Annotated in this window: 54 protein-coding genes, 2 tRNA genes and 2 pseudogenes (1 of these 58 running past the window's edge); 32 read left to right on the top strand and 26 right to left on the bottom strand. The window is 68.8% G+C overall.

The features are described 5' to 3' along the window. Nucleotides 1-350 carry the 5' portion of a GAP family protein gene (locus K340_RS0115630; RefSeq protein WP_029137397.1) on the bottom strand. It extends 316 nt beyond the left edge of the window, so the window shows 350 of its 666 coding nt (coding positions 1-350); the start codon lies at nt 348-350; the stop codon falls past the left edge of the window. Nucleotides 351-520: 170 nt separating this feature from the next. Between K340_RS0115630 and K340_RS0115625 the strand changes: the two genes are divergently transcribed. The 6 genes from K340_RS0115625 (at nt 521) to K340_RS0115600 (ending at nt 6,270) form a co-directional block, all read left to right on the top strand. Then, on the top strand, nt 521-1,030 hold the full coding sequence (locus K340_RS0115625) for a methylated-DNA--[protein]-cysteine S-methyltransferase (protein ID WP_029137396.1): 510 nt from the start codon (nt 521-523) through the stop codon (nt 1,028-1,030). Then, nucleotides 1,030-1,776 (top strand): 2OG-Fe(II) oxygenase, encoded by a 747-nt coding sequence (locus tag K340_RS0115620; RefSeq protein WP_051266495.1) that lies wholly within the window; start codon nt 1,030-1,032, stop codon nt 1,774-1,776. Before K340_RS0115625 ends, K340_RS0115620 begins: the two co-directional genes overlap by 1 nt. Before the next feature lie 62 nt (nt 1,777-1,838). Next, nucleotides 1,839-2,372 (top strand): MarR family winged helix-turn-helix transcriptional regulator, encoded by a 534-nt coding sequence (locus K340_RS30550; protein WP_084614515.1) that lies wholly within the window; start codon nt 1,839-1,841, stop codon nt 2,370-2,372. A gap of 3 nt (nt 2,373-2,375) precedes the next feature. After that, complete coding sequence (locus K340_RS0115610) at nt 2,376-3,635, top strand: epoxide hydrolase family protein (RefSeq protein ID WP_051266493.1); 1,260 nt, start codon at nt 2,376-2,378, stop codon at nt 3,633-3,635. Nucleotides 3,636-3,822: 187 nt separating this feature from the next. Continuing rightward, complete coding sequence (locus K340_RS0115605; protein ID WP_154674291.1) at nt 3,823-4,368, top strand: hypothetical protein; 546 nt, start codon at nt 3,823-3,825, stop codon at nt 4,366-4,368. Between the two features lie 75 nt (nt 4,369-4,443). Continuing rightward, the gene (locus tag K340_RS0115600) at nt 4,444-6,270 is read left to right on the top strand and encodes a lipase family protein (RefSeq protein ID WP_211229467.1); all 1,827 of its coding nucleotides are present in this window, start codon (nt 4,444-4,446) and stop codon (nt 6,268-6,270) included. A 47-nt stretch (nt 6,271-6,317) separates the two neighbouring features. On the opposite strand, the gene K340_RS30545 is transcribed toward K340_RS0115600, so the two are convergent. After that, nucleotides 6,318-9,869, bottom strand: coding sequence for a BTAD domain-containing putative transcriptional regulator (locus tag K340_RS30545; RefSeq protein ID WP_161632115.1), 3,552 nt, complete (start codon nt 9,867-9,869; stop codon nt 6,318-6,320). A 186-nt stretch (nt 9,870-10,055) separates the two neighbouring features. Here K340_RS30545 and K340_RS30540 point away from each other — a divergent pair, with 186 nt between their 5' ends. After that, nucleotides 10,056-11,378, top strand: a complete 1,323-nt coding sequence (locus K340_RS30540; protein ID WP_037365040.1) for a glycosyltransferase — start codon at nt 10,056-10,058, stop codon at nt 11,376-11,378. Here the strand turns inward: K340_RS30540 and K340_RS30535 are convergent. Next, on the bottom strand, nt 11,276-12,235 hold the full coding sequence (locus K340_RS30535) for a LysR family transcriptional regulator (RefSeq protein WP_084614513.1): 960 nt from the start codon (nt 12,233-12,235) through the stop codon (nt 11,276-11,278). The genes K340_RS30540 and K340_RS30535 overlap by 103 nt on opposite strands. 60 nt (nt 12,236-12,295) lie before the next feature. Here K340_RS30535 and K340_RS0115575 point away from each other — a divergent pair, with 60 nt between their 5' ends. Beyond that, nucleotides 12,296-13,168 (top strand): oxidoreductase, encoded by an 873-nt coding sequence (locus K340_RS0115575; protein ID WP_051266543.1) that lies wholly within the window; start codon nt 12,296-12,298, stop codon nt 13,166-13,168. 80 nt (nt 13,169-13,248) lie between these two features. Here K340_RS0115575 and K340_RS30530 read toward each other — a convergent pair whose 3' ends face one another. From K340_RS30530 to glp, 6 genes are all read right to left on the bottom strand, one after another. Continuing rightward, nucleotides 13,249-14,724, bottom strand: coding sequence for a PxKF domain-containing protein (locus tag K340_RS30530; RefSeq protein ID WP_029137390.1), 1,476 nt, complete (start codon nt 14,722-14,724; stop codon nt 13,249-13,251). 291 nt (nt 14,725-15,015) lie between these two features. After that, nucleotides 15,016-15,091 (bottom strand) — tRNA-Ala (locus tag K340_RS0115565). Nucleotides 15,092-15,302: 211 nt separating this feature from the next. Beyond that, on the bottom strand, nt 15,303-16,082 hold the full coding sequence (locus K340_RS0115560; protein ID WP_029137389.1) for a 2-phosphosulfolactate phosphatase: 780 nt from the start codon (nt 16,080-16,082) through the stop codon (nt 15,303-15,305). Between the two features lie 8 nt (nt 16,083-16,090). Next, nucleotides 16,091-17,209: a divisome protein SepX/GlpR gene (sepX, locus tag K340_RS34415; RefSeq protein ID WP_029137388.1), complete on the bottom strand. Its 1,119-nt coding sequence runs from the start codon at nt 17,207-17,209 to the stop codon at nt 16,091-16,093. A gap of 170 nt (nt 17,210-17,379) precedes the next feature. Then, nucleotides 17,380-17,955: a GNAT family N-acetyltransferase gene (locus tag K340_RS0115550; protein ID WP_245599578.1), complete on the bottom strand. Its 576-nt coding sequence runs from the start codon at nt 17,953-17,955 to the stop codon at nt 17,380-17,382. A 36-nt stretch (nt 17,956-17,991) separates the two neighbouring features. Continuing rightward, nucleotides 17,992-19,221 (bottom strand): molybdotransferase-like divisome protein Glp, encoded by a 1,230-nt coding sequence (gene glp, locus K340_RS0115545; protein WP_051266542.1) that lies wholly within the window; start codon nt 19,219-19,221, stop codon nt 17,992-17,994. Between the two features lie 176 nt (nt 19,222-19,397). On the opposite strand from glp, the gene K340_RS30505 reads away from it, so the two are divergent. Both K340_RS30505 and K340_RS0115535 read left to right on the top strand, forming a co-directional pair. Beyond that, entirely contained in the window at nt 19,398-20,012 is a 615-nt protein-coding gene (locus K340_RS30505) for a 5-formyltetrahydrofolate cyclo-ligase (RefSeq protein WP_211229466.1), read from the top strand. Nucleotides 20,013-20,148: 136 nt separating this feature from the next. Continuing rightward, complete coding sequence (locus tag K340_RS0115535) at nt 20,149-20,586, top strand: FmdB family zinc ribbon protein (RefSeq protein WP_029137385.1); 438 nt, start codon at nt 20,149-20,151, stop codon at nt 20,584-20,586. 41 nt (nt 20,587-20,627) lie between these two features. Here K340_RS0115535 and K340_RS0115530 read toward each other — a convergent pair whose 3' ends face one another. Further along, nucleotides 20,628-20,822, bottom strand: a complete 195-nt coding sequence (locus K340_RS0115530) for a hypothetical protein (protein WP_029137384.1) — start codon at nt 20,820-20,822, stop codon at nt 20,628-20,630. Between the two features lie 49 nt (nt 20,823-20,871). Between K340_RS0115530 and K340_RS30500 the strand changes: the two genes are divergently transcribed. From K340_RS30500 to mscL, 3 genes are all read left to right on the top strand, one after another. Beyond that, nucleotides 20,872-22,155 (top strand): PQQ-dependent sugar dehydrogenase, encoded by a 1,284-nt coding sequence (locus K340_RS30500; RefSeq protein ID WP_084614512.1) that lies wholly within the window; start codon nt 20,872-20,874, stop codon nt 22,153-22,155. 83 nt (nt 22,156-22,238) lie between these two features. Further along, nucleotides 22,239-22,925 carry an SAF domain-containing protein gene (locus tag K340_RS30495; protein ID WP_051266487.1) on the top strand — a complete coding sequence of 229 codons (687 nt, stop codon included), beginning with the start codon at nt 22,239-22,241 and terminating at the stop codon, nt 22,923-22,925. 230 nt (nt 22,926-23,155) lie between these two features. Beyond that, on the top strand, nt 23,156-23,578 hold the full coding sequence (mscL, locus tag K340_RS0115515) for a large conductance mechanosensitive channel protein MscL (RefSeq protein ID WP_029137383.1): 423 nt from the start codon (nt 23,156-23,158) through the stop codon (nt 23,576-23,578). 81 nt (nt 23,579-23,659) lie between these two features. Here the strand turns inward: mscL and K340_RS36425 are convergent, their stop codons facing one another. After that, nucleotides 23,660-23,977, bottom strand: a complete 318-nt coding sequence (locus tag K340_RS36425) for a hypothetical protein (RefSeq protein ID WP_154674290.1) — start codon at nt 23,975-23,977, stop codon at nt 23,660-23,662. A 50-nt stretch (nt 23,978-24,027) separates the two neighbouring features. Here K340_RS36425 and K340_RS30485 point away from each other — a divergent pair, with 50 nt between their 5' ends. Then, nucleotides 24,028-24,396, top strand: coding sequence for a hypothetical protein (locus K340_RS30485; protein WP_051266486.1), 369 nt, complete (start codon nt 24,028-24,030; stop codon nt 24,394-24,396). A 79-nt stretch (nt 24,397-24,475) separates the two neighbouring features. Here K340_RS30485 and K340_RS0115500 read toward each other — a convergent pair whose 3' ends face one another. Both K340_RS0115500 and K340_RS0115495 read right to left on the bottom strand, forming a co-directional pair. Beyond that, on the bottom strand, nt 24,476-24,973 hold the full coding sequence (locus K340_RS0115500; protein WP_029137382.1) for a MogA/MoaB family molybdenum cofactor biosynthesis protein: 498 nt from the start codon (nt 24,971-24,973) through the stop codon (nt 24,476-24,478). A 139-nt stretch (nt 24,974-25,112) separates the two neighbouring features. Next, complete coding sequence (locus K340_RS0115495; RefSeq protein WP_029137381.1) at nt 25,113-25,949, bottom strand: alpha/beta fold hydrolase; 837 nt, start codon at nt 25,947-25,949, stop codon at nt 25,113-25,115. A 165-nt stretch (nt 25,950-26,114) separates the two neighbouring features. Here K340_RS0115495 and K340_RS30480 point away from each other — a divergent pair, with 165 nt between their 5' ends. The 6 genes from K340_RS30480 to iolD all read left to right on the top strand — a co-directional run bounded on the left by K340_RS30480 (nt 26,115) and on the right by iolD (nt 32,892). Further along, the gene (locus K340_RS30480; RefSeq protein WP_051266484.1) at nt 26,115-26,720 is read left to right on the top strand and encodes a biotin transporter BioY; all 606 of its coding nucleotides are present in this window, start codon (nt 26,115-26,117) and stop codon (nt 26,718-26,720) included. Between the two features lie 30 nt (nt 26,721-26,750). After that, nucleotides 26,751-28,016, top strand: a complete 1,266-nt coding sequence (locus K340_RS30475; protein WP_051266482.1) for a class I adenylate-forming enzyme family protein — start codon at nt 26,751-26,753, stop codon at nt 28,014-28,016. Nucleotides 28,017-28,123: 107 nt separating this feature from the next. Next, entirely contained in the window at nt 28,124-29,050 is a 927-nt protein-coding gene (locus tag K340_RS0115480) for a TIM barrel protein (protein WP_037365023.1), read from the top strand. Continuing rightward, nucleotides 29,043-29,996 carry a 5-dehydro-2-deoxygluconokinase gene (gene iolC / locus K340_RS0115475; RefSeq protein WP_029137379.1) on the top strand — a complete coding sequence of 318 codons (954 nt, stop codon included), beginning with the start codon at nt 29,043-29,045 and terminating at the stop codon, nt 29,994-29,996. Before K340_RS0115480 ends, iolC begins: the two co-directional genes overlap by 8 nt. Continuing rightward, nucleotides 29,993-30,940, top strand: a complete 948-nt coding sequence (gene iolB / locus K340_RS30470) for a 5-deoxy-glucuronate isomerase (protein ID WP_051266480.1) — start codon at nt 29,993-29,995, stop codon at nt 30,938-30,940. The genes iolC and iolB overlap by 4 nt, the downstream gene beginning before the upstream one ends. Next, nucleotides 30,937-32,892: a 3D-(3,5/4)-trihydroxycyclohexane-1,2-dione acylhydrolase (decyclizing) gene (iolD, locus tag K340_RS0115465; protein WP_029137378.1), complete on the top strand. Its 1,956-nt coding sequence runs from the start codon at nt 30,937-30,939 to the stop codon at nt 32,890-32,892. The genes iolB and iolD overlap by 4 nt, the downstream gene beginning before the upstream one ends. An 89-nt stretch (nt 32,893-32,981) precedes the next feature. On the opposite strand, the gene K340_RS0115460 is transcribed toward iolD, so the two are convergent. Continuing rightward, nucleotides 32,982-33,992, bottom strand: a complete 1,011-nt coding sequence (locus tag K340_RS0115460; RefSeq protein WP_029137377.1) for a Gfo/Idh/MocA family protein — start codon at nt 33,990-33,992, stop codon at nt 32,982-32,984. Nucleotides 33,993-34,153: 161 nt separating this feature from the next. Between K340_RS0115460 and K340_RS0115455 the strand changes: the two genes are divergently transcribed. Genes K340_RS0115455 through K340_RS0115440 form a run of 4 tightly spaced genes read left to right on the top strand, consistent with a single transcriptional unit; the run spans nt 34,154 to nt 37,566 of the window. Next, nucleotides 34,154-35,059 carry an alpha/beta hydrolase family protein gene (locus tag K340_RS0115455; RefSeq protein WP_029137376.1) on the top strand — a complete coding sequence of 302 codons (906 nt, stop codon included), beginning with the start codon at nt 34,154-34,156 and terminating at the stop codon, nt 35,057-35,059. A 60-nt stretch (nt 35,060-35,119) separates the two neighbouring features. Beyond that, nucleotides 35,120-36,262, top strand: a complete 1,143-nt coding sequence (locus K340_RS0115450) for a thiolase family protein (protein WP_029137375.1) — start codon at nt 35,120-35,122, stop codon at nt 36,260-36,262. 6 nt (nt 36,263-36,268) lie between these two features. Next, nucleotides 36,269-36,955, top strand: coding sequence for an energy-coupling factor ABC transporter ATP-binding protein (locus K340_RS0115445; RefSeq protein ID WP_029137374.1), 687 nt, complete (start codon nt 36,269-36,271; stop codon nt 36,953-36,955). An 8-nt stretch (nt 36,956-36,963) separates the two neighbouring features. After that, nucleotides 36,964-37,566 carry an energy-coupling factor transporter transmembrane component T family protein gene (locus tag K340_RS0115440; protein ID WP_029137373.1) on the top strand — a complete coding sequence of 201 codons (603 nt, stop codon included), beginning with the start codon at nt 36,964-36,966 and terminating at the stop codon, nt 37,564-37,566. A gap of 9 nt (nt 37,567-37,575) precedes the next feature. Here K340_RS0115440 and K340_RS0115435 read toward each other — a convergent pair whose 3' ends face one another. Together K340_RS0115435 and K340_RS0115430 are read right to left on the bottom strand one after the other, a co-directional pair. Next, complete coding sequence (locus K340_RS0115435) at nt 37,576-38,088, bottom strand: O-acetyl-ADP-ribose deacetylase (protein WP_037365020.1); 513 nt, start codon at nt 38,086-38,088, stop codon at nt 37,576-37,578. 162 nt (nt 38,089-38,250) lie between these two features. Next, entirely contained in the window at nt 38,251-38,661 is a 411-nt protein-coding gene (locus K340_RS0115430; protein WP_029137371.1) for an MmcQ/YjbR family DNA-binding protein, read from the bottom strand. 66 nt (nt 38,662-38,727) lie between these two features. Between K340_RS0115430 and K340_RS0115425 the strand changes: the two genes are divergently transcribed. The 3 genes and pseudogenes from K340_RS0115425 to K340_RS37045 all read left to right on the top strand — a co-directional run. Next, entirely contained in the window at nt 38,728-38,958 is a 231-nt protein-coding gene (locus K340_RS0115425; RefSeq protein WP_029137370.1) for a hypothetical protein, read from the top strand. A 60-nt stretch (nt 38,959-39,018) separates the two neighbouring features. Further along, nucleotides 39,019-39,094: transfer RNA gene (locus tag K340_RS0115420), tRNA-Arg, on the top strand. A gap of 17 nt (nt 39,095-39,111) precedes the next feature. Beyond that, nucleotides 39,112-39,763 (top strand): annotated as a pseudogene (locus tag K340_RS37045) (transposase); the annotation flags it as partial. Between the two features lie 59 nt (nt 39,764-39,822). Here the strand turns inward: K340_RS37045 and K340_RS34405 are convergent. From K340_RS34405 to K340_RS0115400, 3 genes are all read right to left on the bottom strand, one after another. Then, nucleotides 39,823-40,269: an NUDIX domain-containing protein gene (locus tag K340_RS34405; RefSeq protein WP_051266476.1), complete on the bottom strand. Its 447-nt coding sequence runs from the start codon at nt 40,267-40,269 to the stop codon at nt 39,823-39,825. Between the two features lie 58 nt (nt 40,270-40,327). Beyond that, nucleotides 40,328-40,738, bottom strand: coding sequence for an HIT domain-containing protein (locus K340_RS30455; RefSeq protein WP_037365018.1), 411 nt, complete (start codon nt 40,736-40,738; stop codon nt 40,328-40,330). A gap of 400 nt (nt 40,739-41,138) precedes the next feature. Then, nucleotides 41,139-41,657, bottom strand: a complete 519-nt coding sequence (locus K340_RS0115400; RefSeq protein WP_029137369.1) for a hypothetical protein — start codon at nt 41,655-41,657, stop codon at nt 41,139-41,141. 1,010 nt (nt 41,658-42,667) lie between these two features. Here K340_RS0115400 and K340_RS0115395 point away from each other — a divergent pair. Beyond that, nucleotides 42,668-43,357 carry a hypothetical protein gene (locus tag K340_RS0115395; protein ID WP_029137368.1) on the top strand — a complete coding sequence of 230 codons (690 nt, stop codon included), beginning with the start codon at nt 42,668-42,670 and terminating at the stop codon, nt 43,355-43,357. Nucleotides 43,358-43,926: 569 nt separating this feature from the next. Here the strand turns inward: K340_RS0115395 and istB are convergent. Together istB and istA are read right to left on the bottom strand one after the other, a co-directional pair. Next, nucleotides 43,927-44,733, bottom strand: a complete 807-nt coding sequence (gene istB / locus K340_RS0115390) for an IS21-like element helper ATPase IstB (RefSeq protein ID WP_029137367.1) — start codon at nt 44,731-44,733, stop codon at nt 43,927-43,929. Then, a pseudogene (gene istA, locus K340_RS30450) lies at nt 44,733-46,405 on the bottom strand (IS21 family transposase). Before istA ends, istB begins: the two are co-directional and overlap by 1 nt. Nucleotides 46,406-47,189: 784 nt before the next feature. On the opposite strand from istA, the gene K340_RS0115375 reads away from it, so the two are divergent. Continuing rightward, nucleotides 47,190-47,702: a hypothetical protein gene (locus K340_RS0115375; protein ID WP_154674288.1), complete on the top strand. Its 513-nt coding sequence runs from the start codon at nt 47,190-47,192 to the stop codon at nt 47,700-47,702. A gap of 69 nt (nt 47,703-47,771) precedes the next feature. Here K340_RS0115375 and K340_RS0115370 read toward each other — a convergent pair whose 3' ends face one another. From K340_RS0115370 to K340_RS0115355, 4 genes are all read right to left on the bottom strand, one after another. After that, on the bottom strand, nt 47,772-48,491 hold the full coding sequence (locus tag K340_RS0115370) for a hypothetical protein (protein ID WP_029137364.1): 720 nt from the start codon (nt 48,489-48,491) through the stop codon (nt 47,772-47,774). Beyond that, on the bottom strand, nt 48,488-49,087 hold the full coding sequence (locus K340_RS0115365) for an RNA polymerase sigma factor (protein WP_029137363.1): 600 nt from the start codon (nt 49,085-49,087) through the stop codon (nt 48,488-48,490). Before K340_RS0115365 ends, K340_RS0115370 begins: the two co-directional genes overlap by 4 nt. 113 nt (nt 49,088-49,200) lie before the next feature. Then, nucleotides 49,201-50,121 (bottom strand): toll/interleukin-1 receptor domain-containing protein, encoded by a 921-nt coding sequence (locus tag K340_RS34400; protein ID WP_029137362.1) that lies wholly within the window; start codon nt 50,119-50,121, stop codon nt 49,201-49,203. A 98-nt stretch (nt 50,122-50,219) separates the two neighbouring features. Continuing rightward, nucleotides 50,220-50,474, bottom strand: a complete 255-nt coding sequence (locus K340_RS0115355) for a hypothetical protein (RefSeq protein WP_029137361.1) — start codon at nt 50,472-50,474, stop codon at nt 50,220-50,222. A gap of 392 nt (nt 50,475-50,866) precedes the next feature. Between K340_RS0115355 and K340_RS37300 the strand changes: the two genes are divergently transcribed. Further along, nucleotides 50,867-52,189: a G1 family glutamic endopeptidase gene (locus tag K340_RS37300; RefSeq protein WP_322786037.1), complete on the top strand. Its 1,323-nt coding sequence runs from the start codon at nt 50,867-50,869 to the stop codon at nt 52,187-52,189. Nucleotides 52,190-52,613: 424 nt separating this feature from the next. Here K340_RS37300 and K340_RS0115345 read toward each other — a convergent pair whose 3' ends face one another. Beyond that, nucleotides 52,614-52,856 carry a hypothetical protein gene (locus K340_RS0115345; protein WP_154674287.1) on the bottom strand — a complete coding sequence of 81 codons (243 nt, stop codon included), beginning with the start codon at nt 52,854-52,856 and terminating at the stop codon, nt 52,614-52,616. Nucleotides 52,857-53,198: 342 nt separating this feature from the next. Between K340_RS0115345 and K340_RS37565 the strand changes: the two genes are divergently transcribed. Together K340_RS37565 and K340_RS35975 are read left to right on the top strand one after the other, a co-directional pair. After that, a complete protein-coding gene (locus K340_RS37565; protein ID WP_084614508.1) occupies nt 53,199-53,525 on the top strand; it encodes a response regulator transcription factor in 327 nt (108 codons plus the stop codon). A gap of 332 nt (nt 53,526-53,857) precedes the next feature. Next, nucleotides 53,858-54,193 (top strand): hypothetical protein, encoded by a 336-nt coding sequence (locus K340_RS35975; protein WP_161632112.1) that lies wholly within the window; start codon nt 53,858-53,860, stop codon nt 54,191-54,193. Nucleotides 54,194-55,202: the final 1,009 nt, after the last annotated feature.

The raw sequence follows: 55,202 nt of genomic DNA, 5'->3' as shown, positions 1-55,202 counted from the left end.
GCAGCAGTGGTGCCATCGAGCTTCGCCATCCACTTGGGCACCGTCGGTTCGGTGCCGGACGGCGTGCGCCGCAACCACTTGCGGACCGCGAGGACGATCAGCGCCGCCCCCAGAACGATCTTCAGATAGCCGGCCCACCAAGCCGGCTGGCTCGCCAACGTCACCAGATCGGCCAACGCGATCAGCACCGCGGCCACGCCGGCCAGACCGAGCATCCACCCGATCAGGAACGACGTGATCACCGCCCGGGAACACCGGATCACCAGAATCAGCGCCACGATCACCATCGGCACATTCGCCAACAGCAGACCCGCAGCGACCGGCATCGACTGCCCGATCGCCGTCAACACCGCGCATCTCGATCCATGGTCATCCCCGGAGGTTAGCGGCCGGCTCCCAGCCCCCCCATCGCGCCCGGCAACGGGCCCGGCTGCCGCCCTGGCAGCGACCCGACGAAAGTCGCCTCACGTTCGGCCACCGGCCGGCGTCTACCCGGTGAATCCCACGACAGGAGAACCAGATGAAGCGACAGACGTTGATCGACAGCCGACTGGGCGTGCTGACCTTGGTCGCCGACGGCGACGCGCTGACCGGGCTCTACTTTCCCGGCCACCGGCACCGGCCGGAACGCGCCGCATTCGGCCGGGCGGTGGTGGCACAACACGATCCACTGTTCGCCGAGGCCGCGCGCCAACTGCGCGACTACCTGGACGGAGCACGTAGCGAATTCGATCTGCCGATCCGCACCGACGGCGACCCGTTCGACCAACGCGTCTGGCAGTTGCTCCGCGACATCCCCTACGGCACCACGACGAGCTACGGAAAGCTGGCCGCTGAACTGGGTGACGCCAGGCAGGCCCGGCGGGTCGGGCAGGCGGTCGGCCGGAACCCGCTGTCCGTCGTCATCCCCTGCCACCGGGTGGTCGGCGCGGACGGACGGCTCACCGGCTACGCCGGCGGCCTGCACCGCAAGGCGTTCCTGCTCGAACTCGAAGCGCCGGCTGCGGTCGGCGCTGGGCGACTGTTCTGATGACCGACAGGATCAGCACCGGACCCGCGTCGGCCCCGGATCGGTGGCGGCAGCGGGTGGACCACGGCGACTGGACTGCGATCACCGACGAGCTCAACGCCTACGGCGGAGCCGTGCTGCCACAGTTGCTGACCGCTCCGGAGACCCGGGAGATCCGCGAGCTGTATGACGACGACGTCAGGTTCCGCAGCACCGTCGATATGGGCCGGCATCGCTTCGGGCAGGGCGAGTACCGATACTTCGCGACGCCCTACCCAGAGCCGATCGAACGCCTCAAGCAGTCGCTGTACCCGCGGCTGCTGCCGATCGCCAGGGACTGGTGGGACAAACTCGGGCGAGCTGCGGCCTGGCCGGACACCCTGGATGAATGGCTGCAGCAGTGCCATGCGGCCGGACAGACGAAGTCGACGGCCATCCTGCTCAAGTACGGGGCCAACGACTGGAATGCCCTGCACCGCGACCTCTACGGCGATCTGGTCTTCCCGCTGCAGGTGGTGATCAACCTGAACGAACCGGGCGTTGACCACACCGGCGGGGAGTTCCTGCTGGTGGAGCAACGGCCACGGGCGCAGTCCCGCGGCACCGCCACCCTGCTCCCGCACGGCCACGGCTACCTGTTCACCACCAGGGATCGTCCGGTGCGATCGGCGCGCGGATGGTCGGCCGCCCCGGTTCGGCACGGAGTGTCGGCGATCCGCTCCGGGGTGCGGCACACGCTGGCTCTGGTCTTTCACGATGCGGCCTGACCGGCCTCCGGCGAACCGTTACCCTGCGTCGCATCTACATCGATTGTTGATATAGTTTTCCAATGGCTTCCCGTCGTGCCCTAGACCGACCGGATCCGGCAGATCCGGCAGACCCGCCGGATCTGCCCCGACTGACCCGGGCGATCGAAGACTTCAACTCGATCTTCATCCGGCTCCCGTCGGTCCGTCGGCTCAATTTCTCTGCGCTCTCGGTGCTGCACACCCTGGACCGCAGTGGCCCGCTCCGGCTGACGGACCTGCTGGCCACCGAGCAGCTCAAGCAACCGGCCATCTCCAGCCTGGTCAATCGCTTGGCGGCCGACGGGCTACTGGTGCGGGGACCCGACCCGACGGACGGACGAGCGGTACTGCTCTCGCTGACCGCCGATGGCCGGCAGATCGTGCGGTCCCGGCACCGCGACCGGATCACCAGCCTCGGTCGCCTGGTGGACCGGCTCGACGACGACGAGCGCGCCGTCCTGACCGACACCACCCGGGTGCTGGTGCGCCTGGTCGAGATCGCCAAGGAACTCGGGAACGATGGTGCCGCACCGACTTCCGCGCGCAGCGTCGCGGCCGACAGCAAGGGAGTCTGACGAATGTCCGAACGATCCGCGGCCGCCACACCGGCCGAGGCCCCCCGCGCGCTGCCGTTGGCAACCACACCGATCCACGTCCCGGACGACGTGCTCGAGGACCTGCGCCGGCGGTTGCTCACCACCAAATGGCCGCTGGACGTCGGCAACGACGACGCGTTCTACGGGGTGCGGCGCAGCTACCTGCAGCCGCTCGTCGAGTACTGGACGGACGGCTACGACTGGCGGGCCGCGGAACGGGCGATGAACGCCTACGCGCACTTTCGGGTCGAGATCGACGACGTCCCAGTCCATTTCATGTACAAGGCCGGGGTCGGACCGAACCCGGTCCCGCTGATCCTGAGCCACGGCTGGCCGTGGACGTTCTGGCACTGGTCGAAGGTGATCGAGCCGTTGGCCGATCCCGCCGCCCACGGCGGTGATCCCGCCGACGCCTTCGACGTCATCGTCCCGTCGCTGCCCGGCTTCGGCTTCTCCACGCCGTTGACCCGCCCGGATCTGAACTTCTGGAAGATCGCCGACACCTGGCACCAGTTGATGACGGGCGTGCTCGGGTTCGACAGGTACGCGGCCGCCGGCTGCGATGTCGGTGCCCTGGTGACCGGCCAGCTGGGGCACAAGTACGCCGACGAACTGCACGGGATCCACATCGGATCAGCGCTGAAGCTGGACTTCTTCAACGGCGACCTGGCCTGGAACATCGGTGGCGGACAGCCACTCCCGCAAGATATTCCGTCGGACGTTCGAGCACAGGCGATCGGGACGCAGAAGAGGTTCGCCGTCCACCTGGCGGCGCAGATGCTCGATCCCAGCACCCTCGGCTTCGCGCTGGCCGACTCCCCGGCCGGCATGCTTGCCTGGATCCTGGAGCGCTGGACCAGTTGGTCGGACAGCGGCGGCGACGTCGAGTCCGTCTTCAGCAGGGACGATCTGCTCACCAACGCCACCATTTACTGGGCCGGGAACGCTATCGACACCTCGATCCGCACCTACGCCAACAACAACCGCTATCCGTGGGCACCCTCGCACGACCGCCGGCCGCAGGTGCAGGCGCCGACCGGCATCACCTTCGTCGGATTCGAGAACCCGCCCGGGGTGCGCACCGCCGAGCAGCGGGTGCAGAACTTCCTGGCCAGTGATCGCGCCGACTGGTACCACCACGTCAACGTGACGGCGCACGATCACGGCGGGCACTTCATTCCATGGGAGATACCCGACGAATGGATCGACGACCTCAGGCGAACCTTCCGCGGGCGCCGCTGACGGTGTCGAGGTCGTGCTGCACGAGCGCGCCGCTCGACGTAGACCCTTTGTCGCGAACGGGCGGTGCGTCCACGGTCTCGGAAAACTCGTCGACTCCTGCCGAACAGGTATCCCCCGGCGGATGGACGCTCTCTTCGAGGAAACATGCCCCGTCGAGGGCTCCCGATCCGCACGGAAGGTGACGGACATGAACGAGTTCACAGCCATACCGGTTGCCGGTATCCCGGACCTGCAGCGGGCAGCGCTCGCCGAAGCGCGCCGGATGATGCGGGAAGCGAAGGGAGATCGGGCGGCGGCCACCACGCTGATGTACGACGAATTGGAGCGCCGTGGCCTGATCACCCAGGTCGAGCGGGAAACCCTCGGCAAGATGCACCAGGTCGGTCTGCGCAGCGCGAGCTCGAAGAGTTCGGCGTCGAACGATGAGCACGACCGGGCCGACGCCACCGCCGGCTATCTCGAGGTGAGCCGGATGTACGACCGGATGCTGGCCGACGGCGGAACCGGGCCGGTGGCTCTGGCGCTCGCGGCCGGCGCGGTCGGCTCTTACGAGGTGGTGGAGAACCCGGACGGCGTCCCCGGTGTGGTCTATGCCAAGAGCAACCGCAATTACCAGGCGATCCTGGGCGGCGCCGGCGCGATCATCGGGTCCGGGTTCGGCCCGTTGGGCGGCGCGATCGGCGGCGCGGTCGGCGGAGTGATCGGCACCATCGTGGACGACTGCAAGGACTGACCGACCCGTCACCGATGGCCTTGCCCGGAGCTCGCCAAGCAGCCCCGGACCGGGAGCGCCCCTATGGTGAGGGTGGTGAGCACAGATCAGCAGCCATCGGCACTGTCGCAACGGGTCCGGGCAGTCCCGAGGCTGATGCGCCGGGCGCCGTGGTGGCTCACCGTCGTCGTCGGGCTGCTGCTGGTCGGGCTCGGGCTGTTCCTGCTGACCCGCCCGCTGACCGCGCTGGGCGTGCTCGGCTGGTACGTCGGCGTCAGCTGTGTGATCTCCGGCGTCGGCGACCTGCTGTCCGCACCGGCACCGGAGGGGCCGGCGGACCGGCGCGGCAGCGCTGCCGCGCTGGTCGCCGGGTCGGCCTGGATCCTGGTCGGTGTCGCCGTACTGGTCTGGGTGGGCCGCAGCGCCGATGTGCTCGGTCCGCTGGTCGCCGGCATGCTGCTGGTGTCGGGTGTTCTGGCGCTGCTGCGGCTGTTCCGCGACCGGTCGGCCGAAAGCTGGCTGGGCGCCGTGTTCGGGCTCGCCGAGATCGCCTTCGGCGTGCTGGCATTGGTCTGGCCGGACGCGACCCTGATCGTCATCGCCATCCTGTTCGGCGGCCGGACCGTACTGTTCGGGGTATCGCTGATCGGGCGGGGCCTGCTCGCTCGGCTACGCGGGGTCGGGCCGGCCAGCACGCCCGGCCGGCGGTCCCGGTGGCTGCTCGGGCTGCGCTGGACCGGCGCGGTGCTGGTGCTCGCCCTGGCCGCCGTCACCCTGTTGGTGAGTGCCCGGTTCCGGGACGGCATCCCGGTCGCCGACGCGTTCTACGACGCACCCGCCGACCTGCCGAACTCACCGGGGAAGCTGTTGAAATTCGAGCCCTACGACGGTGACCTACCGGCCGGGCTGGCCGGCTACCGGCTGCTCTACGTCACCACCGACGCGGACGGGACCGCCATCCCGGCCAGCGGTGTGCTGGCGGTGCCGACCGGGGCCAGCGAGCCGGCGCCGCTGATCAGCTGGGCGCACGGGACGGTCGGCGTGACGCGGGGCTGCGCGCCGAGCATCGGCCGCAACGCGATCAGCGAAACCGGCATGCCGGCAATGGATTCGCTGGCCCGCAACGGCTGGGCGATGGTGGCCACCGACTACCCGGGGATGGGCACCGATGGCAACTTCCCGTATCTGATCGGCCAGGGCGAGGGGCGCTCGGTGCTGGACGCCGCGCGCGCGGCCCGACAGGTTCCGGGCGTGCGCATCGCCGACCGGACGGTGATCTGGGGGCATTCGCAGGGCGGACATGCGGCGCTCTGGGCCGGGCAACTGGCGGCGAGCTATGCGCCGGAACTCAACGTGGTCGGCACCGCAGCGTTGTCGCCGGCCAGCGATCCGATGGCGATGGCGGCCACCGTGCTGGCGCACCCCGACTCCTTCGGGGCCAGTCTGGCGGTGTCGTTCGTCATCGGCGCCTATACCCGCTACTACTCCGATCTGGACTTCGACCAGGTGATCGCGCCATCGGCGCGGACCATCGTCCGGGAGGCCGCGGCCCGCTGCACCGGTGAGGGCGGCACCCTGGTGACCATCCTGGCCGGGCTGGCCATCGCGCGGGACCAGCCGATCGTCCGGGCCGGTGCGCTGGCCGGGCCGTTCGGGACTCGGCTGACGGCGAACATCCCGACCGGCCCGTGGTCGGCGCCGCTGTTCGTCGGGCAGGGCGAGGCGGACGAGGTGATCCCGTTCCGGATCACCCAGCGGTACGTCTCCGACGAGTGCGCGGACGGCGCGGAGATCGAACTTCACGGCTATCCGGCCGGGACGCACATGAGCATTCTAGAGACCGGATCGCCGTTGAGTCTTCAGCTGGAGAAATGGACCAGTGCCCGGCTGGCGGGCGAACCGGCCACCGGCACCTGCGGTTGATCGTCCCGGCCCGGAGCCGTCGGCGGCCGCGATCGGTCCCGCGGCGGTCAGTCGCCGGCCGACCGGGCTGCCGGGACGGGCAGATCGATGTCCAGTTCGATGGCGAGTTCGCGGGCGCGCTGTTCCAGGGTTGCTGCCTCGTCGCGGTCGGCGGACAGTCCGCGCTGCCGCAACACTTCCGCCAACAGACTGGCGGCGAACACCACCGAGGGACGCAGGCCAACGGCTTGGTACCGGTCGACGCAGTGACGCAAATGGTCGACCGCGGCGTCGAATTCGCCGGCGGCGGCCGCCAGCGCGCCGAGCGCCTCGTCGACCAGCCCCAGGTAGATCACTCCCGTGCCACCGAACACCAGTTGGCCGGCATAGGGCTCGAGCCGGCCGCGCAGCTCGGCGATGGCTTTCCGATCACCGAGTGCCGACCAGAGTCTGGCCCGTCCCACCATCAGCGGGAGCCAGAGGTAATCCGCCGGCGGTGACTGTTGTTCGCTCCATGGACCGACCACCATCCTCGCCTCCTGGAGCCGGCCGCTGATTGCCAGGGTCAATGCCTGCAGCTCGCGGAGCCCGGTCGACGGCGTACTGGCAACGGCGTTGCGCAGCAACGGTTCCACCGTGTGCGGCCGGCCCTGCAGCCAGCCTCGGGTCCAGTCGTGCAGCACGGACAGGTCCGCGCCGGTCATCTCGACGAGCCGGTAGAAGTCAGCCGTCCGAACGTCTGCGGCCGCACCGGCGGCGAAGTCGCCGGAGATGGTCGTCAGCAGCGCCCTGGCCCAGCCGATCACCACCATCACCGGGACAGCACCTTGCTGCTCGGCAAGCTCCCAGGCCCGGCCAAGGTCGGCGCGGCCCTCGGCGATGCGGCCGAGGCCGACCCGATCACACCCGCGGCTGCACAGCGCCCGGGCCGACCGGGTCCGATCACCGAGACGCTCGGCCAGCGCCACCGCCTCGGTCACCACGGCCAGCCGCAGTTCTGCCAGTTCGGGCCGCTCTAAGGCGGCGTGCGCCAACAGCAGTGCATCCAACAGTTCCTCGGGGGTACCGACCCGTCGCGCGATCCGGATGGCGTCGGTGGCCAGGGCGACGCTGCGGCCCGGATCGTCCGGCAGGTAGTAGGTCTCGACGGCCAGCGCGCCGGACAGTCTGGCCCGCAACATGTCCCGATCGGCGGGCAGCGCCTGCAGCACTCGGGTGAACAGCTCGACGGCGGTCGGTAGATAGGTCCCGTAGTCCCGCCAGATCCAGATCGTCTCGAGCGTCATCACCACCAGCGCTTCGGCCGCGGCGACCGGTTCGCCGGCCGCCAGGGCAAGCTCGGCGGCCGACCGAACTGCCTGCCAGGCCTGCCTTTCCCGACCCAGCCGGCGGTGCGCCGTCGCCAACCCGAGCTGGATCCGGTAGTGCTGCGACCAGGCCGTCGCCGGATTCCCGGCCGCCTCGTCGGCCGCCGCATACCACCGTGCCGCCTCCTCGTCGGCAGCCCTGGCGGCGGCGACTTCGGCCGCCCGACAGCACCACCGCACGGCATCCGGAGCGCGGTGCGGCTCGGACGCTCGAAAGTGTCGGGCGAGTTCGGCTGCGTGCTCGTCACCGGTCGCCCGCAGTTCGAGCATCGCGTCGCCGATCCGTTCGTGCCACCCGGCCCGGCCCGCTGGCGCCAGCCGTTGATAGATGGTCTCCGAAATCAGCGCGTGCGAGAACCTTTGGCGCTCACGCGGAGTGACGATCAGCCCGGCTTGCCGAGCATCGTCGATGGCCTTGTCCAACCGATCCGGTGGCAGCCCGATCGCCTGCCGCAGCACGTCGACCGAGAAGTGTCGGCCCATCACCGACGCCGCCTCCAACAGCTGCAGGGCATCCGGGCCGAGTACCTGCAGACGGCCACGCACCATGTCGATGACGCCATCGGGAACCGTCGTGTCCGCGGCAGCCGCCGGGTCGGTCACAGCCCCCCGCGCGACCAAGAGGTCGAGCAGCTCTCCGGCGGCGAACGGATTCCCGTCGGTCCGCTCGGCGATGATGTCGATCACCCGTTGATCCGGGCGGATGCCACACCGCCGCTCGGCGAACTCGGCCAGCGCATCCGGAGCCAATCCTGATAGGGCGATCCTGGTCGGACGGCAGCGCGCCAACGCAGCCATCGTCTGGGTGAACGGGCCGTCGTCCACCAGTTCCGGATCGCGGATCGTGATCAGTAGCGCCACCGGCAGTTTCGGCAGGGCAGCCGCGATGCGGCGGAGCAGCCGGCAGCTGTCGGCGTCCGCCCACTGCAGGTCTTCGAGCAGGATGACGATCGGCCGCGCGGACATCCGTCCGGCGTCCCCGAGCAAGGCGATCATCGCGGTCGCGAGCCGGAAGACGGCAGACCCTGTGTCCACCGGCCGGTCGAGTCCGGCCGTGCCCGACCGTGCACCGGCGGCTCGGGCGCCGAGTGGGGCCAGGTCGTCATCGAGGCCGTCATCGCGGCCGTCCGATATCGGGTTCGGCGGCCCGCTTCGCAATCCGCAGACCACTTCGCTCCACGCCCACAACGGCGGCGCGTCACCCTCGGCGTCCCACGCACCCCGGACGGTGGTCGCACCGCCGGCCGCCGCCGCCCCGACGGCGGTTTCCGCCAGCAGGGACTTGCCGATCCCCGCCGGGCCGGTGATCAGCAGCAGCCGGCCATGTCCGTCAGCGGCATCCCGGACGGCCGCATCGATGGCGGCCAGGTCCGGGTTGCGACCGACCAACTGGTCGCCCTCCATCGCTCCGCTCGTGTCCGCCGGGGGCGAGGCCGGAACGGGGATGACGGCGACCGTAGCCCCATCGAAGGCATCCGGCTGCCGGCCGCCGGCGGCCAGCAACGTCCCGTCGTCCTGTGCAAGGACTGCGGCCTCGACGGCGCGCAGCGCCGGGCCCGGGTCGACGCCCAGCCGATCGGCCAGCAGGGCGCGCGCCCGCCGGAGCGTGGACAGCGCCTCACCCTGGCGCTGCGCGCGATAGTGCGCGATCGCCAGCAGCCCCCAGGCGCGTTCGCGAAATGGTTGCTCGGCTACGACTTTCTCCAGTTCACCGACCGCCCTGTGGTGCGCACCCAGGTCCGATTCGAGCTGCCACCGATACTCGACGGCGGTCCACCGCAGCTCGGTGAGCCGGGCCGCCTCCGCCGTGACAGCGGTGGCAGTGGCGGCAAGCCCGTGGTAGGCGGCGCCGCGCCAGAGCGCCAGTGCGCCGTCGACGACAGCGATCGCCTCATCCGGTCGAGCGGCGTTCGCCTGGTGCACCAGCGCGACGAACCGGTCGGCGTCGACGGAGCCGGGCGGCAACAGCAACTCGTAGCCGGCGCCGCGGGTCACCAGCATCGTCGGCCGGGTCCGGGGCGGCCGGTGTGGTTCCAGCTCGCGGCGCAGGTTGGCGACGTAGCTCTGCACCGACGCCATCACCTTGGCCGGCGGTTCGTCACCCCAGAGCTGGTCGATCAACCGGTCGATCGGCAGCGCGGAGCCCCCGGCGACGAGCAGCAGGGCGAGCAGGGTCCGCTGTTTGATGCCGCCCAACTCGAGCGGGCGCGCACCGTCCCGCACCTCGATCGGCCCGAGCACCCTGACCTGCACCGGAACAGCGTAAATCCGGCACCGCGATCCGGTCAGCACATCGTGGTCGGGACATCCGGGGCTGGAGATCCAGGGCTGGACATCCGGGCGTCCCAGTCGTTCCCCAGTGGGCTCCAAGCGACGGTGGGTCTGCTGGTCGAACACCGGCTCGGTCCATCGGGCCGAACGTCCGTCCCAGGAGTTTCAATGACCCGCATTCTGATCACCACCATGCCGATGGCCGGCCACCTGCAGCCGCTGGCACCGTTGGCCGCCCGACTCGTCGCCGACGGTCACGACGTGCTCTGGTACACCGGCCGCAAGTACGGTCCGGCGGTCGAGCGCACCGGCGCCCGCTTCCAGCCCTATGCGCTCGAGCTGGACTGGGACGACGCCCGGCTGTACGAGCGCCCGGCCGGCACCGGGCTCAAGCAACTGCGCGCCGACATCCGGGACGTGTTCATCCTGCCGATTCCGCAGCACATGGCCGATCTCGCCGCGGTTTTCGACGAGTTCGCACCGGAGGTCATCGTCGCCGAGCAGGGCTTCATGGCCGGGCCGCTGGCCGGCGAACAGCGCGGCATCGGCAGTGTGGTGGTGGCGATCTTGCCGCTGGGCATCACCAGCGTCGACACGGCGCCGTTCGGTCTGGGCAAGCCACCGGCCACCGACGCGGTGGGTCGGCTGCGCAACCGGCTGCTGAACGCGATGATGAAGAAGGTCGTCTTCGGTGAAGGTCAACAACTGGCGGAGCGGCTGCGGCGGGAGGCGGGACTGCCCGCGCTGTCGGACTACTTCATGGACTGGGGAGTCCGCGTCGCCGAGCGTTACCTGTCGGTGAGCATCCCGGAGATCGAGTACCCGCGTCGCGACCTGCCGGCCAATGTCAGCTTCGTGGGACCGATGCTGCCGGAGCCGGGCGAGCGACCGGCCCTGCCGTCCTGGTGGGGCGATGTCGCGACGGCCCGCGCCGCCGGGCGGCCGGTCGTGCTGGTCACCCAGGGCACCATCGCCACCGACCCGAACAACCTGGTGCTGCCCAGCGTGCGCGCGCTCGCCGGTGACGACGCGCTGGTGGTCGGTACCACCGCCGGGTACGACCCCGCCGTCGTGCTGCCGGTCGATCAACGCCCGGCCAACCTGCGGCTGGAGGCCTTCGTCCCGTTCACCGAGCTGTTGCCGATGACCGACCTGATGATCACCAACGGCGGCTGGGGCGGCGTCCAGATGGCGCTGGCGCACGGCGTTCCGCTGATCGTTGCCGGCACCACCGAGGACAAGATGGAGGTGAGCGGGCGGGTCCGCTGGTCGGGCGCCGGCCTGACGCTGGACACCGACACGCCTTCGGTTGCACAGCTGACGGCGGCCGTCGGCACGGTCCTGGGGACCGACAGCTACCGCGAATGCGCTCGCCGATTGATGAAGGCCTACGCCAGGTACAGCGACGCCACCGAGCGGGCCGCGGCGCACGTGTTGGCGGTGGCGGACCGGACGGCGGACGCAACAGCCGCCCGGGCGCAGTCGGCGTAGCTGGCGGTCAGCGGGTGATGTCTGTCCTTGCGCCAGGCGAGGCCGAGCCGGGAGGGCGGTAGGCCGGTGACGGGCCGCGTCACGACTCCGCCGCGGGTCAGTGACGGTGCGTTGCCGCTGGCGATCAGGCACATGCCGCGGCCGTCGACCAGGAATTCGTAGGTCTCGTCCGGGGACGTGATTTCGGCGGCGACGATCGGTTCCGTGCCATGGCGATGGGCGGTGCCGAGCCAATAGTCGCGCAACGGCCCGGCGCTCTTGGGGAGCGCGAGGAACGGTTCGTCGGCCAGTTCGTCGAAGGCGATCGTCTCTCGAGCGGCGAGCGGATGCTGGTCCGACATCGCCACCAGGCAGGGTTCTTCGACCAGCACGGTCCACACGTACCGGCTCGGGGTCGGCATGGGCAGCCAGACGAATGCCACGTCGCTCTCGTCCGCGGCCAGACCCGCTGTCGAGTCGAGCCAGCTGACCTGCCGGAGAGTGAGGGTGGTGTCGGGATGTTGCCGGGTGAACCGGTGGTGGATCGCAGACAGGAGCCCGTCTCGCCCGGGGCTGGTGCTCATCCCGACCACCAGCGTCGAGCGTCGTTCGGTCCGGATCCGCTCGACCGCCGCAGTGGCGAGGTCCCATTCGGCGATCAGGCGTCGAGCGTGTGGGAGTAACGCCTCTCCCGCCGGCGTGAGCCGCACGTCGCGCCGGCGCCGCTCGAAGAGCTCCGATCCGAGTGTTCGCTCCAGCATGCTGACCTGCTTGGACAGGGCGGGTTGGGAGATGTAGAGACGCTCGGACGCGCGGGTGAAGTGAAGTTCCTCGGCCACTGCGACGAAGTACCGCAGGTCCCGCAGATGGACATCCATCACCAATGGCTATCACACCAGGTATTGGACAGCCATCCGGTCCGCGCCGACGCTGATCTGATGGAACGGACGCAGGACCAGAGCCCGCCTGGGCGCCGTGTCTGGCTCGTGACCGGCGCCGGCAGCGGCTTCGGGCGGGCCATCGCGCAGGCGGCGATCGCGGCGGGTGATGTCGTGGTGGCCACCGCGCGGCGCCGCTGCGCACTCGAAGACCTGGTGGCCGAGCATCCCGATCGGGTCGATGCCGTCCAGCTCGACGTCACTGACGCGACCCGGATCGACGCGGTCGTGGATGCCGCGGTGGAGCGGCATGGGCGCATCGACGTGCTGGTCAACAACGCCGGTCGCACCCACGTCGGTGCCGTCGAGGAGACCAGCGACGCCGAGCTGCGGTCGCTGCTCGACGTCCACCTGTTCGGTCCCGCCGCGCTGGTCCGGGCCGTCCTGCCGCACATGCGTTCGCGCCGGTCGGGAACGATCGTGCAGATCAGCAGCATGGGCGGCCAGCTGTCTTTCGCCGGCTTCTCGGCCTACAGCGCCAGCAAGTTCGCGCTGGAGGGACTCTCTGAAGCGTTGGCCGACGAGGTCAGACCGTTCGGGATCACGGTGCTGATCGTCGAGCCCGGCTCGTTCCGCACCGGACTGTTTGCGCACGGCAGCCATAGCCCGACCACCGAGACCTACTCGGACTCGGTGGGGCCCACCCGCGACATGGTGCGGACCGCCGACGGCACGCAGCCCGGCGACCCCGCCAAGGCAGCCAGGGTGATCCTGGCCGTGCTCGAATCCGACGACGCCCCGCTACGCCTGCCACTCGGAAGCGACGCGGTTGATGCCATCGCGGCCCACCTCGACACCATCCGCACCGACCTCACCGCCTGGGAGAAGATCGCCCGCGATACCGCATTCGGGAAAACGCCGTCGCTTCGGTGACCTGACCCAGGCAGCCGGGGCCCGTTCGCGTCAGACGTGCTGTCGCCCGGCAGCCAGATGCAACGCAGCGGCGAGGGCTGTCAGCTGAGGCTGAAGTTGGCGCTGACCACCTGGCCCGAGTTGAGGGTGAGGTTCACCCGGTAGCAACCAGGGGAACCGGGAGTCGCCCAGTTGTAGATGTACTGCTCGGCCGTCATGTCGTAGCGCAGGCTTGTCCCGCCGGAGCTGGTCGCCGGCAGGTCGCTGCTGGCGGAGCCGAGCGATGCGCACGAGATGGACTGGTACCTGACTGAGCCGATGGCGCTCAGCGTGCTGATGTGCGCGCCGGCAGCGTCGGCCAACCGCCACTTCAAGGGGTAGGTGCGTCCGGCGTGCCCTTCATTGACGACCGGCGGGTTCGCGACCGGAGGCAGGAAGCCGTCGAGCCGATAGGCGACGGAGTAGTTGATGGTCGTTGTGCCGACCAGGCCGTCCTGGCTCGTGGCGATCACCGTGTAGGTGTGGCTGCCCACCGTCGAGGTGTCCAGCATGCCCGGCGAGTTCGAGCCGTTGGAATCGGTGCAGCCGGAGAGCCCGGGGCCGTAGACCCCTTCTGCGCAGGAGAAGCTGGTCGGCACCGACTCTCCGACGGTGTACGTCTTCCCGACGGCCGGCGAGGAGATCGTCGCCGCAGGCGGCCTGGGCGGATAGGCGACGGTGCCCGAGAAGCTGGCTCCGATCACATGCATGGTGAACGGGTCACCGGGTGCCAACGTCCCGTACGTCGGATAGCACGAACCCAACGAGAAGACGATCTTGTCGTCCGAGTAGGACGAGATCACCACCCCGATCCAGTCGGACGCACGAGGCTGACCCGCCCCCGCCGTCCACCCCTCCGCCGTCAACGTGTCATCCAGATAGAAGTTCGCACCATAGTTGCCGCCGAGGTTGCCCCCGCAGTTCGCGCCGTACGTCGCCGGATCCTGAACCGCACCGAGAGCAGACACCGTTCCGAACCCGGAACCGTTCACCGTGACCGTCGGAGAGGAAGGGCTTCCAGAGACCGACACCGAGCTGATCGCCGGGTATAGGACGGTTCCGGAGAAGCTGGCGCCGATCACATGCATGGTGAACGGATCACCGGGTGCCAACGTCCCGTACGTCGGATAACACGAACCCAACGAGAAGACGATCTTGTCGTCCGAGTAGGACGAGATCACCACCCCGATCCAGTCGGACGCACGAGGCTGACCCGCCCCCGCCGTCCACCCCTCCGCCGTCAACGTGTCATCCAGATAGAAGTTCGCACCATAGTTGCCGCCGAGGTTGCCCCCGCAGTTCGCGCCGTACGTCGCCGGATCCTGAACCGCCCCGAGAGCAGACACCGTTCCGAACCCGGAACCGTTCACCGTGACCGTCGGAGATGACGGATCTCCGGAGAAGTACACCGAGGTGATCGAGGGCAGCACCGCTGCGGCGGCCGCGCTTGGGACGACGAATAGGCCGCTGAAGGCCAGCGTGACGGCGGCGAGCAGCGTGACGACGCGCCGTCCGGCTCGCCATGAATCCGTGTTCACGGAACGAACGGCTCCGCGCGTCGATGCGGAGGCCATTGGATTGCCGCGCCTGCGGCGACGTTTGAGGGTCATGTGGCAACAAGACCATCACACCGACCCTGCGCGCGTCGGACCTAGCTCCCAATTTGTCGGGCAGGTCGCCCGCTCAGGGTCCTCGCGCTGACAAGCACGACGCGACTCATCTGACAAGCACGTCGCGACTCATCACACGGTGGAGCTGAGGAGAATCGATCCCGGCGCCAAATAACGTATGGAGGACCGGACGAAAAGCGTGTCCGGTCCTCCATACCTTGGTGGAGCTGAGGGGAATCGAACCCCTGACCTCTTCGATGCGAACGAAGCGCGCTACCAACTGCGCTACAGCCCCTTGCCACGCCCGCCGGGGCGAACGCACGGTAAGGATATCAGCCCCGCCGGGTCCAGATTCCACTCGCGTGACCCGCCGGATCGGGGCCATCCCGCCGACTCGGGGCGTTCCTCCCCGCCGCACACCGTCCACCGATAACGGCGCCGCCGACTCGGAGAGTTCCTCCCCGCCGCAAGCGATCCAACCACCCGCCGGCAGGACCCGGTCGTGTTCAGGCGGCGCGGTAGCACTCGCCCTGCAGCACCGGGACGGCGACCGAGGTGCCGAACTCGGCGGCCAGGGCGATCTCGTCACCGTGGCCGTCGGCGATCAGCTCCCGGCCGGACGCGCAGGCCGCCAGCGACCCGGGCAGGGTCCGCTGCGCCGTCCGGTAGGCGGCGATGGCCGCCTGCGCCTCGGGTGACGGCAGCCCACCCAGCGCGTTGAGCACGGCGCCCGCCCCCCACAGATCCTCGACTGCCGGTCGCAGCACGTCACCCGGCCACCGTTCGCCGGCCGCCACCACCGCGATCGGCGAACCGGCCGCATGCCGCTGCACCCAGAGCGCCACCGCGGGCGCATTGCGCAGGCACGCCCCGACCACGGTCGCCCCGCGCTCGGACAGCGCCCGTGAGATGGCCGACCCGTTGGGCGACGGCAACACCAGCCGGCCGCGTTGCGCCAGCGCGCCGCCGGGCTGCAGGGCCGACCTGATCGACAACGGCGACAGGCTCACCCCGGCCGACCCCGCCTCACTCCGGCCGACCGCCAGCACCGCCTGTTTGGACGCCGCGAAGCTCGCCGCAGAGGCATCGCGGAAGCGGTACGGGTACACCTCGATGCCGGCCTCGACCGCCACCGACAACGCTGTGGTGAACGACAGAACATCCACCACGACAACGACATCGGCGCCTTCGGAGATGGCGATCGCGCCCTGCAGGCCCCAGTCGAAGCGGACCGAGGCGGAGGTCTGTGCGTACGGCTCCCCCGCCGTCGGTCCCGAACGGCCCACCCGAGATGTCACTGGCCCGCGGCACGCCGGTAGACGACGGGTTCGTAGTGGTCCAGGTCGTCGAACGCCGGATCGTCGTCGTCCAGATCCACGACGGTGCCGACCTTGCGGTGCATCGGTGGTAGCTGCGACGACCGGGCGGCCGGCCGCCGCGCGGGGCCGTGGCCGGCGGCCGCCGGGCGAGAGCGATGGGGCGCCGGGCGTGCGGCCGCCGACCGATCGGACCGGTACGGGGACACCGGATCAGCCTCGCGACGGGCGGCCGGCCGGATCTGCAGGGCCCGCTGCATCCTGGCACGCCGGCGCGCGGAGATCTCCCGCTCGATCCGCACCTGACGGCTCAGATAAGTCAGGTAGCCGACCAGCACCAGCCCGGTGACGGCGGCGCCGATCCACAGCTTGTCGCTGATCCCGACCATCGCGCCGGCAACCAGTCCGCCGGTCAGCAGCACCAGCAACAGGGTGACGAACCGGCGGCGGCGGTACCGGAACGCCGCGGTGGCCGCGTCGTGCTCCGGGTCGAAACCACCGCGCCCGGGCCGGTGCGCCGGTGATCCGGCGGGCGCGCTCGCACGCTGCGCCGGCCGCCGGCGATGCGGCTCGGCCATCGACGCGGTGTGCGCGGATTCCCACTCGTCCGCCGCGTCGTACTCGTGATCGTCGGCGGCGACGTCAGCCGCGCCGACCGCGCGCCGAACGTCGTGGCGAACGTCGTGGCGGACATCGCGATCGAAGTCTTCCTCGGTGAGCTGCTGGCCGGCGAAGTCGTCATCGAAGTCCTCGCCGGCGAAGTCCTCATCGGCGAAGTCGTCGTCGCGATCGACCAGCGCCTCCACCAGATCGCCGTCAGCATCGTCGTTCTCGTCGGCGAAGTCGTCGTCATACCGGTCGTCGGCAGCGGCGTCGAAGTGGTCGTCAGCCACGAGATCGTCCTCCTCGTCGGAGTCGTGTCGTCGGTGCACCCTGGGCCGGCGCAGCCGGGCCGCGCGGCGCAGCACCCGGAAACCCGCCGCGCCGTCGTCGGTCTCCGGCACGGCCTCGCGGCTGCGGGCGAACATCGGCACCAATACCCACAACCAGGCGACAGCCAGTAGAACAAGGATCAGGGATGTGGGCAGGTTGGGCATCTTCCCCTGCTCCTCTCGTGCTCGCGTCCGGCCGGATCGGGCGGGGTGTCCACCGAAGCGCACGAACGCCGACGGGTCGACGCTCAACGCATCGGCCGGAAGAGTGACACCACTGCCCTCTGGTCACGCTAGTCACACGAGCCCCACCGACCACGCAGACACGCGGAGGCCTACGCCTGGAGCATGGCCACCAGGCCACCGGGGACCTCGTCGGCGGTGAGGGCGAACAACAGATGATCGCGCCACCCGCCGTCGATGTCCAGGTACCGCCGGAGCAGTCCCTCCTGCCGGAAACGGAGGTGGGCGACCACCTTCTGGCTCGCCACGTTCGCCGGCGCGATGGTCGCCTCCACCCGGTGCAGCCCCTCGGCGCCGAAGGCGTGGTCGACGGCCAGCGCCACCGCCGCGGTCGCCACCCCGTGCCCGAACAGCTCCGAGTCGACCCAGTAACCGACCCAGCCCGATCGCAACGCCCCACGCTGGATGCCGCCGAAGGTCACCTGGCCGGCGAACTTCTCGTCCACCACGATCGCGAACGCGATCGCCTCCCGCCGCACCGCCGCGGCCCGCAGCTGGGTGCGATGACGTCGCCATTCACCCCGGGTATGACGCCTCTCCCAGCTCAGCGCGCTGGTCACGTCCCACGGCCGCAGGAACTGCTCGTCACGGATCCTGATGCTGCGCCAGGCATCCGCGTCCGACCGCAGCAGCGGACGCAGCGCCACCTCGCCTGCCCGGCTGGGCACCGGCCCGAGACCTCCCGTCCGCACGACCATGGTGGATTACGGGCGCTGCGCCAGGAACGACACCGTCACCTCGACGCCGGTGGGCAGCTCGGTGGTGTCCTCGTCGATCAGCACCAGGCAGTTCGCCTCGGCCAGCGAGGCCAACAGATGGGTGCCGCCGGCACCCAGGATGTGCACCAGGTATTCGTCGTCGTCATCGCGCATCAGCTGGCCGCGGAGGAACTGCCGGCGACCGGCCGGCGAACTGATCGGAGCGAGCGTGCGGGCGGTGATAGTGCGTCGATAAGGGTTGCGGCGCCCCAGCATCACCCGGATGACCGGCCGGACGATCACCTCGAAGACCACCAGGGACGACACCGGATTCGCCGGCAGCAGGAACACCGGCACCTTGTGATTGCCACCGCCGAGCAGCCCGAACGCCTGGGTGGACCCCGGCTGCATGGCGACCCGGGTGCGATCGATGCTGCCGAGTTCGGACAACGCCTCGCCGACCCGCTCGGCATGCCGGCCGCCGGCGCCGCCGGCGATCACCAGCATCTCGGACACCAGCAGCCGGCCCTCGACCAGCTCGGCCAGCCGCCGCGGGTCGTCGTCGACGATGCCGACCCTGGTGACGTCCGCGCCCGCATCCCGGGCGGCCGCGGCCAACGCGAACGAGTTGACGTCGTAGACCTGTCCGGGTCCCGGGGTACGGGAGACGTCGACCAGCTCGTCGCCGACCGAGACGATCGTCACCCGCGGTTTGGGGTGCACCAGCACCTTGTCCCGCCCGACGGCAGCCAACAGCCCGACCTGGGCGGCGCCGATGAAGGCGCCGGACCGGACCGCGACGTCCCCGGGCTGCACGTCCTCGCCGGTGCGCCGGACGTAGTCGCCGGAGCCGACCGACCTGGTGATGTCGACCCTGGCGCCGGCCGGCCGACCGGCGGACAGCGGGACCACCGCATCGGCGATCGTCGGCAGCGGCGCCCCGGTGTCGACGTAGACGGTCTGGCCGGGCTGCAGGCGGTGCGCAGACCGGGACCCGGCGGCGATCTCGCCGACCACCGGCAGCGACACCGGCACGCTGGTCGAGGCCTGCCGGACGTCGATGGACCGGACCGCGTAGCCGTCGACGGCGGCCTGGTCGAAGGCGGGCAGCGCCGATGACGCGACCACCTCCTCGGCACAGAGCAGGCCCTGCGCCTCCGAGATGGCCACCCGGACCGGCGGCGGGGTCACGGCCGGAGCCAGCACCATGTCCAGTTGTTCGGCGACGGAACGCATCGGCACGGGTTCGGTCACCTCCGGGTCTGGGCCACGACTGGTTCGGCTGACTGGTTTGGCTGACGGCGTCCGCCGGACTGCTTTCGCCGACAGGCTCGTCGGAAACCCACGCTATCTGCTGCGGCGCGCAAGGATGGACGGACCCGCGGTGTCCCGATCGGTTCTACCGTGTCCGGGTGTCCCATCACCATTCGAGGGCGGCCTCGACGACGGCGGCGAAGGCCGAGCAGCGGCGGATGGCGGTGGCCCGCCGGCGGGCCAGGTCGCCTGAGCACATCGCGGCCGCCCGGGCAGCGATCGCCGAGCACCTGATGGCCTACCTGACCGGATCGGCGCAACCGGCCGCGGGCGGGGTGATCGCCGGCTATCTCCCGCTGCCGAGCGAACCGCTGGATCCGCGGCTGCCGTCCCGATTGGCCACAGCCGGCTTCCGGGTGCTGCTGCCGGTGGCGTCCGCCGGGGCCGCGCTGAACTGGGCCGAGTACTCCGGCGAGTCACGCACCGGGGACTTCGGCATCCAGGAGCCGGTCGGTGAGTTGCTCGGGATCGACGCGGTGGCCGACGCCGTCGCGGTACTGGTGCCGGCCCTGCTGGTGGACGCCAACGGCGTCCGACTGGGGCGGGGCGGCGGGCACTACGACCGCACGCTCGGCGGCGCTCGGGGGGAGTCGATCGCGGTGATCTTCGACGACGAGTGGGTCGACGAGCTGCCGGCCGAGCCGTTCGACGTGCCGGTGACGGCGGTGGTGACCCCGGGCGCCGGCGTGCGCCGGGTGATCGGCTCCGGGTGATCACCGCCGGGTGACCCGCTGATTTCTTCGTCACACCCGACGCGGAACAGCGCAGCCGTCAGTTGCGTTGGAACGTGTTGAATTGGCAATCTTGCAGGTAGAGTGCCAACGCTGAGCTTGGCCGTTGGAGGTCCGTGTGCCCACTTACCAGTACGCCTGTACCGCTTGCGAACACCGCTTCGAGGCAGTGCAGAAGTTCACCGACGATTCGTTGACCGTCTGCCCCGAGTGCGCGGGTTCGCTGCGCAAGGTCTACGGCTCGATCGGCGTCGTCTTCAAGGGCAGCGGCTTCTACCGCACCGACTCCCGCGGCGGGCCCGTCGCGCCCGGCGACGGTGGCGCGAAGTCGGAGAACTCCGCCGAGAAGGCCTCCAAGCCCTCCGAGAAGTCGGGTAGCTCGTCCGACGGCGGTTCGTCCGGCAGCGGTACTTCCGGCAGCGGTACTTCGGCAAGTGGCACTTCCGGCAGCGGTTCCTCGGCCGGTGGCGCTTCCGGCGCATCGTCCTCGAAGTCCGGCTCGTCGTCGTCAGCTGCCGGTTCGAAGAAGTCGTCGACGTCCGCGGTTCCGGCCTGACCGAATCCACGGCCGGGCCACCGGCCGCGGGCGGTGCGACGCTATTTCCGGCCGAACAGCCAGTAGGCGGCCGAGTTACCCGTGTTCAATGCACTGGCGACGCGCCAGACCTGCTTGCTGCCGCGCACCCGTTCCGCGGGGCGGCGACTCAGGTCGCGCCAGGTCAGGGCGCACACCGCAACATGTAGCGCCAGGATCGCAGTCAGCAGCAGGGGGTCCGGCTTCTTCTTGCTCATCCACCCAGTGTGAACCAGCCCGCCCCGAGCCGATCCGGCACACTGGGGTATGGCGCGACGAGCGGCGGGGCAGTTGGCGATCGGCTGCCTGCTGTTGGTGGGCGGCTGCGGTACGCCGGCCACCGGCCCGTCACCGACCCCCGCGCCGTCGACCACCGGCGCCACCTCATCCGGCGGCGTGACCACACCCCCGACGTCATCGGCAGTGCCATCATCGGCAGCCCCGACGTCGACCCCGACAACAACAGCGCCGTCATCGGCGGCATCCGGCGAGCCGTCGCCGCCCGTCGGTTCCTCGTCAACAGCGACGCCGCCGTCGTCGGCCCGGCCGGTGCCGGCCGAGCTGACCGCGGCCGACCTGGTGACCGGCCTGTCCACGCCGTGGGGCATCGACTTCCTGCCCGACGGCACCGCGCTGGTGACCAGCCGAGACGACGCCACCATCACCGCTGTGCGAGAGAACGGCGACACCACCGACGCCGGCCGGGTGGACGGGGTGAGCCCCGGCGGCGAGGCCGGGCTGCTCGGCCTGGCGGTCTCCCCCGGCTACCCGACCGATCACACGGTCTTCGTCTACTACACCGCCGACAACGACAACCGGATCGCCGCGTTGACGCTGACCGACGGCAGCGTCTCCGCCCAGCACGACATCGTGACCGGGCTACCGAGGGCCGCCAACCACGACGGCGGTCGGATCATCTTCGGACCCGACAAACTGTTGTACGTCGGCGTCGGCGACGCCGGGAACCCCTCCGGCGCACAGGATCTGAGCTACCTCGGCGGCAAGATCCTGCGACTGAACCCGGACGGCACGGGAGCCGACGGCAACCCGTTCCCACAGGCTCCGCTGGTCTACAGCTACGGGCACCGCAACGTGCAGGGGCTGGCCTTCGATTCCGCGGGCCGGCTGTGGGCGGCCGAGTTCGGGCAGAACACCTGGGACGAACTCAATCTGATCAGGGCCGGCGGCAACTACGGCTGGCCGAACACCGAGGGTCTGACGAACGACCCGAAATACGTGTCACCACAACGGGTCTGGGCCACCTCGGAGGCCTCGCCGAGCGGCATCGCGATCTGGCGCGGCTCGGTGTGGATGGCCGGGCTGCGGGGTCAGACGCTGTGGCAGATCCCGATCACCGGGACGGCGTCGACCACGGATGCGGCGGCGCCGAACCAGACCGGGGAGCCGATCGCCCACTTCGCCCAGCAGTACGGCCGGCTCCGCACGGTGGTGGTGGCGCCGGACGACAGACTGTGGTTCACCACGTCCAACACCGACGGCCGCGGTTCGCCGCGACCCGGCGACGATCGGATCCTGCGGATCCCGGGCTGACGACTTGTCCACACCGCACAGGCTGTCCACAACGCTGGGCCGACGCGCGGCGGGTAGCCCTGTGCCCGGCCTACCGTCGCCCGATGACACAGAACCGAGAGGTCAGCGCTCTCCAGCCGCGACGACTCGATCGGTTCACCGGGCCGTTCCGGGCCCGCCGGCGGGGCGGCCGGCGGGCCCGGGTGGTCCGGCGCGCGGTGGCGGTTCTGCTGCTGCTCGCCGCCGCCGCGGTGACGCTGGTCCGGCCCGAATCGGACCGGCCAGGGGTGGTGGCGGTGGCCGTCAGCCACGATCTGGCCGCCGGTGACGTGCTCGGGGACGACGACCTGCAGCTGCGCACGGTGCCGGCCGTGCCGGACGGCGCGCTGACCGATCGGGCCGCGGCCCGCGGCCGGACGCTGTCCGGCGCGATCCGCCGGGGCGAGCTGCTGACCGATGCGGCGGTGGTGGCGACCGGCGGCCCGGATCCGGGCCCCGGCCGGGTGGCGGTGCCGATCCGATTGGCCGACCCGGCGGCCGCTGCACTGCTGCAACCCGGGGTGCACGTTGCGGTCCTGGTGGTCGACGACGGCGGTTCACCCCGAAGGCTGACGGCCGACGCTGTTGTACTCGCCGTGCCCGGCACCGCGACGGCGAGCCAGAACGGCAACCGGATCGGCGTATCGGCAGGTGAGAGCGGTCGACTGGCGATCCTCGCGGTCCCCGAGTCGGACGCCGATCAGCTGGCGGCGGCGGCGCTCGCCGGCGACATCGCCGTGAGGTTCACCTGATGGGGTGAGACGGGCCGGTCACCACGCCGAGGCCCGCAGGGGTGACATCCTCGATCGCGCTGTGTAGTGATCGCAGGTGAGGGACCACGATTCGCCGTGCTGGGCGGTCGCGGGGCGCGCCGAACGACGGAGCCGGAATTCCCAGCTAATTCTCATCTTGTGTGTACTCTCCGAGCCGCAGCCCAATGGGCTCCGATACCCGCGGAGCCCCACAGAAAGGAGAGCCCGTCATGGTCAAAGGCTTCAGAGACTTCATCATGCGTGGGAACGTCATCGAGTTGGCGATCGCGGTCGTCATCGGTGTCGCGTTCCAGGCAATGGTCGACTCGTTCGTGTCGGCGTTCATCACCCCGCTGCTGAACACCTTCGGCGGGGCCAGCTCGAACGGTCTCGGGTTCAGCTTCCGTAGCTCGACGCCCGCGCTGGCCGAAGCGACCTACGTGAACATCTCCGCCATGATCAACGCGATCATCGTGTTCCTGCTGACCGCCCTGGTCGTCTATCTCGCGCTGGTTCTGCCGATGAACAAGCTGGCCGAGCGCAAGGCCGCCAAGCGGGCCGCCGCCGGCATCGTCGACGATCCGGAGCCGCCCTCGCAGGAGGAGCTGCTGGCCGAGATCCGCGACCTGCTGAAGGCTCAGCAGCGCAACTGAGAGTCCGCGCCCGGCAGGCCCGGGCGCCCGCGGGGAACTCTCCGGCAGTCGGATGCACTGGAACCGGCCGTCATGCCACGATCACCGATCGTGGTGTGGCGGCCGGTTCTCTGCGTACCAGGCCGCGCTGTATCCCTGCTCGCCGTCACCCCAGTGGCGTTCGTCGCCGGTCGTCTCCGGCAGCAGGCCCTCCGCAATGGATTCGGCGAGCCGATGGCGCACGGCCCGCTGCCGAGCGGCACGGCCGGTCTCCACCGCCCGGTCGGGGCCGGTCTCCGCCGCCCGATCGGGGCCGGTCTCCGCGGCCCGGTCGGGGCCGGCTTCCGCGCCCGCCGCGGTCTCGGGTTCGTCCGGTTCGGGCGTCACCCCACCCGAACGCGAATCGCCCGGTAGATTCATCTCGTCAGCCTGCCACAGGCGCACTACCTGCGAGAATGCGAGGACCGATCGTGAGCTTCATCGATAAGGCCAAGGAACTGGCCGAGGACGCCGGCGAGAAGATCAAGGACGCAGCGGAGACTGTGGGCGACAAGGTTTCCGAGGTTGCCGGTCCGGCGTGGGAGAAGACCAAGGACGTCGCCGAGTCCGTCGGCGAAAAGGTTTCCGACGTTGCCGGCGATCTGAAGGACAAGGTGTTCGGTGACGGGGATCCGGCCGACAAGGTCGCGGCTGCCGGCTCGGACGTCAAGGACGCCGCAGCCGACGCCGGCGAGGCAGTCTCGGACGCGGCGGCCGACGCCGCCGACAAGGTCTCGGACGCGGCGGCCGACGCCAAGGACGCCGCCGGCGACGCGATCGACGACGCCAAGGACTCCTGAGCCGCACCGCAAGATCCCGTCAGCCCCCGCGCCGGTCGACACCGGACGGGGGCTGACGGCGTTCAGCGGCCGTTCAGCCTCAGTCCAGCACGGGGTCGGACAGCTGATCGATCGTGTAGGTGGCCAGCGGGATCAGCGTTGCCAGGCTGTCCCGGATGGCGGCCCTGGAACCGGCGACGTTCGCGATCAGGGTCGATCCGGAGACCCCGACCATGCCGCGGGAGACCACCGCGTCGGTGACCCCGGCCGTCATCCCCGACCAGCGCAGCGCCTCGGCGATGCCGGGCAGCGCCCGGTCGACCACCTCTTCGGTGACGTCCGCGACCACGTCCCGGGGGGTGACGCCGACGCCGCCGACGGTGACGATCAGGTCGACGCCGCCGATCACGCCGGTGTTCAGCGCCGAACGGATGTCGACGGCCTCGCTGGGCACGGCGACGGAGCCGTCCACCACGAAACCTGCCTCGCCGAGCAGTTCGGTGACCAGGGCGCCGGCGCCGTGGTCGTCGTCGCCGTGCACAAGTTCGTCGGAGACGGACACGATGAGCGCCCGTCCGACCGGGCCGGTGGTGGTCAACTCGGGCCTCCAAGATGTGTCTGCCGCGGGTGAATGCCCGGCGGCTGGGCCGGCCCAGCCTATCCACCCCAGGTGTGGTTTCCCGAGTGGGTCCTGTGAGTTCGTTGTGGACCGCTGTGCCGGCCGGACCGAGCGGCGGTCAATCGCCGAGGAATGCGACCGCCGCGGACCGGAACACGCCGGCCGGGACCGCGCTGATGTGGTCGCGGCGCGGGATCTGCAGGTAATCGGCATTCGGCAGCGAGGCCGCCAGGTGTTGCGCGCCGGCGGCCAACGCGTCCCGCTCGCCGGAGGCGAACAGGATCGGCTGCCCCGGCCGGCCGGGGGCCACCGGGGCACCGGCGAGTCCCCCGACCAGGGCCAGCAGGGCAGCCGGATCGGTGTCGCGGCCGGCCCTGATGATCTGCACGATGCGCCGGGTGTCGGCGGGCAGCTCGCCCTCGTCGTCGATCGCCGGATCATCCGCCCCGGCCGGCGCCAGCGCGTGCCGCAGCAGCGGTTCGTCCACCCCGTCGAACAGCGCCCGTCCGTCGAAGCCGCCGAGCACGGCCCGGCGCGGCCGGCCGGCCGCCGTCGGGTCGCCGTCAGCCGCCCCGTCCCGGGCCGTGAGCAGCTCCCAGCCGATCCTGGCGCCCAGCGAGTAGCCGAGCAGATCCACCGGGCCGGCCGGCTCGCCGAACGCGGCGATGCCGGCCTCGACGATCCGGACCAGCCCGCCGAGGGTGTAGACCGCCGGATCCGTCGGGGTGTCGGACCGGCCGTGGCCGAGCAGGTCCGGCGCGATGACGAACCGACCGGCCCTGACCTGTGCGGTCAGGTGCCCGGTGACCTGCCAGGTACCGACCGCGGACGAGCCGAAGCCGTGCACGGCCAGCACCGGCGGCCGGTCGCCCGGGATACCGGCGGTCAGCACCGAGATCCGGTGCCCGTCCACCTCGATCTCGTGCCGCTGGGTCGACAATTCGCCGTGGCGCATCGGACCAGTGTGGTCCAGCGATCCGATCGCCCATCGGCCACCCGGGTTCGCGGGCCCTCTTGCGGTTATCCGATAGCTGCAAGAGAGCCCGCGAACCGAAGCGCCGGCCGGGGCGCTACTGTTCCACCGTTCACCAGCCCGAGCCCGAGCCTCGCCGGAGGATGCATGGCCAACCGCCGCACCACATCCAGGGATCTGGCACAGATCGCCGTATTCGCCGCACTGATCGCCGCGCTCGGCCTGCCCGGCACCCTGTACATCGGCGGCAACGCCGTCCCGATCACCCTGCAGACGCTCGGCGTGATGCTGGCCGGCGCGCTGCTCGGCGCCCGTAAGGGGTTTCTCGCGGTGGCCGTCTTCAACCTGCTGGTGCTCTGCGGGCTGCCGCTGCTGGCCGGTGGCCGAGGCGGCCCGAACGCCGTCTTCGTCTCCCCGGCGGCGGGCTACGTCTGGGGATTCATGCTGGGCGCGTTGGTGATCGGCGCGCTGACCCGGCGCATCCTGCCGGCCTATCCGCTGTGGCTGGGGATCATCGTCACGGCGCTCGGCGGCATCGTGGCGATCTACGCGATCGGCATCCCCTGGACCGCGATCCGAACCGGGCTACCGCTGTGGACGGCGGTGGCCAACTCCGGCATCTACCTGCCGGGAGATGCGATCAAGGTGGTGGTGACCGCTTTGGTCGCCAAGCAGGTGCACCGGGCGTACCCGGGGCTGATTCCGCTCCGCCGCCCGGCCGCGACCGTGAGGGACGTCGCGACCCACCGGTGAGCGGTGAAGCACGGTGAGCGGCGAAGCACGGTGAACGGCACCCACGGTTCCGGCAACTGGCGGCCGGCGCTACGGCCCGGCAGCATCGAGCCGACCCGGCCGGCCATCCAGTGGACCGGGCAGCAACTCGACTACCGGGAGTTCGGCGCGCGGGTACGGGCGGCCGGTCATCTCGACGCCGACGATGGTCCGGGCGCCGGTGGCGCGACCGGCGCCAGCGGGGTGGTGGATGCCAGCCGGCTGCCGGTACCGGAGCAACTCGTCGCGGTGTTCGCCGCCGCGGCCACCCGGCGGGCGGTCTGGCTCGCCGACCCGGCCCAGCCCATCCCCACCACCGCGATCGGTCAGTCGCTACCGGCGGACGCGTTCCTGCTGGTCGGCACCTCCGGTTCGTCGCGAGCCCCGCGGGCAGTGGTGCGGACCCTCGGGTCCTGGACCAGTTCGTTCGCCGGGTACTCGGCGCTCACCGGTATCTGCGCCGACGACCGGGTGCTGCTGACCGGTCCGCTGTTCTCCACCATGCAGCTGTTCTCGGCGGTGCATGCACTGGCGATCGGCGCGACCGTCACCGACGACCCGGCGACGGCCACCACGGCGATCTGCGTGCCGACGGTCCTGGGCCGGTTGCTCCAGCTGCCGACCCCGGCCCTGCGTTCGGTCGTGGTGGCCGGCGCGGTCCTACCGGAATCCCTTGCCCGGCAGGCCATCTCGATGGGTCTGACGGTGACCGAGTACTACGGGGCGGCCGAGCTGTCCTTCGTCACCGCCCGCCGCTGGCCGGCGCCGCACGCGCCGTTCCCCGGGGTGACGGTGCGGCTCCGCGACGGGGAGCTCTGGTCCCGGTCCGACTTCCGGGCACTCGGCTACCTGACCGCCACCGGACTGGCCCCGGTCCAGCTGGATGCCGAGAAGTTCGCCTCCGTCGGCGATCTGGCCACCGTCGACGACGCCGGCGGGTTGCAGATCACCGGACGGGGAGACGCTGCCGTGACGGTCGGCGGCCGGACGGTGATCGCCGAAGATGTCGAGACCACCCTCGGCACCTTGGCGTCGGTGTCGGATGCGGCGGTGCTCGGCCTGCCGCACCCGCGGTTCGGCGAGCAGCTGATCGCCGTGGTGGTGCCGGCCCCCGGCGCCGACCTCGGCATTGTCCGGGCGGCCGCCAGGCTGGTGCTGCGGGGCGAATCGCTCCCGCGCCGGTGGCTGCAGGTCGACCGGATACCTCGGCGACCGAACGGGAAGATCGACCGCGGCGACACCCGACGCCTACTCCAGGACCGGCTGGCAGACCTTTGACAGTGGCCGCGCCGACGGGCACGCTGAGCTGGCCGGCGCCCCCTGGGCCCGACCCTCGTGACGGGAATGTGGTCCCGTCACACCACCGTCCTTCGGGGAGCGCATCGATGTCGATCGGTTCTGCCAGCCGTACTGCCCGCACACCGATCCGCGAACGGGTGGCCGGCGCGCCGATCTCCTGGGGGGTCTGCGAGGTGCCGGGCTGGGGGTTCCAGCTGCCGCCGGCCACCGTACTGCGACAGATGCGGGAGGTCGGGCTGACCGCCACCGAGTTCGGGCCGGACGGATTCCTGCCGGATCAACCGACCGACAAAGCCGCTGTGCTGCAGCAACACGGGCTGGCCGCGGTCGGGCAGTTCGTGCCGGCGGTGCTGCACGAGCCCGACCACGACCCGCTGCCCGGCGTCCGCACGGCCATGACCGGCCTGGTCGCCGCTGCGGCGAGCACCGTGGTGATGGCCGCCGCCACCGGCGCGGCCGGCTACGACTCCCGGCCGGAGCTGGACGCCGCCGGCTGGCACACCCTGCTGGGCAACCTCGATCGGATCGCCGAGGCTGCCGCGGACGTGGGGTTGGCTGCCACCCTGCACCCGCACGTCGGCACGATGATCGAGTCCGGACTGGAGGCGCAACGGGTGATCGACGGCTCCGGCGTCGCTCTGTGCCTGGACACCGGGCACCTGCTGATCGGCGGCGGCGACCCGGTGGCGATGGCCGCCGCGCACCCGGAGCGGATCGGTCACGTCCACCTGAAGGACGTGAGACTCCCGCTGGCGCAACGGGTCCGCTCGGGCGAGATCGGATACGCGGCGGCGGTGGCGGACGGCATGTACGCACCGCTGGGGGCCGGCGACATCGACATTGCCGCCATCGTCGCCGGTCTGGAGTCCCGCGGCTACGACGGCTGGTACGTGCTCGAGCAGGACACCGTGCTGACCGGCGACCCGGCCGACGACCCGCTGCTGCCCGACCCGGTCGACGACGTCCGCAGTTCGCTGGACTACCTCTTCGCGGTGGCGGACCGACATGAGTGAGCCGTACGAACTGATCACCATGGGACGCACCGGCGTCGACATCTACCCGCTCGATCACGGCGTGGGCCTGGCCGAGGTCAAAACCTTCGAGAAGTTTCTCGGCGGCAGCGCGACCAACGTGGCGGTGGCCGCCGCCCGGCACGGCCGGCGGGTCGCGCTGATCACCAGGACCGGGCACGACCCGTTCGGCGGCTATGTGCGGGCGGAGGCGCAGCGGCTCGGGGTGGATCCCGAGTTCATCACCGAGGTTGACGGACCGCCGACGCCGGTCACCTTCTGCGAGGTGTTTCCGCCGGACGACTTCCCGCTCTACTTCTACCGGTATCCGATCGCTCCCGATCTGATGATCCGACCCGATGAGCTGCCCGGCCGGGCGATCGCCGACGCCGCGGTGTTCTGGTGCACGGTGACCGGGCTCTCGCAGGAGCCGAGCCGGTCGGCCCACTTCGCTGCCTGGCAGCGGCGCGGACGGATCCCGAACACGGTGCTGGACCTGGACTACCGCCCGATGTTCTGGGCCGATGAGGCGGAGGCGACCGAGCAGGTGGGCCTGGCCCTGCAGCAAGTGACGGTGGCCGTCGGTAACAGCGAGGAGTGCCGGGTCGCGGTCGGCGAGAGCGACCCGTACCGAGCCGCCGATGCGCTGCTCGAGCGCGGCCTGGATCTGGCCGTGGTCAAGCAGGGTCCCAAGGGAGTACTGGCGGCCACCGCTGACGAACGGGTGGAGGTGCCGCCTTTTGCGGTGCAGGTGGTGAACGGACTCGGCGCCGGCGATGCCTTCGGTGGCGCGCTGGTGCACGGGCTACTGGCCGGCCGATCACTGCGCGAGGTCATCGAGTTCGCCAACGTGGCCGGCGCGCTGGTGGCCGGCCGGCTGGAATGCTCCACCGCCATGCCCAGTACCGACGAAGTCCAGGCGGCGCTGGACGGACCGGAGCAGTCATGACCAGGCAGCGCTGGGTGTACCCGGCCGGCAGCCGGAGCCGCGACGACTCGGCGGTGGTGATCGACGAGTCGATCGACGGCTGGCAGTACACCGGGCTGACGGTGCTGGCGCTCGATCCCGGTCAGTCGCGAACCGTGGAGTTACCCGGGCGGGAGGCGATCGTGCTGCCGCTGTCCGGTGGCTGCACGGTGACGGTGACCGGCACCGACGGCGAGCACACCGCCGAGCTCGCCGGGCGGGCGTCGGTGTTCACCGGCCCGACAGACATCGTCTATGCCCCAGCGGATTCGCGGCTGACGATCACCGCCGACCCGGGCCGGCCGGCCAGGATCGCGGTGTGCACCGCGCTGGCCAAGGCCGGGTCGACCGCGCCGTTCGCATATCTGCCGGCCGCGCAGGTGCCGGTCGAACTGCGCGGCGCCGGCCGGGCATCGCGGGAGGTGCGCAACTTCGGCACCCCGCAGACCCTGGACGCCACCGCCATCATCGCCTGCGAGGTGATCACCCCGGCCGGGAACTTCTCCTCCCACCCGCCGCACAAGCACGATGTCGAGCGGCCCGGATCCGAGACCGAGCTCGAGGAGATCTACTACTTCGAGGTGCGGGCCGCCGCCGAAGCTCCGAGCGACGCGGATCCCGTTGGCTACCAACGGGTGTACGCCAGCGACGACCGGCCGATCGACGTCCTGGCCGAGGTCCGCAGCGGCGACGTGGTGCTGGTGCCCTACGGCTGGCACGGGCCGGCGATGGCGCTGCCCGGCTACGACCTCTACTACCTGAACGTGATGGCCGGGCCGGGTCCCGAGCGAGCCTGGCTGATCTGCGACGACCCGGCGCACGGCTGGGTCCGCGGGCTGTGGGCGGACGAGCCGGTCGATCCGCGGTTGCCGATGGGTCATCCGGCCGACCAGAAGCAGGGAAACCCGCAGGGAGACAACCGATGACGCACGCCTCCGCGACCTCCGCCGTCCGACTCACCGTTGCGCAGGCCGTGGTGCGGTTCCTGGCCGCGCAGTTCAGCGAGCGGGACGGCGAGCGCCGCCGGCTGTTCGCCGGCGTGCTGGGCATCTTCGGGCACGGCAACGTCGCCGGTATCGGTCAGGCCCTGCTGCAGCACGAACTTGCCGCGAGCGCCGACGGCGGCGGCCCGGAGCTGCCGTACGTGCTGGCCCGCAACGAGCAGGCGATGGTGCACACGGCGGTCGCCTTCGCCCGGCAGAACGACCGGCTGCAGACCTGGGCCTGCACCAGCTCGATCGGCCCCGGCTCGACCAACATGCTGACCGGCGCCGCGCTGGCGACGATCAACCGGATCCCGGTGCTGCTATTGCCGTCCGGCGCATTCGCCACCCGGGTCGCGCCGCCGGTGCTGCAGGAACTCGAGCAGCCCTACGCCGGCGACCTCAGCGTCAACGACGCCTTCCGCCCGCTGTCGCGGTTCTACGACCAGGTGCAGCGGCCAGAGCAGCTGGCGGCCGCCCTGCTCGGCGCCATGCGGGTACTCACCGATCCGGTCGAGACCGGCGCCGTCACCCTGTCGCTGCCGCAGGACGTGCAGGCCCAGGCCTACGACTGGCCGACCGAGCTGTTCGCGGAGCGGTCCTGGCACATCGCCCGGCCGCCGGCCGAGGCGGACCGGGTCGCCGCCGCGGCAGCCGTCATCCGGGAGGCCCGACGACCGCTGATCGTGGCCGGCGGCGGCGTGCACTACTCGGGCGCTGAGGCTGCGCTGCAACGGTTCTGCGAGGCGACCGGAATTCCGGTCGGCGAAACCCAGGCCGGCAAGGGATCGCTGCTGCACGGGCACCCACAGCTGGTCGGCGCCATCGGTTCGACCGGCACCACCGCGGCGAACGCCCTGGCCGCCGGCGCCGACGTGGTGATCGGCATCGGCACCAGGTACAGCGATTTCACCACCGCGTCGCGGACCGTCTTCGGCAACCAGGCGGTGCGCTTCGTGAATATCAACGTTGCCGGGTTCGACGCCGTCAAACAAGCCGGACTATCGGTAGTGGCCGACGCTCGGGACGCGCTGCAGCAGCTGACCGACGTCCTCGCCGGCGACCAGCCGTACCGGGTCGACGACGGCTACACCGCGGAGGCCGGCCGACTCTGGGCCGACTGGGATGCCAAGGTGCAGGCGGCCTACCAGCCCGGACCTGACGTCACCGACCGACTGGCCCCCGGCCTGCTGACCCAGGCACAGGTGCTCGGCGCGGTCAACGAGCTGTCCGATCCGCGGGACGTGGTGCTGTGCGCTGCCGGTTCGATGCCTGGCGATCTGCACAAGCTGTGGCGGGTCAGGGACCGCCGCGGCTACCACGTCGAGTACGGCTACTCCTGCATGGGATATGAGATCCCCGGCGCGCTGGGGATCCGGATGGCCGACCCGAGCCGGGACGTCTTCGCGATGGTCGGCGACGGCGGCTACCTGATGATGCCCGGCGAACTGGTGACCGCGGTCCAGGAGCGAGCGAAGATCATCGTCGTGCTGGTCCAGAACAACGGGTTCGGCTCCATCGGTGCACTATCGGAATCCCTTGGCTCGCAGCGCTTCGGCACGCAGTACCGGTACCGGACCGAGGACGGCCGGTTGGCCGGGGAGTACCTGCCGGTCGATCTGGCGGCCAACGCCCGCAGCCTCGGCGCGACCGTCATCGAGGTGCACTCGGCCGACGAACTGCGGGACGCGATCGGCGCCGCCAAGGCGAGTCCGGGCGACGGCGGGCCGGTGGTGGTCCATGTGCAGACCGATCCGCTGGTGTCCGCACCGGACAGCGACGCCTGGTGGGACGTGCCGGTCAGCGAGGTTGCCGAACTCGACTCGACCCGCGCCGCGCACGAGCAGTACCGGCAGCAGAAGAAGGCGCAGCGCGACTACCTGGCACCCTCCTGAACCCCCGCGGCAGGTAGCGGAATGTTGGAGGACACGCCGGCGAGAATTGCGCTACCTGCCCAGGTTTCCGCTACCTCGACAGCAAGGGGTCAGCGGCGGATCTCGGCCAGGGCGACCGGGCGATGCTCCCGCAACGAGATGGTGGCGGCCTCGGCCACCCAGCTCGTTTCCAGGGCGTCGGCCACCGTGCACGGCGATTCGATCCGTCCGGCGGCCACCTCCAGGAAGGTGAGCAGCTCGGCGGTGAAGGCATCGGCGAGACGATCCATGAAGAAGGTGTGCGGGGGCCCGGCCGGAAACCTGGCGCCGGGCGTCGTCGACCGGATCGGCGCGCCGTCGTCCCAGCCGGCGGCGACGCTGTCCGCGCTGCCGTGCACCTCCAACCGGACGTCGTAGCCGCTGGCGTTGTAACGGGTGTTGGACACCAGCCCGAGAGTGCCGTCGTCCATCGTCAGGATGCAGGCCGCCGTCGACACATCGTTGTTGTCCGCGAACAATTCCGGGCCGGCGGTGGCATCGATGCTGCCGGTGGCGTACACCTCGGTCACCTCGCGGCCGGTGACCCAGCGAATGGCGTCGAAGTCGTGGATCGCGCAGTCGGCGAAGATGCCGCCGGACACCGCGAGGTAGCCCGCCGGCGGCGGCGCCGGGTCCAGCGTCGTCGAGCGGACGGTGGTGAGCCGGCCGAGTTCGCCGGACAGCACCGCCGCCCTGGCCGCGACGAACGCCGGGTCGAACCGTCGCGGGTAGCCGATCTGCACCGGCACGCCGCTACCGGCCAGCCGGTCTCGCACGTGGATCGCGGCTGCCGGGCTGGCGGCCACCGGCTTCTCGCAGAACGTCGGCAGGCCGGCGTCGACGGCGGCCAGCAGCAGCTGTGGGTGCGCGTCGGTGGCCGCCGCGATCAGCACCGCGTCGATGCCGCTGCGCAGCACTCCGTCGGCCGAGTCCGCGGCCTCGCAGCCGAGCCGCTCCGCGGTCCGTTCCGCCACCCCCGGAGCCGCGTCTGCCACCACCAGCGAGTCGACACCCGGCAGCGTCAGCAGATTCCGGGCGTGGAACGCCCCGATCCGACCCAGCCCGATCATTCCGATGCGCATCGTTGCCCCTTCGTCATCCACTCGCTGCCGTCCACCAGCAGTCAACTCGCGTCGACGCTGCCGGACGAGTTGATCACGTTGACCGGCGCACGGCCCGACGCGGGTGGGTTCGGGCGGGCCGAATCTCTGCCGGTCCCGGCCGCGGGACGTATCGTCCGGCCATGAAGGTTCGCTCGATCACGGCCGACAATGAGGGCATCATCCTGGCCGGGAGCCTGTGGGAGCCGCCGGGTATCCCTGCTGCGCTGCTGCTCATGCATCCCGGATCGGGCCCCTCCGACCGGGACAACGACGTGCTGTTCCCGCCGATCCGGGCGACCCTGCTGGCGGCCGGGATAGCGGTCTGCTCGTTCGACAAGCGCGGTGTCGGCGAGTCCGGCGGCAGCTGGCTGACGGCGGACATCCACACCCAGGCAACGGATCTGGCGGTGTCGCTGGCTGCGGCCCGGGCCGCGCTGCCCGACGTCCGGGCGGGCCTTTTCGGTCATAGCCAGGGCGGCTGGGTGGTACTCGAGGCGCTGCACCAGGTCGCCGCCGACTTCGTCGTCACCAATTCCGGGCCCGGGGTCTCGCCCCGGGTACAGGAGATTTTCTCGACCGGGAATCAGCTCGATCGGCTGCCGCTGTCCGCGGACGGCAGGGCCGCCGCCGTCGCCGTTTTCGCCGACCTGATGGAGCTTGTCGGCCGGCGGGTGCCGTACCGCACCGCCGCCGCCTGGTTGGCCGAGCCCACCCGGGCCGATGCGCTCGCGGCCCTGGTCGATGCCGGCGCCTTCGTGCCCGACGAGGAGTCGTCGTGGAACTTCGCGACGATGCTCATCGATCATGACCCGGTTCCGGCGTTGCAGCAGGTGCGGGTCCCACTGCTGGCGTTGTTCGGCGGACAGGACACGGTGGTCCCGGTGGCCGCCAGCGTCCAGCGGTACCGGGCCGCGGTTCCCGAGCCGCTGCTCAACGTGCGCGTCCTGCCCGGCGGTGACCACCGGATGCAGACCGGTGACGACGATGCGTTCGTGCCCGGCTATCTGGACGAGCTGGTCGGCTTCATCTCCTCCGTCGTCGGTTGAGCACGGGGTCCGGTCCGAGGGGCGCGGACCCGGCGGCGGCACACCGTCTAGCGTGAGCGGGTGTCCAGCGTCCGCCCGGTGATCGTCACTGCCCGTCGCACTGCGATCGGGACCGCGGGTTCAATGCACGCCGATATCGACGTCATCGGCCTTGCGGCGCCCCTGCTGGCGGAGGCCGCCCGCACCGGCCGGGCTGACGGCGCAGCGCTCGGATCGGTCGACGAGGTGGTCCTGGGAAATTGCCTCGGCCCCGGCGGGAACATCGCCAGGGTGGCGGCGCTGGCCGCCGGCCTCGGCGAGCAGGTCCCCGGGGTGACGGTCGACCGGCAGTGCGGCTCCGGCCTGGAAGCCGTCGGCCAGGCCGCCGCGCTGATCCGCTCCGGCACCGCCGGCACCGTGCTGGCCGGCGGGGTCGAGTCGGTGAGCACCGCGCCGCTGCGTTTCTGGCCGGCCCGCCGCCCCGGTTCCGAGCCGGTCCGCTACACCAGGGCGCCGTTCGCGCCGGCCGGCTTCCCGGACCCCTCGATGGGCGAGGCCGCGGACGCGCTCGCCGACCGGATGGGCATCGGCCGGGCGGAGCAGGACCGGTACGCGCAGCGCTCGCACCGGCTCGCCCACCGGGCAGCGACGGCCGGCACGTTCGACGACGAGATCGTCGCCGTCGCCGGGCTTTCCCGCGACCAGCGGCCACGGCCGGGGATGACGGCGGAGCGGCTGGCGACCCTGCGGCCGGCGTTCTCGGCCGCCGGCACCGCGACCGCCGGCAATTCCTGCGGCATCTCGGACGGCGCGGCGGTGGTGACCGTCACGACAACGGCCCCGGGCCGGGTCGGGCTGCTGATCCGCGGGGTGGCGACGGTCGGGTGCGACCCGGCGCTGCCGGGGTTGGGCGCGGCTGCGGCGATCCGAAAGGTGCTGTCCAGCACCGGGATCGGCGTTGGCGACATCGGCGCGGTGGAGATCACCGAGGCGTTTGCGACGGTCGCGCTGGCCACTATCGAACTCACCGGGTTGCCGGAGGAGATCGTCTGCACCGACGGCGGGGCGATCGGCTACGGCCACCCGTGGGGCGCCTCCGGCGCGGTGCTGCTGGTGCGGCTGTTCAGCCGGATGGTGCGCGCCGACGGTCCGGAGCTCGGCCTGGCCGCCTGCGCGGTCGGTGGCGGGCTCGGGATCGCCATGCTGGTGGAGCGGGTGGGCTGACCACAGATGAGCGAGATTCGTTTCGACGCAGTGCATCACCGCTTCGGCGAGCGCACCGTGCTGTCCGGCATCGACCTGACGCTGACCGAGCCGCGGATCGGCATCGTCGGTGCGAATGGCTCCGGCAAGTCGACGCTGGCCCGAATGATCAACGGCCTGGTCGAGCCCACCGCCGGAACCGTCACCGTCGACGGTGTGGACACCGCCAAGCAGGGCCGCGAGGTGCGCCGCCGGGTCGGGTTCGTGTTCACCGATCCGGACAACCAGATCGTCATGCCGACCGTCGCCGAGGATGTCGCCTTCTCGCTGCGCCGCTCGGGTCTGACCAAGCCGGAGATCGCCGAACGGGTGGCCCAGCTGTTGCGCCGCTTCGGGCTCGACGGTCACGCCGATCACCCGACGCACCTGCTCTCCGGTGGCCAGAAGCAGCTGTTGGCGCTGGCCGCGGTGCTGATCCGTGAGCCTTCGGTGCTGGTGGCGGACGAGCCGACGACGCTGCTGGACCTGCGCAACGCGCGGATGGTCGCCGAACTGCTCGCCGGGCTGGCGGAGCAGGTAGTGCTGGTGACGCACCACCTCGAGTTGTTGGCCGACTTCGACCGGGTGCTGGTGATCGAGGACGGTCGGGTACTCGCCGACGACCGGCCGGCGCCCGCGCTGGCCGCCTATCGGCAGGCGGTCGGTCGACAATGAGCGGGCGGATGTCGACGATCGGTACCTACCGGCCGGGATCGTCGGCGCTGCACCGACTCCCGGCCGGCCCGAAGATGGCGCTGCTGCTGGTCGCGGTGATCGGCGTGGTGCTGTTGCGCCAGCCCTGGCAGCTCGGGATCGCCGCGCTGCTGGTCGCCGTGCTCTACGGCTGGGCGCGGATCCCCTGGCGGGTCGCCGTGGCGCAGGTCTGGCCGCTGCGCTGGACGATCGTGGTGATCGCCGCGTTCCAGCTGTGGCTGGCGGACTGGCGGGCGGCGGTGGTGGTCTGCGCCGGGCTGATGATCGCCGTCGCGGTGGCCGCCCTGGTCACGCTGACCACCAGGGTCACCGAGATGCTGGACCTCTGCGTGCGGCTGCTCGGCCCGCTGCGCCGGGTCGGGGTCGACCCGGACCGGGTCGGCCTGGTGCTGGCCCTGACCATTCGCTGTGTCCCGCTGCTGGTTTCGGTGATCGACGAGGTGAACCAGGCCCGTCGGGCACGTGGTCTCGGCTTCTCGCTGGTCGCCCTGGTTTCCCCGGCCATCGTCCGGGCGCTGCGGTCCGCGGACGCGATCGGCGACGCGTTGATCGCCCGCGGTGTTGACGACTGACGCCGTGGGTCAGGATTCGGCGAGCACCTGCCGGGCGAGCAGCAGGGTCGCATCGTCGAACAGCACCAACTCAACTCGGCGGACCTGACTGTCCGCACCGCAGACCGCGGCGACCGCCTGGACGATCGCATCCTCCTTCGGCCAGCCGAACACACCGGCCGAGATCAGCGGGAAGGCAACGGTTTCGGCGCCCAGCGAATCGGCGACGGCCAGGCTCGACGTGTAGCAGGACCGCAACACGTCGCGTTGGTCCTTGTCGGCCGCATACACCGGCCCGACGGTGTGGATCACCCATCGGGCGGCGAGGCTTCCGCCGGAGGTGGCGACCGCCCGGCCGGCCGGCAGGCCACCGGGGTAAAGGCGCTCGCGGATCTCCCGGCACTGGGCGAGGATCTCCGGGCCGCCGGCCCGGTGAATGGCTCCGTCAACCCCACCGCCGCCCATCAACGAGGAGTTGGCCGCGTTGACAACGGCGTCGACATCACGCTGAGTGATGTCCCCGGCCACCAGGGTCAGATCCATACCCGTCAGTGTGGCTGACGCCGCCCCGTCCGCATACGGCGCGAACGGGTGATTGGGGCGAATTCTCTGCGAACGATCGACGGTAGCTCGTTCGGCGCAGTCGACCCGGCGTCCCTTTCGGGCACGCGCTGACGCCGGGGATCGGTCGTCATTTCGGTCGGGTCAGCCGGCGTCCAGCTCGGCGACCAGCCGCTTCGGAGCGGTGTTTCGATAGGACGCGTCGACCAGTTCCCGCACCTCGTCCCAGTCGACGCGGGTCTCGTCAGCCCCGAAGGCCCGGAAGTTCAGGCCGACCCAGCCGGACGGCCCGAGATAGGCCGGGTCGAAGAACCGTTCGTCCAGCAGCAGCGCTGTCCGTTCGGCGGCGTCCGGCAGCACCAGCACCGACTGCGACCAGACGGTGGCGGAATGGTTACCCTTGACCACTCCGCCGAAGACGGCGAACACCTTGCGGGTGTAGAAGTTCGGGCTTCCGTGCGAGACCTTCTCCAGGGCCTGCGGCAGGGCGAGACAGATCTCCCGCAGTCGCGCCAGGTACGGATCGTCTGCCGAGTATCGCGCCGGATGTGTCATGACGATCCACCGTAGGCCAGGACCGCACCGCAGGCGGCGGCCTACCGGCCGTGATGCAATGGCGGTATGTCACTCACCGACGGCGATGTCGCCGCTCTTGCTCGCGCGGCCGTCGACCGGATCGACCCGACGCTGGAGGTGAGCATCGATCCGGCCGACGCGCTGGATCCCTACCGGTTCGGCTCCCCCGCGTGGACGGTCTCGGCCGGTGGCGCCAGCAGCTACCTCACCGCCGGGATGACGCCGGACGAGGCGACGGCCAAGCTGTTGGCCGATCTGGGTCGCGCTGCACCGTAGCGGCCCCGGTCAGCCGATGGCCGCGGGCACCCGCACCGTTCGATAAGCTGTGCACGATCGGCCCTCATAGCTCAGGGGATAGAGCACCGCTCTCCTAAAGCGGGTGTCGCAAGTTCGAATCTTGCTGGGGGCACCATCTCGACGGGAAATTGCCTGGTCAGCCGCGCCGCCGACGGCGGCGAGGTGATGCGGATGATGCTCGGGCTTCATGCTCCAGGCGCTGGTCGATGCCGAGGCGTCCGCGGCGATCGGCGCGCAGCCGCACGAACGCACCCCGGACCGCACGACGCAGCGCAACGGCACCCGGGGAAAGACGACGTCGACGACCGCCGGGGACCTGACGGTGAAGATCCCCAAGCTGCGGCAGGGCTCGTTCTTCCCGTCCCTGCGGCAGCCCCGTCGGCGGGTCGATGCGGCATTGCACGCGGTCGTGGTGCAGGCCTACGTGCACGGCGTGCCCACGCGCAGGGTCGACGACCTGGTCAACGCGCTCGGGGTGGATACCGGGATCAGCAAGTCCGAGGCGTCCTGGACCTGCGCCGGCCTGGACACCCAGGTCGATGCCTAAGGCGCTCGCCCGTTGGACCACACTGCGTTCGGCGTGCCTTCCTGGACGCCACCCACTGCAAGGCCCGCGTCGGCGGGCGGGTGGTGTCCCAGGCGGTGATGATCGCTACCGGCGGCACCGCCGACGTCTGCCGCGAGGTTCCTGGGGTCGCGGGTCGGCGACAGCGAATCCGAGGCGCTTTGGAACGAGTTCGTCAGCGGCCTGCGGGACTGCGGCCTGCACGGGGTACAGCTGGTCTCAGGTAGCGATCGTCAGCCGTGCATGGCGCGGGTCAGCTGAGACGACCTTGTGGTCAGCTATGTCGTCGACGACGTTCGGTGAGTCCGGAGCAGATGCATCGACGGGGTTGGGTACAGCGGCTTGTTTGCAGGCTCGATAGGATCCAAAGCGACCCAGCGAACCAGGTCTCCGTTGTCGCGAACGCGCAGCGTTACGTCGATCGGCATCGCTGAGATCTCCGATGACTCCACTGCAAAAATGTGCGCAGTCTCGTGCCATTCGGTCCCCTCGAACTCGAAACGAGTGACAGCTGTGCCCAGGAAATCAACTTGATCGAGCTGAACCCCCAGCTCTTCGTTGAATTCGCGTCGGAGCGCTTGGTCGCCCGTCTCGCCAGTCTCAATCCCTCCTCCAAGCGCGCGGAAGAATTCCCGCCCGGTCCGCCGGTCCCTGCCTTCTGACACCAAGACGTGACCGTCGCGGCACGGCAGCCCGACAGCGATAGCGCGCGTGATCAGGTCCACACCGCAAAGGCTATCCGAACCCGCTCCCGCCAATCGGGTTGTCCCATCTGGCGATCGTCTACTGAGACGTGAGTCGTCGGTGGACTGCTGGGACCTGGGTACGGGCTTCTGAATCGCTGGTCCAGTTCGTGAGCCGTCTATCGCCGTGGATTCGCGGCACGAGGTGCAGATGAAGATAATCCACGGTTTGTCCTGCGCTCTCACCATTCGACTGGAAGATGCTCAGCCCATCGGCTGGCAGCCGATCCATCAGCATCCGGCTGACGGTTGCCACAGCCTGACCGGTGGCCGCCCACGCGGCCGCTGCGCCGGGCACTGTCACCTGGGGAACATGCTGGACCGGGACTACCAGCGCATGTCCGGTGCGAACCGGATCAATGTCAAGAAAGGCCCAGGCGCCCTCGTCCTGGTACAACAGGTGAACCGGCTCGATGCCGGCAACGATCCGGCAGAAGACGCAGTCAGTCATGCTCGCATCCTGCCCGGTCCGTGCGCAGCTTTGTCCCGCCGGTACCCAGCTCGTCACTAGAGTTTGTCTCCCAGCGGCACTGGAAGCGCTCAACGCCGGCGTACTTCTCTCCCAAGGTTGTGACAGTCCAACCTGTCCGGCGGTAGAAGCCAACTGCGTCGATGTCCGTTTCCGCTGTCAGTGATTCCACCGCTGATCGCCCGTGTCTTAGGCCAGGTTTGGTCGTGGTAAGAGTTGTTGGACTTCCTCCAGAACCCGAAGCCGGTGCACCACGCGCCCGCCGGTAGGGCACTCACGAGGATGAGCAAGATGGCGGCCGCCAGAGCAGTAGACATCGCCAGAGCCCTGTTTTCATCTAAGTCATCCCACCTGTTGACAGGAAGCGGTTGCGGTTTGCCGATTACTTGATGGTGCGGATCTGTTCCGTGAGCTCTGACAGCGATTGGGCGGGGAAAGTGCCGGAAATCGGGCGGGGTGATCCGTCGACGAACAATGTGGCCGACGTTGTCAACGTCTTGCCGTGAGGAGGAGGGAAGGTGGTACAGCCAGCTCCGGTCGAGACAATAGCGTCCTCCTCGATCAGCGGTAATGCGATGAGCCCAAGGCCAGTTGCGGGTACGTCCTCAGAGGCGAAGAGCGCGCCGAAGAATCGGCCCTTCGGTCCCCAAGCGACAGCGCTAGTTGAACCAGCGACCGTTTGCGCCTCTTCTTGGTACGTACCTCCAGGCACGTATGTCTCGATGGGCTCGTTCACGGCTAGTTGGCGACCGGCGACGCCCCGATCGATGCGAACGATCAGTTGGGTCAGCACCAGGTGCTCGAAGGTGGGGCTCATGATGGTCCGGTCTGTCGTCTCGACAGTGCCGGTCACCCAGGACATCGTCTCGTCATTCCGGACCTCGCTGACCCATTCGCTCATGGGCTGTGGCGAGTGGCACGTGGCGTCGTAGTGCAAGACGTAAGGGCCGGTCGCGGACTGGCCAGTTTTCGGCGGCGGCTGTTGCGGCTCGGGGATTGAGGGAGCGGCCGATGTTGACGCTGTGCTCGGAGAGGCTGAAGTTGAGTTCGTGCTAAAGGCGTCCGAGGGTTGCCCTGCGCTCGGAGGCGCCGGTCTCGCACAGGACACCACGGCCAACACTACGATCGCCCCCACGGTGCACTCTCGGAGCGGTCGAATTGCTCGCATCATATTGTTCTCCCTGTTGGTCCGCCTCAATTACTGATGCCTTGCGCCTAGGACGCACGCTGGGGTGCAACCGGTTGCATTATGTGCGCCTGTGACTGGGCCTGAAATCGGGCTGAAAGGGTCAAATTACGTTGGATTGGCTCTTCGCGTACCGCCAGTCGGTCCTGGGCGATCTTCGCCGATTCCCCGAGTGCGGGTCTGGTTACGGAGTCACCCGCATGACCCTGTCAACTAGGGCTGGCCCCACCGTGACGGCTTGAATTGGCCCCACCGCGACCTTCGGGCGTGGGCACAGTCTGCCGCCCAGACCTGCTGGTGTCCGCGGCTCTGTTGCAAGGCTGTCGGTTAGTCGCTGGCGACACACAGCTGAGTCCTGTGGGGATCAACCCTTTATGCCTCCACTCGGAGCGCCATTGCGGAGCTGGTGACATGGGCCTACTGTCGCTGTTGTGTGAGACCTGACCATCAGGGTCGGGCGCGAGGGGAGTCCTACCGGGGTACACGTGAAGCGGGCGGTGCCACACGAGGCCGGCGCCGACACCCGACCTTCCACTTCAGATCCCCAGAGACCGGCCGCACTTGTGTACTTATCGTCGGGTACGGCAATTTCGCCAGGTACCGATCCCTTCGCAGACTGACTCGTAGACAACGTCCGATGCTGCGAGGCACGGAAGGATCCATTGACGGGTGCGGGAAGTTGCCGCGCCGCAAGTTCCTGTCTACCAGTCCTAAGGGGACCCGTTATGTTCGGTCGTCGCTTGTTGGTACCACTCGGAATCGCTTTGTTTCTGGCCTCATCGGGGTTGTCCACCGCAACCGCCGCGCCAGCCGCGGACAACGCCCGTGCGCGCTTTGTGTCGAGCCTCGATCATGCCCAGTCGGCGAAGTTCGCGCAGCTGTCTCAAGCTCAGCAAAACGAGGCGGTAGCAGTATTCAGTGATCCGCTGGTGCTGACTGGCGCGCTCACCGCAGCGCAGGTGTCGCGCCAGTACCCGGGGGCCGCGGTTACCGATTCGACGGCGGGCAGCCGGGCGGCGCTGCCCGCGCCATCGGCCGGGACGGCAAGCATGCCCTTGGTGGTGACGCCGTCCACGATCTATTCCGTCCATTGGTACTACAGCCACACCGTGACGTTTCTGTGGTTCTCGAACACCGCCCGGCTGGACTACTACTACTACACGAACGCCAGTACCGTGACCAGCGACCAAAGATGCACCTGGACGGACAGCGGTGTCAGCGTCAACGACATCGACAACTTGCAAGTGGACCACTGGGTCAGTAGCGGGTACGGATACTGCTACGCGACGGTCCAGATTTCCGCCTCATTCTGGGTGAGCGCCGGCGTGTCCGGTCACGGGTACGTCTACCAGGACATGAAGGTCAACGGGAGCACCGGAGCCATCTGGACCTACTTCCACGAAGTAGCGCCCTGATCATCGGCAGGGGGCGGGTCGGGGTACAGCGCCCCTGGGACAGGGACACAAGAGGAAGGATCGTGCTCAAATGAGCTCAAAAGTCGAATACGTATGGAACACATCACGATCGTTGACGGATGTGCGAGAATGGGCACGATCCTCACTTGTTCCGGTCCTGGAAAAATGGGGATACCGAGTCGACGCCGATTCCGTCGACTGCATCACCTTGGAACGTCGGCGAAGTTTCTGGCCCATGGTGTTCATCAGCCCGTTGGCCTTTCTGGTTAGTCCCTATCAGAAGGACCATGCCGTTGTCGCGTTTGCCTCGCTCACCCCAGGTGGTACGCGAATGACGGTGACTGGAGACCTTCCCCGAAAAATCGTCGCCGTACTCAACCGGCTTCCGCAGGCGGAGCTGGGACCGGGACTCCACAACCAACCAAGCGACAGCGCGTGTTGAATCATTTTGTTCGTTGGCTGGATCCAGCTGGTCGTAAAGTGTGCAGCACTCTGAGCCGGCGCAGAGCCGGAAATCGGTCAAGGCGCTCGTTGCGGTGCCAGGTTGGTAACCGACCTGGTGCTCACTGTTACTGAGTACGGCTGTGGGCGAGGCGGTAGGAGTGGGTGCCGGTTTCGATGATGGTGCCGTGGTAGGTGAGGCGGTCGACGATGGCTGCACAAAGGCGTGGGTCCGCAAAGGTGTCGGTCCAGCCGGAGAACGACTGATTCGACGCGATCGCGATGCTGTTCTTCTCCTCGCGTTCGGTTAACACCTGGAACAGGAGTTCGGCGCCGCGCCGGTCGAGTTCCATGTAGCCGAGTTCGTCGATCATGAGTAGGTCAACGCGGCCGTAGCGGGCGATGGTCTTGGCCAGTTGCTTATCGTCGGCGGCCTCGACCAGCTCGTTCACCAACTTCGTGGCCAGGGTGTAGCGGACCCGGTAGCCCTGTTCAGCGGCCGCGGTGCCGAGAGCGATGAGTAGGTGGGATTTGCCGGTGCCGGAGTCGCCGATCAGGCACAGCGGGTCACCCTTACGGATCCAATCGCCCTTGGCCAGCTCGTGCACCGTGGCCGGGTTGACGGCCTCGTTGGCGTCGAAGTCGAAATCGCCCAGCCATTTGTCGCGGGGGAACCCGGCGGCCTTGACCCTGCGGATGCTGGAGCGGCGGTCCCGGTCGTCGACCTCGGCCAGCAGCAGTTCGGCCAGAAATCCCTGGTATGTCAGCTGATCCTTGGTTGCCACCGTGAGCGCCTCGCCGACCAGGGCCCGGATAGTGGGCAGCCGCAGCCGCCGGCAGGCCTGATCGACCGCCGCGACGGCGGCCTCCTCGGTCAGCCCACGCCGGCGCCGCAGCGTCGGGGTGATCGAGGTTGCGGGTGCGCTAGGACTCATCAGCTGGTGCTCGCTTTCACGTCGGGTGCGGTGCGTCGTCGTGGGAGAAGTTCGTCGTAGACGGCGACGGACGGGATGGGTCTGGTGTCTGGTGGGAGTCCGGCGATCACCGCGGCCGGGTCGGTCAGCCGACGCTGGGTCAAGCTGACAACCCGCTGCTCACGGGCAACGCTCTGTTCAGCATGGTGACGGTCCGAGCTGGCCCCACCCGCTGCTGTGGTGGTGTTGGCGTGGCGGCGGGCCTCGACTGCGACGACATCGGCGGTGACCGCTCCTACGGACAGAGCGCTGCTGATCCCGGCTGTCACTTGCTCCGCGGTCATCGAGCGGTGCAGCAGCAGCACGTCGACCAGCTCGCGGGTGCCATCGGTGTCGCCGTTGACTTTGCGAGACGCCGCCCAGAACGCTTCGTGCGCGGAGGTGAAGGCGCCGGCGGTGCGGGCTTGGGCCAGCGCGGTCGAGCCTGGCAGCGCGCCGGGTTTGTATCGCAGCACCTCCAGATAGTGATCCAGGACCAGCTGACAGCCCGTCCGGGCAGCGATCCGCGGATGGGCGGCCACCACGGTGCGGCCGTCGAACACCACCACCTCCGAAGCACGTAACGAGACCCGGACGCGGTGGCCGATCAGCCTGGCCGGCACTGAGTAACGGACCATCCGCACCGTGACCAGCGACGAGCGGTCCACCCGCGGGTGCAGCACCAGACCGGGGTCGAACGCCTCGGCCGGTAGCGGCCGCAACAACGGCCGTTCCGCGGCGAAGTCGACGCCGATGTTGTTCTGGTGCCCGGTGATCCGCCGATGGTCGTCGGCGGCTTCCCAGACCTTGATCTGCTCGTTCAGCTCATCGAGCGATTCGACCTCGGGCATGGGTGTGAGGTGATTGCGGCGGAACCAGCCGACAGCGCCTTCCACACCGCCCTTTTCGTGCGCGCCGGCGATGCCGGGCTGGCAGTAGAACGGGTCGAACCCGTAGTGCGAGCGGAACAGCACCCAGCGGGCGTTCTCATCCCGTCGCCGGTCCCGGCCGTGCAACACTGCCGCGACCGCGGCGGTGAGGTTGTCGTACTTGATGTGCTTCGTCGGGACGCCGCCGATGGCCCCGAACGGCTCAATATGGCCCTGCGGAACGCTTCCTGGCCCTGGGTCGGGTAGATCCGGTGGATGGCCTTTCCCGAGTGGGACAGCCAGAGCACGAACATGTGGCACTTGGTCTTCACCCCGCCGAGGACGACGTAGACCTCACCGAAGTCGACCTCGGCTTCTTGGCCGGGCGCGTGGTCCTGGGCGATGAACACGTCCTCGACGCGGCGGCCGGCCTCCAGATCGATCGCAGCGCGACGGACCCGCACATAGTCCCGCACCGTCGAATACGACAGGCCGGTCGCTGCGTGCTCTTCAACCAGCCGGGCCAGGATCCTCGTCGCGGTATGGCGTTGTTTGCGCGGTGCGTCCAAATCCGCACGCAGCATCCCGTCGATCACCGCCTTGAACGGATCCAGCTTCGGCGCCCACCGCACCGGCTCCTTCCGTGTCGGCGGCACAGCCGACGACAGAGCCTGCCGCACGGTCCTCCGGTGCACACCATGGCGAGTCGCCAATGCACGGATCGAGAGTTCCTCGACCCGGGCATCCCGACGAATCGCAGCGAACAGCTCCACCCGAGATCCCATCCCGGCCACCAACAACCATCTTGTGTCAGTCATGACACCAAGGCTCGGGTGGGGCCAGATCAAACCGCCACAACCACCCCGGCGCGTCGCAAGTGGGGCCAGATCAGACCGCCACCCTGCGCCACCCCAACCTGTCACAGTCAGGATGCAGCTTCAGGCCGAACTCAACGCCGACGCAATGGCCCGACGGGCACACCAACAAGCGGGCCGCCCGCACGAGGGCTACCGCTACGTCGCAGCCGGATAACTCGGCCCCGGGCGCCATACGATCGCCCTTCATATCCGACGACATGCCCGCGGCCGCCTGCAGGCACTCGGGCACTCGGACGGTGCGCCGGCGCTGCCAGCCGGGATATGCCGAGCGTCAAGCGGCGTCGCCCTTGATCCGCGGCGACGGCGCCGTCTGCGCAACATGCAGGAGGCCTCGGCTGTGCTGTTCGAGGAACTTCGGTCAGATCGCGAGCCACACGATCCCGGCCGACGCACTCGCGCACTGCTGATCCGCAAGGGGCGACCTCGCGCTGGGGGCCGAACTCGATCAGCCGCGGCGGCGGCCTGAGACACACGGGCCATCGCAGTTGTGGACCGGCCTGTGCGATCACCGACGAACGGGTCTCTTGCGACGCTCCCGGACATCTGGTTCCACGGAGTCACCAGGTGTCTCGTTTGGCAATCGCTTATCGAGACGGCTGAAAGTTGTTTGTAATGAACTGGGTTCTCAGCCGTCTTGGTCGGTGACGGGGTTCGGTCGAACCTCGCAAACCGTTCGAGAGGGGAACTGCAAATGGCTCGATGGTCAAGACTGTTCGCGGGAGCGGCGGTCGCCTGCGCGACCGTGCTCGCGGTGCCGGCTGCCGCGCACGCAGCGGGGAGTGTCAGCGACTCGAGTGAGGGGAAGTACTGCGCGTACTACGCCCCCACGAAGACGATGACGTGTGTGGAGAACGAGGCGGATTTGCCGGCGGCCCGGTCGGCGGCCTTGAAGTCGGCGGGAGTGTTGGCGGAGGACTACATCCTCGGCATCTTCTTCGACAACTCGGACTACAACACCGGCGCCGGGTACGTCCAGTGGTGGGACAGCAGCAACTGCACTGCCAGCACCGGCGACATCGACGATGGCTGGGCCGACACCACCACCTGGAGGAATCGCATCAGCTCCTTCCAAGGCAAGTCCGGTTGCAGGATCAAGGTGTGGTCGAGCACCAGCTATACCGGTTCCACCAACGGTGCCTATGTTTCGGCGCAGGCGAACCTGAACGTGCTGAACGATCACATGTGGTCTGCACGGTTCACCTGATCCGCTGTCGTTGTTGATGGTTTGGCCCTGCTCAACCCCCGACGGTTGAGCAGGGCCGGGCCAGCTGGTCTATGGGTGCGAGGTCTGAACCACTACCGGGGTGCCGCCCTTGTTTGCCCACTGCGACAAGTCCATACCGGCGGCAATCTCCCTGGCCTGCGCGGCTGCGACCGCCGGTGGCGTGGTGATCGACAAGGAGCCGTCCTGGAGGTACCAGGCAAGAGCGCGAGGGCCGTCTCCGGTCGCGCTGCAATCGATCGATACCGCCGTCGCCGGGCGGCCGCCGAGGCTTTGATCGCCTTCACGTTTGATCCACTGGCAGTTCGTCAGGATGGGGTCAGGAACCGGGTCGAACCCGCCGAACGTCGCACCGACGACAGCGATCGTCAGACTCACGCCGTCAGCGCAGTCACTCGTCGGTTCGGCTGCGACGCAGACCCGTACGGCATCTGCCGTGTTGTTGGTGACCTGGGCTTGCCAACCGTCCGGGACGGGGAAGCTCACGCCGGCCACGGCGGCCCGGTTCCCGGCGACCTGGAGCTGGGCCGCGGTGTTCGTCTCGGTGGCCGAGCGTCCGATCCACACGGCAGGGACCGCGATCAGGATGGTGGCTGTGGCAGCCACCGCCGGCAGCAGCCACCGCCGGTTGGGCCGACGCCGGCCGGGTGCGGGCGCGGCGTCGGTCGGCGGGAAGTCAGCCAGCACCTCACTGACTGGCCGGGTCGCCGTCACCTTGGCTGCCGCCGCGGCGAACGCTGCCTTCAGTTCGTCTTCGATGGGGTCGTTCATGACAGCTCCTCCCGGAGAGAGCGCAGCGAGTTCAACGCGTGGTGTGTCGCGACCGCGACAGCGCCCTCGCTGATGTTCAGAGCATCGGCCGTTTCCGCGACCGACAGCTCGGAGTAGTAGCGCAGGACCAGCACCTGCCGCTGACGCGGCGGAAGATGCCGGACCGCTTTGAAGATCAGCTCGTATCCCGCCGCCTGCAGAACCGGCTCGTCGGCACCCTGTTCAGGCGTGGGCCGATCGGGGACGAAGGCCCGGGCCGTCCTGCGTCGACGCAGATTGGATCGGCACCCGTTCGTCACCGCGCGATACAGATACCCGAGCGCCTTCGTGGGGTCGATGGTTGACCACCGGGCGATGACTTCGGCGAACGCATCATGGACGATCTCCTCTGCCAGGCCCCGGTCATCGGTCATCAACGCCGCGGTCCGGATCAGCGTCAGGTGATGACCCACGTACAGCGATTCGGGAGTCAGAGTCATCTCCACTGCCGGCCCATCAGATAGCCGGCCGTGGGCCAGTTGGCGGGCAGCCGCATCGGACGCCTCGTCCGTTGCGACACCACCGGCTCGGCCGCCTCTCACCGTTTTCGCTTCCACACATGTACAAGACGCCCGAGTCGCCTCCAACTAACAAACTCAATCGGCGTCGACCCCTCGATGGCCCCTGACAACCTGGCCATCGACTAGCGAGACGGCTCAGATCGCAGTGTTCAGAACGGTGGTTCGGTGTCATCGACCCAGGTAGCTGCGGCGGTCGGACCGCGGCGAGTCCGCACAAAATCGGCGACCCACTCCGGTCCGGTCTGCTCACCGATCGCGCATTCCCGAACATCTACGTGGTCGCGCGCGGCCCTCTCCATGTTCGTGAGGTCATCGTCGGTCACTGACGCGATCTGCTCCAGGAGCGGCACCACCCGCCTGGTGAAGTTCCAGCTGCCGCTGGTCACGAACGCGTTCACCAGGCCGTGGGACAGCCGGCCGTGGAGTGATGGCGTCTTGATCAGCCAGTCGAGCACGAACGCAGCGACCTGCACGGATGTTGCGTTCTGGCAAGGCTGATCTTGGTACTTGCCGAGAAAACCGTAGGGGTGGATGCCGTAGTTGAGCGGGAGCACTGGCCGCTGTCGCCCCAGCACCCAGCCCACTTCTTGGTCGCACCAGGCGCTTTCGCGGAATCCGTCGTGCAGGAACACGATCATTGCGTCGCAGTCAGCGAGGCCCTGTTCGATGACTTGCGCCCACTCCTTGCTGGGTTCGATGGAGTCGTGTGCGACGAAGCCTTCGACGCCGAAACGGGCGAGTTCTTCGCGGACCTGTCCAACGACGTTCTTGTGCGCGGCCAGGTGCGAGCAGAACAGTCGTAGGTTCTCGCTTGTCCAAGGTCCTCGGCCTGGATGACCGGATCCGACCGCCTCGTCGACCAGGAACCGGTGGAGGGCAGCGAGTGGTTCGTCGCCGGCGTTCTGGATCATCTGGATGACGTAGGCGGCCTTGGTCTCGGGAAGGTCGTAGTCCGAGGTCGGCAGGCCGAACTGGCCCAGCACAAGATCCACTTCGGCCCAATCCTGCTTATCGAGCAGCGTCGCGCACTCTCGGATCAAGGGGATGCGCTCGCTCGGTGACAATGCCATGCCTGATCTTCCCCTACCCGGCGCCGACCGCGACGTTACCTTGGGTCCGGTTCAGGCCGGGTACTCGGCGGGGCCGACCGCGGAAGGCAATGGATTCGTCAGGCCTCGGGGTGCCAGCTCGGCGTGCCCGCCACGTCCGACTGATGGACTTTCCGACGAGCGGCCAGTGCGTCCTTGAGGGTGAGGAGCGATCCGATCACCGTCATGAGTGCCAGCGCGCCGATGACTCCCGCTACGAGTCCGAGTCCGTCCCGAAGGTACGAGATTGCCGCGGTGATCAGTAGCGGAGTCACGAGCAGCAGCCCGAATACGGCGAGAGTGGTACTCCAGCGCGACGGTGCGGTGGTGTTCATAGAGAACTCCCTTCCTGCCGCCAGCGTCGCATCTACCACCGACAAAGCCCTGTCGCCAGCCGCGAAATGCCCGGGATCCTGGCCGGGCACCGGGGGGTTGTGCCCGGCCAGGCGCCGAGACTGCCGGGGGGGGTGGCTGGTCTCGGCGGGTCCGGTGATGCAACGCCCGCGGCCGGCGTCGGCTCTGGGGGTTACGTGACAAGTTCTACCGCGTGGCACCGACATCTGCAGATGTGGGTCGGCGGCGTAGGACACGGGCGACGTCCTCGAGCGGGAGCCAGGCGGTGGTACTCGATCGCGGGTCGCCGGGCGTGGACTCCCAACTGACCATCACAGCGCCTGACGGCGTCCAGCGGAACGCGCGAGCTAGCTTTCTGGCGGCGCGGGGCCGCATGCCACGTCCGAGCAGCGTGCGGCAAAATTTCGAGGTCCAGATCAGGACGCCAACGGTGCGCAAAGACCCTCGCTTACCTCACAAGATCAGCCGGCTGGCCGATGCGTGGGGTCGGTGCCGGCGAGACCCGGCAGGGCCAACTGAGTGGGTCCGAGCTATTGACAGCCGCCGGAGTTCGCAGTACGACATACGCTGGAAGGTCGGCGATACGCCATCTGGCTGCGGCCTGGGGAGGAACTCACACTGCAGCTCGGCCGATTCATCGGCGCTACGTTTGGAGAGCAACATGTCGTTCGCACTGGCCTCTGGACTCATCGCACTGGCTATTGGCACGCTCGGCGCGCCATCTGTCTCCTCCGAGCAACCGTCGCTCGCCCCCGGAGTTCAACGCCACACAGCGGTCAAATGCCCGGCGGGATCCGAAGTTCGGTACCCAGCCCACGATGGACCGCTCACGTCAGGCGAGCTGGCCGAACTGGGTGTCGCCTCAGGCAGCTCGATATATGAAGCTGCGCGGAAGGGCAGCATCCGATGGGTTCGGGAGGCCCATTGCGGCAAACCAATCGCCTCAAGATCCCATGGAGTGCCGCCAAAACGACCTGCAAGACAGGTAACTCCGAATGCTATCGAAGCGACCAGCGATAACTGGGACGGATACGTGATGGCCGTTGGTGGTACGCCAAACGATGCTGAAATGAATTGGACGGAGCCGACTTTGCTGGCATCTGCGGACGGCCTGCCCACAGACGTCAGCATCTGGCCGGGTCTCGGATCAGGCAGTGACGCCAATCACCCGCTCATTCAGGCTGGCACTCATGGACAGATAGGCGACAACAGTCCTGGGGCTACTCAGAAGGACTGGCTATGGACAGAGATCTACCCTCAAGAGGACGAAATCCCAGTGATGGATATCCAGGTCTACGGAGGGTCGCAGGTCTTTGTAGCAGCTACGTATGACCCGGATGAGCACAACGCACACTTTGTACTCTGCGCGGATGGGGTGTGCATCACTCTCACGAGACCAGCAGTCTCGCCGGATTCTCAAGCAGAATGGATCGTCGAGCGGCCTAGCTATACCACCTATAGCCGCCTCGCGCATTTCCCCACTCTGACCCTCGAAAACGACGCGTTTAACTACAGAAAGCCCGATGGCTCTTACCCCGGCACCGGCGTGCTTCAGCTGTCCGATCCCCCATACTTTGGCGGCGATACCCTGTCTAGAATGACAATGATCAGCACAGCTCCTGATCAACACCATCTTGCTGAGGCCAGCGCCGTCAGTGGTGGGGCGTTCGATGCTACCTGGGTGGGCGAGTATTGATCAAGCGTCTATCGGCCATTGTGGCCACGGTGGTGATTCTTGCGGTTGGAGGCTGCGGCTCGGGCCACATTCCAGCTAGCTCCGGCGATTCGAGCCACGTCAAGCTGCCGCTAGGCCCGAGAGCGGACGTTTGTGGGCAGCACCCCTGGGGCCGTGAGGTGCCAGGACTCAGCGACATGAGTGACGGCCAAGCAATCGTAGTTCCTCGAAGGTATGGAACGTTCCTAGTTCTCAGCTCTGCAAGCTGCGAGAACGGGGCTCGCGTGAACGTGCTTCCGTCGAGTGCTGCCGAGCAGTCAACATTGGTCACGGCAAAGGATGGCCGTCCGGTGCTAATCAAGATCGAACCCACTGCCGAGTCGCCGCAGTTTCGAGTCGAGCCTGCTGACGGGATCGCTGCCCGACTGACCGTTACCATAGTTGATCATTGATGTGGAGGTCTCATTTCGGGCAGCGCCACCGGAGAACCGCTGTGCACGTCGGTCGGTCCAGCGAACATCGATTGGCCGAAAACCACAGTAGCTGCTACATCACCGCCGGCCTCGGTCTTGTCGCGGCTCCGGCCGTCAATCGGCGTACCAGAGGCCTTCGCCTGCCGCAACAGCCCATCGATCATCGTAGAGTTCGTCGCCGGTGCCAACAGCTTCGCGCCATCCACACCACCCACCGGCGGCATTGTGCGAGGTACGCGACCGCGAGTGATCGGCGGTTGGGAGAGCCCCGCAGCCGATAGAAGGAGTGGAGGTACGACGTGGACAAGCAGTGTGCTAGCTTCCTCCGGAGCTATCGTCGGCCAGTGCCGTAGCCCACGCGATGGTCTCCGCTGAGGAAACCTCGGTGAAACCGACGGCGGCCGGGTTCATCAATGAAGGTCCGACTCGGCCAGTGAGCGTCCCGGCAGGTTCCCTGCGCGTTCCAACACCGCGCTCGCAAAGCACACCCGCCCAGGCCGTCGTAGTCTGACTGAGCGATCCGCGGTTGCGGGACGACGTCGGGAAGAAGATGTGCGATGGTCGATGTTGCAGGGTGTCGAGCTTCCGAGTGTGGTTGTCGACAGAGGGACGCTGAACTAATTGCATGGGTGGCGACGGGTCTGGTGAACGACGCCATCGGCCGCCGCATGTCGCTGAGCTCGGCGACGATACGACATTACCTGATACGACTGTATGCTCGGTTTGCGGTTTCAAATAAGGCGGAGTTGGTCGCCAGAGCGATAGCCCTCGGGCTCATTTCGGTTCGACCTTGGCCACCGGCACCGACGCTCTGCAATTGTCCAGTCGAGGTAGTCAAGCGTCCCACCTGCGCTCTACGTGTTGTGGAGCCAGCACGCGGATAAGATGAGCGAAACCCTCGTGTCCTTCGCTTGAACGCGGCTGAGCCCGCCCAACGCTGAGACCGGTGTATGGCGGAAGACCACGTGGCCGACGCAGCGTTTCGTCACAGACGGTAGGTGACGAGGCGGCCCCCGCGCGAGATTGTTGATGACGCGGCGCCCACAGCGGCGGAACCGCTGCCTCCCGCAGCGCACTCGGTTGAGATGGACCAAATGGTCAGCTCAGTTCCGACTAGTTGGTCATTGACACGCTGTCTCACGCTGACAGTGTTGAAGGTGTCCGATCCACGGTGGCCTCAAGGGGAAGGAACACCAAAATGACAGCTCGTAGGAGAATGCGACTCTTCGCTGGCGCTGCGGCGCTGGTGGCGACAACGCTGGTTTCACCAGCAGCTGCCGCGTCGTCCGTCGCCGCCGTCGGGGCATCCACGCATGTGACAGCCGTTACTCCCGGCGGTGGGATGCAGCCCGATGGAGACGTCCAAAACTACCCACCCCCTCAACCGCCGTACTTCTACGTCGCGATCTACTACGGAAGCGGCTTCGACCTGGCCCTGGATCAGTGCACAGCAGCAGGTGAACAGGGCATTGATGATGGTCTGTGGCGTGACTGGTGGTGTGACGTAACGAACGTCATCACGTACGCTACTTTGTATGGGACGAACCACTGACGCCACCCGCGATCCGGTCCTTGATGCATGGATGACAGAGTGCCTGGGTCACCCGCCCTCTGGCAAGATCGACCAGATGACCGAGATGCTTGCCATCACCTCTCAAGGCCGCAGAGGCCAAGTACCCAGCGAGGTCTTGCGCCGCTGGCGGCTCCAATTAGTTGTGAACCGGTGGAAAGTACTCCAGTCGGAGCGAGAACTCCTAGAGGCGTGCAAGGCACAACGGCTGACTTGGGAACAGACTGCACAGGTGTTAGGAGTCGCTGACATAACCAGCGCGCATCATCGGGTGGCTGAGATGGAGGATGAGTATACCCGCCACCATCCAGACCGGAGAGCAAGCGAGTGGGCGCCCTGACGGATACAACCGCCGATTGCTGATCAACCGCCGGACGTGAGTCCGCGGAATCATCGGAGTGTCTCGCCTTGACCCTTTTCCAAACAGGCGCGCTAGCAAATCAGGCGCACCGCGATGACGTCTATGACGCAAGTTGGGCGGTGTCGCCGCCAGCCTGAAGTGGCCGTGGTGAGCGTGTTCGAGCACGCTGGTCCTCCGCGTCGTCCCCTAACTTCACCCGATCCCATGCTCGCCGGCCCCGCTCCTGTCGTCACTGCTCGGAGCCCGTCGAGGCTGTCGCCGTAGAACAGCCGGTTCTTCCCTGTGGTCATGCCCCGGCATCATGTCAGCCGGGCTAGCCTCGATCTTTCGCGAGTCGGCCGGGTTGGTCTGATGGCGCCGGGTCTTGATCCTTTTCTCCTTCCGTTTGCGGTTGGTGGTGGCTGGTGGTCCGCGTGTCGCCGCGGTTGGTGCGTCGGGTTCCACTGCCCGAGGGGTGGTGCTGCCAGGTCGGGATAGGTCGGGTTCTGATGGTCAGGTCGGTGCTGGGTTCAGCTGTCTGATGGCAGTGGTGATCAGGCGGACCCAGGGTGTGTGCGCCGACAGCCGCAGGTGTACTCGGCGGGATCGTCTGGCGATGCGGCCGGCGATCGAAAACAGGCGTAGCCGCAG

Origin of the sequence: Nakamurella lactea DSM 19367 (genome assembly GCF_000426645.1) — a bacterium.
Lineage (GTDB): Bacteria > Actinomycetota > Actinomycetes > Mycobacteriales > Nakamurellaceae > Nakamurella > Nakamurella lactea.
The sequence above is the reverse complement of the archived record's forward strand: the minus strand, read 5'-3'. Positions and strand labels throughout refer to the sequence as shown.

What these genes read in the sequence shown, in the direction of transcription:
- K340_RS0115460 (WP_029137377.1), bottom strand. Translation starts at nt 33,992, where the DNA reads ATGCGCATCGGAATGATCGGGCTGGGTCGGATCGGGGCGTTCCACGCC.
- iolD (WP_029137378.1), top strand. Translation starts at nt 30,937, where the DNA reads ATGACGCACGCCTCCGCGACCTCCGCCGTCCGACTCACCGTTGCGCAG.
- iolC (WP_029137379.1), top strand. Translation starts at nt 29,043, where the DNA reads ATGAGTGAGCCGTACGAACTGATCACCATGGGACGCACCGGCGTCGAC.
- mscL (WP_029137383.1), top strand. Translation starts at nt 23,156, where the DNA reads ATGGTCAAAGGCTTCAGAGACTTCATCATGCGTGGGAACGTCATCGAG.
- glp (WP_051266542.1), bottom strand. Translation starts at nt 19,221, where the DNA reads ATGCGTTCCGTCGCCGAACAACTGGACATGGTGCTGGCTCCGGCCGTG.
- K340_RS0115400 (WP_029137369.1), bottom strand. Translation starts at nt 41,657, where the DNA reads ATGAGCGAATGGGTCAGCGAGGTCCGGAATGACGAGACGATGTCCTGG.
- K340_RS30495 (WP_051266487.1), top strand. Translation starts at nt 22,239, where the DNA reads ATGACACAGAACCGAGAGGTCAGCGCTCTCCAGCCGCGACGACTCGAT.
- K340_RS0115430 (WP_029137371.1), bottom strand. Translation starts at nt 38,661, where the DNA reads ATGACACATCCGGCGCGATACTCGGCAGACGATCCGTACCTGGCGCGA.
- K340_RS0115620 (WP_051266495.1), top strand. Translation starts at nt 1,030, where the DNA reads ATGACCGACAGGATCAGCACCGGACCCGCGTCGGCCCCGGATCGGTGG.
- K340_RS0115625 (WP_029137396.1), top strand. Translation starts at nt 521, where the DNA reads ATGAAGCGACAGACGTTGATCGACAGCCGACTGGGCGTGCTGACCTTG.
- K340_RS0115575 (WP_051266543.1), top strand. Translation starts at nt 12,296, where the DNA reads ATGGAACGGACGCAGGACCAGAGCCCGCCTGGGCGCCGTGTCTGGCTC.
- K340_RS0115605 (WP_154674291.1), top strand. Translation starts at nt 3,823, where the DNA reads ATGAACGAGTTCACAGCCATACCGGTTGCCGGTATCCCGGACCTGCAG.
- K340_RS37565 (WP_084614508.1), top strand. Translation starts at nt 53,199, where the DNA reads ATGGTCGATGTTGCAGGGTGTCGAGCTTCCGAGTGTGGTTGTCGACAG.
- K340_RS35975 (WP_161632112.1), top strand. Translation starts at nt 53,858, where the DNA reads ATGCGACTCTTCGCTGGCGCTGCGGCGCTGGTGGCGACAACGCTGGTT.
- sepX (WP_029137388.1), bottom strand. Translation starts at nt 17,209, where the DNA reads ATGCCCAACCTGCCCACATCCCTGATCCTTGTTCTACTGGCTGTCGCC.
- K340_RS34400 (WP_029137362.1), bottom strand. Translation starts at nt 50,121, where the DNA reads ATGGCATTGTCACCGAGCGAGCGCATCCCCTTGATCCGAGAGTGCGCG.
- K340_RS0115395 (WP_029137368.1), top strand. Translation starts at nt 42,668, where the DNA reads ATGTTCGGTCGTCGCTTGTTGGTACCACTCGGAATCGCTTTGTTTCTG.
- K340_RS30550 (WP_084614515.1), top strand. Translation starts at nt 1,839, where the DNA reads ATGGCTTCCCGTCGTGCCCTAGACCGACCGGATCCGGCAGATCCGGCA.
- K340_RS30455 (WP_037365018.1), bottom strand. Translation starts at nt 40,738, where the DNA reads ATGACTGACTGCGTCTTCTGCCGGATCGTTGCCGGCATCGAGCCGGTT.
- K340_RS37300 (WP_322786037.1), top strand. Translation starts at nt 50,867, where the DNA reads ATGCCACGTCCGAGCAGCGTGCGGCAAAATTTCGAGGTCCAGATCAGG.
- K340_RS30500 (WP_084614512.1), top strand. Translation starts at nt 20,872, where the DNA reads ATGGCGCGACGAGCGGCGGGGCAGTTGGCGATCGGCTGCCTGCTGTTG.
- K340_RS0115530 (WP_029137384.1), bottom strand. Translation starts at nt 20,822, where the DNA reads ATGAGCAAGAAGAAGCCGGACCCCCTGCTGCTGACTGCGATCCTGGCG.
- K340_RS30535 (WP_084614513.1), bottom strand. Translation starts at nt 12,235, where the DNA reads ATGGATGTCCATCTGCGGGACCTGCGGTACTTCGTCGCAGTGGCCGAG.
- iolB (WP_051266480.1), top strand. Translation starts at nt 29,993, where the DNA reads ATGACCAGGCAGCGCTGGGTGTACCCGGCCGGCAGCCGGAGCCGCGAC.
- K340_RS0115480 (WP_037365023.1), top strand. Translation starts at nt 28,124, where the DNA reads ATGTCGATCGGTTCTGCCAGCCGTACTGCCCGCACACCGATCCGCGAA.
- K340_RS0115425 (WP_029137370.1), top strand. Translation starts at nt 38,728, where the DNA reads ATGTCACTCACCGACGGCGATGTCGCCGCTCTTGCTCGCGCGGCCGTC.
- K340_RS0115435 (WP_037365020.1), bottom strand. Translation starts at nt 38,088, where the DNA reads ATGGATCTGACCCTGGTGGCCGGGGACATCACTCAGCGTGATGTCGAC.
- K340_RS0115610 (WP_051266493.1), top strand. Translation starts at nt 2,376, where the DNA reads ATGTCCGAACGATCCGCGGCCGCCACACCGGCCGAGGCCCCCCGCGCG.
- K340_RS0115455 (WP_029137376.1), top strand. Translation starts at nt 34,154, where the DNA reads ATGAAGGTTCGCTCGATCACGGCCGACAATGAGGGCATCATCCTGGCC.
- K340_RS30480 (WP_051266484.1), top strand. Translation starts at nt 26,115, where the DNA reads ATGGCCAACCGCCGCACCACATCCAGGGATCTGGCACAGATCGCCGTA.
- K340_RS0115370 (WP_029137364.1), bottom strand. Translation starts at nt 48,491, where the DNA reads ATGAACGACCCCATCGAAGACGAACTGAAGGCAGCGTTCGCCGCGGCG.
- istB (WP_029137367.1), bottom strand. Translation starts at nt 44,733, where the DNA reads ATGAGTCCTAGCGCACCCGCAACCTCGATCACCCCGACGCTGCGGCGC.
- K340_RS36425 (WP_154674290.1), bottom strand. Translation starts at nt 23,977, where the DNA reads ATGAATCTACCGGGCGATTCGCGTTCGGGTGGGGTGACGCCCGAACCG.
- K340_RS0115440 (WP_029137373.1), top strand. Translation starts at nt 36,964, where the DNA reads ATGTCGACGATCGGTACCTACCGGCCGGGATCGTCGGCGCTGCACCGA.
- K340_RS0115445 (WP_029137374.1), top strand. Translation starts at nt 36,269, where the DNA reads ATGAGCGAGATTCGTTTCGACGCAGTGCATCACCGCTTCGGCGAGCGC.
- K340_RS0115375 (WP_154674288.1), top strand. Translation starts at nt 47,190, where the DNA reads ATGGCTCGATGGTCAAGACTGTTCGCGGGAGCGGCGGTCGCCTGCGCG.
- K340_RS0115355 (WP_029137361.1), bottom strand. Translation starts at nt 50,474, where the DNA reads ATGAACACCACCGCACCGTCGCGCTGGAGTACCACTCTCGCCGTATTC.
- K340_RS30540 (WP_037365040.1), top strand. Translation starts at nt 10,056, where the DNA reads ATGACCCGCATTCTGATCACCACCATGCCGATGGCCGGCCACCTGCAG.
- K340_RS0115495 (WP_029137381.1), bottom strand. Translation starts at nt 25,949, where the DNA reads ATGCGCCACGGCGAATTGTCGACCCAGCGGCACGAGATCGAGGTGGAC.